This is a genomic window from Roseovarius sp. B-10 (genome assembly GCF_056859295.1).
In genome coordinates this window covers 1-55,932 of the sequence record NZ_JBSXOE010000036.1, presented here as the reverse complement: position 1 = coordinate 55,932, position 55,932 = coordinate 1, and the positions used below count along the sequence as shown (strand labels likewise).

52 protein-coding genes (1 of these 52 only partly in view) are annotated in these 55,932 nt (G+C 65.5%); 29 read left to right on the top strand and 23 right to left on the bottom strand.

What is annotated here, in order from left to right:
• Positions 1–1,123, bottom strand: the 5' portion of a protein-coding gene (locus AC13D8_RS13640; RefSeq protein ID WP_482969276.1) for a PP2C family protein-serine/threonine phosphatase. Its footprint begins 137 nt before the window's first position; only the first 1,123 of its 1,260 coding nucleotides appear in the window; the start codon lies at positions 1,121–1,123; its stop codon lies off the left edge, out of view.
• Positions 1,124–1,287: 164 nt separating this feature from the next.
• Here AC13D8_RS13640 and AC13D8_RS13635 point away from each other — a divergent pair, with 164 nt between their 5' ends.
• The gene (locus AC13D8_RS13635; RefSeq protein WP_482969275.1) at positions 1,288–1,620 is read left to right on the top strand and encodes an Hpt domain-containing protein; all 333 of its coding nucleotides are present in this window, start codon (positions 1,288–1,290) and stop codon (positions 1,618–1,620) included.
• On the opposite strand, the gene ilvA is transcribed toward AC13D8_RS13635, so the two are convergent.
• Positions 1,617–2,855: a threonine ammonia-lyase IlvA gene (ilvA, locus tag AC13D8_RS13630; RefSeq protein ID WP_482969274.1), complete on the bottom strand. Its 1,239-nt coding sequence runs from the start codon at positions 2,853–2,855 to the stop codon at positions 1,617–1,619. The two genes, AC13D8_RS13635 and ilvA, sit on opposite strands and share 4 nt — an antisense overlap.
• A gap of 103 nt (positions 2,856–2,958) precedes the next feature.
• On the opposite strand from ilvA, the gene AC13D8_RS13625 reads away from it, so the two are divergent.
• The gene (locus tag AC13D8_RS13625; RefSeq protein ID WP_482969273.1) at positions 2,959–4,185 is read left to right on the top strand and encodes an argininosuccinate synthase; all 1,227 of its coding nucleotides are present in this window, start codon (positions 2,959–2,961) and stop codon (positions 4,183–4,185) included.
• Between the two features lie 72 nt (positions 4,186–4,257).
• Here AC13D8_RS13625 and AC13D8_RS13620 read toward each other — a convergent pair whose 3' ends face one another.
• Positions 4,258–4,980, bottom strand: coding sequence for a sulfotransferase-like domain-containing protein (locus AC13D8_RS13620; RefSeq protein ID WP_482969272.1), 723 nt, complete (start codon positions 4,978–4,980; stop codon positions 4,258–4,260).
• A 102-nt stretch (positions 4,981–5,082) separates the two neighbouring features.
• Here AC13D8_RS13620 and tmpT point away from each other — a divergent pair, with 102 nt between their 5' ends.
• On the top strand, positions 5,083–5,721 hold the full coding sequence (tmpT, locus tag AC13D8_RS13615; RefSeq protein ID WP_482969271.1) for a thiopurine S-methyltransferase: 639 nt from the start codon (positions 5,083–5,085) through the stop codon (positions 5,719–5,721).
• Here tmpT and AC13D8_RS13610 read toward each other — a convergent pair.
• Positions 5,718–6,626: a D-amino acid aminotransferase gene (locus AC13D8_RS13610; protein ID WP_482969270.1), complete on the bottom strand. Its 909-nt coding sequence runs from the start codon at positions 6,624–6,626 to the stop codon at positions 5,718–5,720. The two genes, tmpT and AC13D8_RS13610, sit on opposite strands and share 4 nt — an antisense overlap.
• 148 nt (positions 6,627–6,774) lie before the next feature.
• On the opposite strand from AC13D8_RS13610, the gene msrA reads away from it, so the two are divergent.
• Positions 6,775–7,443, top strand: coding sequence for a peptide-methionine (S)-S-oxide reductase MsrA (gene msrA, locus AC13D8_RS13605; protein ID WP_482969269.1), 669 nt, complete (start codon positions 6,775–6,777; stop codon positions 7,441–7,443).
• 56 nt (positions 7,444–7,499) lie between these two features.
• Here the strand turns inward: msrA and AC13D8_RS13600 are convergent, their stop codons facing one another.
• On the bottom strand, positions 7,500–9,755 hold the full coding sequence (locus AC13D8_RS13600) for an NADP-dependent malic enzyme (RefSeq protein ID WP_482969268.1): 2,256 nt from the start codon (positions 9,753–9,755) through the stop codon (positions 7,500–7,502).
• A gap of 159 nt (positions 9,756–9,914) precedes the next feature.
• On the opposite strand from AC13D8_RS13600, the gene mutS reads away from it, so the two are divergent.
• Positions 9,915–12,533 (top strand): DNA mismatch repair protein MutS, encoded by a 2,619-nt coding sequence (mutS, locus tag AC13D8_RS13595; RefSeq protein ID WP_482969346.1) that lies wholly within the window; start codon positions 9,915–9,917, stop codon positions 12,531–12,533.
• A gap of 14 nt (positions 12,534–12,547) precedes the next feature.
• On the opposite strand, the gene AC13D8_RS13590 is transcribed toward mutS, so the two are convergent.
• Together AC13D8_RS13590 and hrcA are read right to left on the bottom strand one after the other, a co-directional pair.
• Positions 12,548–13,108: a nucleotide exchange factor GrpE gene (locus AC13D8_RS13590; RefSeq protein ID WP_482969267.1), complete on the bottom strand. Its 561-nt coding sequence runs from the start codon at positions 13,106–13,108 to the stop codon at positions 12,548–12,550.
• Positions 13,109–13,111: 3 nt separating this feature from the next.
• A complete protein-coding gene (gene hrcA / locus AC13D8_RS13585; protein ID WP_482969266.1) occupies positions 13,112–14,197 on the bottom strand; it encodes a heat-inducible transcriptional repressor HrcA in 1,086 nt (361 codons plus the stop codon).
• 101 nt (positions 14,198–14,298) lie between these two features.
• Between hrcA and rph the strand changes: the two genes are divergently transcribed.
• From rph to hemW, 3 genes are read left to right on the top strand one after another with little or no spacing between them, the layout of a single operon-like run.
• On the top strand, positions 14,299–15,015 hold the full coding sequence (gene rph / locus AC13D8_RS13580) for a ribonuclease PH (protein ID WP_482969265.1): 717 nt from the start codon (positions 14,299–14,301) through the stop codon (positions 15,013–15,015).
• Positions 15,008–15,616, top strand: coding sequence for an RdgB/HAM1 family non-canonical purine NTP pyrophosphatase (gene rdgB, locus AC13D8_RS13575; RefSeq protein WP_104019955.1), 609 nt, complete (start codon positions 15,008–15,010; stop codon positions 15,614–15,616). Before rph ends, rdgB begins: the two co-directional genes overlap by 8 nt.
• Positions 15,609–16,763, top strand: a complete 1,155-nt coding sequence (gene hemW, locus AC13D8_RS13570; protein WP_482969264.1) for a radical SAM family heme chaperone HemW — start codon at positions 15,609–15,611, stop codon at positions 16,761–16,763. The genes rdgB and hemW overlap by 8 nt, the downstream gene beginning before the upstream one ends.
• A 4-nt stretch (positions 16,764–16,767) precedes the next feature.
• Here hemW and AC13D8_RS13565 read toward each other — a convergent pair whose 3' ends face one another.
• The 6 genes from AC13D8_RS13565 to rho form a co-directional block, all read right to left on the bottom strand.
• On the bottom strand, positions 16,768–17,610 hold the full coding sequence (locus tag AC13D8_RS13565; RefSeq protein WP_482969345.1) for a ParB/RepB/Spo0J family partition protein: 843 nt from the start codon (positions 17,608–17,610) through the stop codon (positions 16,768–16,770).
• A gap of 72 nt (positions 17,611–17,682) precedes the next feature.
• Entirely contained in the window at positions 17,683–18,492 is an 810-nt protein-coding gene (locus AC13D8_RS13560) for a ParA family protein (protein ID WP_104019953.1), read from the bottom strand.
• Positions 18,485–19,087, bottom strand: coding sequence for a 16S rRNA (guanine(527)-N(7))-methyltransferase RsmG (gene rsmG / locus AC13D8_RS13555; RefSeq protein ID WP_482969263.1), 603 nt, complete (start codon positions 19,085–19,087; stop codon positions 18,485–18,487). Before rsmG ends, AC13D8_RS13560 begins: the two co-directional genes overlap by 8 nt.
• The gene (gene mnmG / locus AC13D8_RS13550; RefSeq protein ID WP_482969262.1) at positions 19,084–20,955 is read right to left on the bottom strand and encodes a tRNA uridine-5-carboxymethylaminomethyl(34) synthesis enzyme MnmG; all 1,872 of its coding nucleotides are present in this window, start codon (positions 20,953–20,955) and stop codon (positions 19,084–19,086) included. The genes rsmG and mnmG overlap by 4 nt, the downstream gene beginning before the upstream one ends.
• Positions 20,956–20,958: 3 nt before the next feature.
• The gene (gene mnmE / locus AC13D8_RS13545) at positions 20,959–22,245 is read right to left on the bottom strand and encodes a tRNA uridine-5-carboxymethylaminomethyl(34) synthesis GTPase MnmE (RefSeq protein ID WP_482969261.1); all 1,287 of its coding nucleotides are present in this window, start codon (positions 22,243–22,245) and stop codon (positions 20,959–20,961) included.
• A gap of 19 nt (positions 22,246–22,264) precedes the next feature.
• Positions 22,265–23,536, bottom strand: a complete 1,272-nt coding sequence (gene rho / locus AC13D8_RS13540; RefSeq protein ID WP_206735479.1) for a transcription termination factor Rho — start codon at positions 23,534–23,536, stop codon at positions 22,265–22,267.
• A gap of 517 nt (positions 23,537–24,053) precedes the next feature.
• Here rho and AC13D8_RS13535 point away from each other — a divergent pair.
• From AC13D8_RS13535 to dnaQ, 4 genes are read left to right on the top strand one after another with little or no spacing between them, the layout of a single operon-like run.
• Complete coding sequence (locus AC13D8_RS13535; protein WP_482969260.1) at positions 24,054–24,653, top strand: Maf family protein; 600 nt, start codon at positions 24,054–24,056, stop codon at positions 24,651–24,653.
• Positions 24,650–25,483 carry a shikimate dehydrogenase gene (locus tag AC13D8_RS13530; RefSeq protein WP_129431066.1) on the top strand — a complete coding sequence of 278 codons (834 nt, stop codon included), beginning with the start codon at positions 24,650–24,652 and terminating at the stop codon, positions 25,481–25,483. Before AC13D8_RS13535 ends, AC13D8_RS13530 begins: the two co-directional genes overlap by 4 nt.
• The gene (gene coaE, locus AC13D8_RS13525; protein WP_482969259.1) at positions 25,480–26,073 is read left to right on the top strand and encodes a dephospho-CoA kinase; all 594 of its coding nucleotides are present in this window, start codon (positions 25,480–25,482) and stop codon (positions 26,071–26,073) included. The genes AC13D8_RS13530 and coaE overlap by 4 nt, the downstream gene beginning before the upstream one ends.
• Positions 26,066–26,761, top strand: coding sequence for a DNA polymerase III subunit epsilon (gene dnaQ / locus AC13D8_RS13520; RefSeq protein ID WP_482969258.1), 696 nt, complete (start codon positions 26,066–26,068; stop codon positions 26,759–26,761). Before coaE ends, dnaQ begins: the two co-directional genes overlap by 8 nt.
• A gap of 2 nt (positions 26,762–26,763) precedes the next feature.
• Here the strand turns inward: dnaQ and ubiG are convergent, their stop codons facing one another.
• Positions 26,764–27,510, bottom strand: a complete 747-nt coding sequence (gene ubiG / locus AC13D8_RS13515) for a bifunctional 2-polyprenyl-6-hydroxyphenol methylase/3-demethylubiquinol 3-O-methyltransferase UbiG (protein ID WP_482969257.1) — start codon at positions 27,508–27,510, stop codon at positions 26,764–26,766.
• A gap of 49 nt (positions 27,511–27,559) precedes the next feature.
• Between ubiG and pip the strand changes: the two genes are divergently transcribed.
• The 6 genes from pip to infB all read left to right on the top strand — a co-directional run bounded on the left by pip (position 27,560) and on the right by infB (position 35,181).
• A complete protein-coding gene (gene pip / locus AC13D8_RS13510; protein WP_129431062.1) occupies positions 27,560–28,534 on the top strand; it encodes a prolyl aminopeptidase in 975 nt (324 codons plus the stop codon).
• Between the two features lie 28 nt (positions 28,535–28,562).
• A complete protein-coding gene (gene zapE / locus AC13D8_RS13505; protein ID WP_482969256.1) occupies positions 28,563–29,636 on the top strand; it encodes a cell division protein ZapE in 1,074 nt (357 codons plus the stop codon).
• A 126-nt stretch (positions 29,637–29,762) separates the two neighbouring features.
• Positions 29,763–30,338 (top strand): ribosome maturation factor RimP, encoded by a 576-nt coding sequence (rimP, locus tag AC13D8_RS13500; RefSeq protein ID WP_482969255.1) that lies wholly within the window; start codon positions 29,763–29,765, stop codon positions 30,336–30,338.
• 2 nt (positions 30,339–30,340) lie between these two features.
• A complete protein-coding gene (gene nusA, locus AC13D8_RS13495) occupies positions 30,341–32,047 on the top strand; it encodes a transcription termination factor NusA (protein WP_482969254.1) in 1,707 nt (568 codons plus the stop codon).
• A gap of 23 nt (positions 32,048–32,070) precedes the next feature.
• Positions 32,071–32,694, top strand: a complete 624-nt coding sequence (locus AC13D8_RS13490; RefSeq protein WP_482969253.1) for an RNA-binding protein — start codon at positions 32,071–32,073, stop codon at positions 32,692–32,694.
• A 6-nt stretch (positions 32,695–32,700) separates the two neighbouring features.
• Positions 32,701–35,181, top strand: coding sequence for a translation initiation factor IF-2 (infB, locus tag AC13D8_RS13485; protein ID WP_482969252.1), 2,481 nt, complete (start codon positions 32,701–32,703; stop codon positions 35,179–35,181).
• A 78-nt stretch (positions 35,182–35,259) separates the two neighbouring features.
• On the opposite strand, the gene mutT is transcribed toward infB, so the two are convergent.
• From mutT to AC13D8_RS13470, 3 genes are read right to left on the bottom strand one after another with little or no spacing between them, the layout of a single operon-like run.
• The gene (mutT, locus tag AC13D8_RS13480) at positions 35,260–35,658 is read right to left on the bottom strand and encodes an 8-oxo-dGTP diphosphatase MutT (protein ID WP_129431056.1); all 399 of its coding nucleotides are present in this window, start codon (positions 35,656–35,658) and stop codon (positions 35,260–35,262) included.
• 55 nt (positions 35,659–35,713) lie between these two features.
• On the bottom strand, positions 35,714–36,943 hold the full coding sequence (gene argJ / locus AC13D8_RS13475) for a bifunctional glutamate N-acetyltransferase/amino-acid acetyltransferase ArgJ (protein WP_482969251.1): 1,230 nt from the start codon (positions 36,941–36,943) through the stop codon (positions 35,714–35,716).
• Between the two features lie 4 nt (positions 36,944–36,947).
• A complete protein-coding gene (locus AC13D8_RS13470; RefSeq protein WP_482969250.1) occupies positions 36,948–37,796 on the bottom strand; it encodes a peptidylprolyl isomerase in 849 nt (282 codons plus the stop codon).
• A 187-nt stretch (positions 37,797–37,983) separates the two neighbouring features.
• Between AC13D8_RS13470 and secA the strand changes: the two genes are divergently transcribed.
• From secA to AC13D8_RS13455, 3 genes are all read left to right on the top strand, one after another.
• Positions 37,984–40,686 (top strand): preprotein translocase subunit SecA, encoded by a 2,703-nt coding sequence (gene secA / locus AC13D8_RS13465; RefSeq protein ID WP_482969249.1) that lies wholly within the window; start codon positions 37,984–37,986, stop codon positions 40,684–40,686.
• Between the two features lie 93 nt (positions 40,687–40,779).
• The gene (locus AC13D8_RS13460) at positions 40,780–41,730 is read left to right on the top strand and encodes a hypothetical protein (protein ID WP_482969248.1); all 951 of its coding nucleotides are present in this window, start codon (positions 40,780–40,782) and stop codon (positions 41,728–41,730) included.
• 25 nt (positions 41,731–41,755) lie between these two features.
• On the top strand, positions 41,756–43,318 hold the full coding sequence (locus tag AC13D8_RS13455) for a substrate-binding domain-containing protein (RefSeq protein WP_482969247.1): 1,563 nt from the start codon (positions 41,756–41,758) through the stop codon (positions 43,316–43,318).
• Between the two features lie 15 nt (positions 43,319–43,333).
• Here the strand turns inward: AC13D8_RS13455 and radC are convergent, their stop codons facing one another.
• From radC to dnaK, 3 genes are read right to left on the bottom strand one after another with little or no spacing between them, the layout of a single operon-like run.
• Complete coding sequence (gene radC / locus AC13D8_RS13450; protein WP_482969344.1) at positions 43,334–44,098, bottom strand: RadC family protein; 765 nt, start codon at positions 44,096–44,098, stop codon at positions 43,334–43,336.
• A gap of 56 nt (positions 44,099–44,154) precedes the next feature.
• Positions 44,155–45,318, bottom strand: a complete 1,164-nt coding sequence (gene dnaJ / locus AC13D8_RS13445; RefSeq protein ID WP_482969246.1) for a molecular chaperone DnaJ — start codon at positions 45,316–45,318, stop codon at positions 44,155–44,157.
• A 60-nt stretch (positions 45,319–45,378) separates the two neighbouring features.
• Positions 45,379–47,292: a molecular chaperone DnaK gene (gene dnaK / locus AC13D8_RS13440; RefSeq protein WP_482969245.1), complete on the bottom strand. Its 1,914-nt coding sequence runs from the start codon at positions 47,290–47,292 to the stop codon at positions 45,379–45,381.
• 202 nt (positions 47,293–47,494) lie between these two features.
• Here dnaK and AC13D8_RS13435 point away from each other — a divergent pair, with 202 nt between their 5' ends.
• Positions 47,495–48,118, top strand: coding sequence for an alpha-ketoglutarate-dependent dioxygenase AlkB family protein (locus AC13D8_RS13435; RefSeq protein ID WP_482969244.1), 624 nt, complete (start codon positions 47,495–47,497; stop codon positions 48,116–48,118).
• Between the two features lie 25 nt (positions 48,119–48,143).
• On the opposite strand, the gene AC13D8_RS13430 is transcribed toward AC13D8_RS13435, so the two are convergent.
• The gene (locus AC13D8_RS13430) at positions 48,144–48,965 is read right to left on the bottom strand and encodes an ABC transporter permease (RefSeq protein WP_482969243.1); all 822 of its coding nucleotides are present in this window, start codon (positions 48,963–48,965) and stop codon (positions 48,144–48,146) included.
• A 134-nt stretch (positions 48,966–49,099) separates the two neighbouring features.
• Here AC13D8_RS13430 and cysQ point away from each other — a divergent pair, with 134 nt between their 5' ends.
• The 5 genes from cysQ (at position 49,100) to AC13D8_RS13405 (ending at position 53,669) form a co-directional block, all read left to right on the top strand.
• Positions 49,100–49,897: a 3'(2'),5'-bisphosphate nucleotidase CysQ gene (gene cysQ / locus AC13D8_RS13425; RefSeq protein ID WP_482969242.1), complete on the top strand. Its 798-nt coding sequence runs from the start codon at positions 49,100–49,102 to the stop codon at positions 49,895–49,897.
• A 2-nt stretch (positions 49,898–49,899) separates the two neighbouring features.
• On the top strand, positions 49,900–50,700 hold the full coding sequence (locus tag AC13D8_RS13420; protein WP_482969241.1) for a 3-deoxy-manno-octulosonate cytidylyltransferase: 801 nt from the start codon (positions 49,900–49,902) through the stop codon (positions 50,698–50,700).
• 39 nt (positions 50,701–50,739) lie between these two features.
• Positions 50,740–51,588: a bifunctional allantoicase/(S)-ureidoglycine aminohydrolase gene (locus tag AC13D8_RS13415; RefSeq protein WP_482969240.1), complete on the top strand. Its 849-nt coding sequence runs from the start codon at positions 50,740–50,742 to the stop codon at positions 51,586–51,588.
• Positions 51,589–51,676: 88 nt separating this feature from the next.
• Positions 51,677–52,570 carry a UTP--glucose-1-phosphate uridylyltransferase GalU gene (gene galU / locus AC13D8_RS13410; RefSeq protein WP_482969239.1) on the top strand — a complete coding sequence of 298 codons (894 nt, stop codon included), beginning with the start codon at positions 51,677–51,679 and terminating at the stop codon, positions 52,568–52,570.
• A 73-nt stretch (positions 52,571–52,643) separates the two neighbouring features.
• Entirely contained in the window at positions 52,644–53,669 is a 1,026-nt protein-coding gene (locus AC13D8_RS13405; protein WP_482969238.1) for a glycosyltransferase family 2 protein, read from the top strand.
• Here the strand turns inward: AC13D8_RS13405 and AC13D8_RS13400 are convergent.
• Both AC13D8_RS13400 and AC13D8_RS13395 read right to left on the bottom strand, forming a co-directional pair.
• Positions 53,666–54,259: an HD domain-containing protein gene (locus AC13D8_RS13400; RefSeq protein ID WP_482969237.1), complete on the bottom strand. Its 594-nt coding sequence runs from the start codon at positions 54,257–54,259 to the stop codon at positions 53,666–53,668. The genes AC13D8_RS13405 and AC13D8_RS13400 overlap by 4 nt on opposite strands.
• Before the next feature lie 28 nt (positions 54,260–54,287).
• A complete protein-coding gene (locus tag AC13D8_RS13395; RefSeq protein WP_482969236.1) occupies positions 54,288–55,202 on the bottom strand; it encodes an FkbM family methyltransferase in 915 nt (304 codons plus the stop codon).
• 155 nt (positions 55,203–55,357) lie between these two features.
• Between AC13D8_RS13395 and AC13D8_RS13390 the strand changes: the two genes are divergently transcribed.
• Together AC13D8_RS13390 and AC13D8_RS13385 are read left to right on the top strand one after the other, a co-directional pair.
• On the top strand, positions 55,358–55,678 hold the full coding sequence (locus AC13D8_RS13390; protein WP_482969235.1) for a hypothetical protein: 321 nt from the start codon (positions 55,358–55,360) through the stop codon (positions 55,676–55,678).
• A 72-nt stretch (positions 55,679–55,750) separates the two neighbouring features.
• Positions 55,751–55,932: adenosylhomocysteinase (locus AC13D8_RS13385; protein WP_482969234.1), on the top strand; the 182-nt coding region annotated here is incomplete at its 3' end.

Genomic DNA, 55,932 nt, shown 5'->3' with positions numbered 1-55,932 from the left:
GACGCATGATCGCGGCAAGGCCAGTGTCACCGAGCATGAACCCATCCGGGTCGGCGCATTCAGTGATCCCGTCTGAATGAATGAGCAGCCGGTCGCCAGGTGCCAGCGTGAACTCTACCTGGTCGAAGCTCGCCCCCTCGATGAGCCCCACGGGCAGGCCACCCTCGCCCACGAACTCGACCGACCCGTCGGCGCGCTGCACGGCCGGGTGCGGATGCCCGGCCTGCGCAAGGATCACCCGGCCCGTCGCGAGATCGACATCGGCGAGCGCAATGGTGAAGTAATGCTCGGTCTCGAGATCAGAGAGAAAGACATGGTTGAGCCGCGACACCGTCTCGGCCGGGGGGCGCGCGGCGAAGCGCCCCGGGGCGATCTCGTGCAGCGCGAGGTTGTGCTCGGGCACGGTGGCCGAGAGATAGCCAGCGAGCCGTGCGGTCATCAGCGCCGAGCTGATCCCGTGGCCGGACACGTCGAGCCCGTAGAGACCAACACGGCTGTCGGATATCGGGAACATGCCCACGAGATCGCCCCCGACATGGCCCGAGGAATGCAGCGAGAGAGAAACCTCTGCCGGGCCGAGATCGCGATAGCGTTCGCTGAGCAACGACTGTTGCAGCTTGTTGGCCTCGACAAGATCGTTGTCGAGCGAATCGTAGAGTGCCTGCAATTCGTCGAGCGTGGCCCTGACGAGCCGGTTCTTGGCAAGCAGCTCGCGCTCCATATCAAGGATGCGCATCCCGGCGGCCATGCGCGCGCGCAGTTCTGCGGAATTGACCGGCTTGGTGAGGAAGTCATCGGCCCCGGCATCCAGGCCGAGCGCGATCTCTTCCTTGCCGCTCTTGGAGGTGAGGAGGATGAAGTAGACATAATTGTCGTTGTTCATCCCGCGGACGGCACGACAGAATTCCGGGCCGCTCATCCCCGGCATCATCCAGTCGCTGACCACGAGTTCGGGAAGATTGCGATGACAGATGTCGATCGCTTCGCCACCGCTTTCGGCCTCTTCGACGACATAGCCCCATTGCCGCAGGTAACTGCCGAGAATGCGCCGCTGCGCCCGGCTGTCATCAACGACAAGAACGCGCCGCGCATCGGAGCTGGCGGCGGCCTCATCCTTGGTCACGTTTGCGCCGCGCACCGCTCTCACCATCACTCGTTTCGCGCACACGGTCGCCGCACGAGCGTTTACATCCCGTGAATGATAAAAGTTTCTGGTATTTTCCCATCGACGTTAACACGTTCTGAAGACCTCGTGCGGAGACTGGCAGAAATGCGGGAGAGGCTGACATGATAGACTGGATTCGCGTGCGGGAACTGCGGGAAGAGATCGGTGCCGACGCCTTCGAGGAGGTGCTCGACCTGTTTCTGGAGGAAGTGGAGACGGCGCTCGCGGTGCTACGTACCGCCACGACAGAGGATGATCTTGAGGCACAGTTGCATTTTCTGAAGGGCAGCGCGCTCAATCTCGGCTTTAAGGCACTTGCCAACCTGTGTGCCGATGGCGAGGCGAAATCGGGCGCGGGGGCGCGTGATAGCGTCGATATCCCCAGGATCGTTTCCGGATATGAGGCATCGAAAGCCGCATTTCTTGCCGGGATCGCGGAGGGAATCGCCGCCTAGATGAGGAACTCGGCAAGCACCTCGTCACGGGTGATGTCGCGATACGCAAACCCTGTCTGGTCGAGGCGCGCGATGAACGCATCGAAATTCTCGGGCCGCGTCGTCTCGATCCCGATGAGGACCGAGCCGAAATTGCGCGCGGATTTCTTGAGGTATTCGAAACGCGCGATGTCATCATCCGGGCCAAGAACCTCGAGAAAATCGCGCAGCGCGCCGGGGCGTTGCGGCATGCGAAGGATGAAGTATTTCTTGAGCCCCGAGAAGCGCTGCGCGCGCTCCTTGACCTCGGGCAGGCGTTCGAAATCGAAATTGCCGCCGGAGGTGACGCAGACCACGGTCTTGCCCCGAATCTGGTCGCCCACGTCCTTGAGCGCATCAACCGACAGCGCCCCGGCGGGCTCGAGCACGATGCCCTCGACATTAAGCATTTCGAGCATGGTGGTGCACAGCCGGTCCTCGGCGACAGCGATCAGGCCAAAGCCGTCATGCGGGGCAAGGCGCGCGAAGGGACGCGCGCCGATCTGCGCCACGGCGGCCCCGTCGGCGAAGGTATTCACCTGATCCAGCCGCACTGGCGCCCCCGCCGCAACCGCCGCGGCGAGACAGGCCCCGCCGGCGGGCTCTACCAGGGTGAGCGGTACGCGGTCACCGAAATAGCTGTAGACGCCCGAGGACAGCCCGCCGCCGCCCACGGGCAGCACCATGTGATCGGGCAACCGCTCCATCTGCGTCTCTATCTCGACCGCGACGCTGGCCTGCCCGGCGATCACATCCTCGTCGTCGAACGGCGCAAGAAAATGCCCGCCCACCTGCGCGCAATAGTCCTGCGCGGCGGCGAGCGTGTCGTCGAAATAGTCGCCGGTGAGCCGGATCGTGACGGCATCGCCGCCAAATTTCTCTGTCTTTCCAATCTTTTGCTGCGGCGTCGTTACCGGCATGAAGATCGCGCCACGAACCCCGAAATGGCGGCACATATAGGCCACGCCCTGCGCGTGATTTCCGGCGCTCGCGCAGACGAACTGCGCGGTATCGGGCCGCGCCGAGAGCACGTGGCGCATGGCGTTGAAGGCACCGCGCAGCTTGTAGGAGCGCACCGGGCTGAGATCCTCGCGCTTGAGCCAGATGTCGGCGTCGTAACGCTCGGACAGGTGGTCGTTACGCTGCAAGGGCGTCGGCGGAAAGACGGCGCGCATGGCGGCCTCGGCGGCGCGGGCGGTATCGCGGAAATCGGACATGGCCGTGTCAGTGACGCAATCGCGGGCGGCTGGCAAGGGGCTGGCTTGCCCCGCCCCGCAAAACCCGCTAATCGCGCGGGAAATCCGCGAAGGGGGAAGCATGATGTCCGCGCCGAAGAAAGTTGTTCTGGCCTATTCCGGGGGTCTCGATACCTCGATCATCCTGAAATGGCTGCAGACGGAATATGGCTGCGAGGTGGTTACCTTTACCGCCGACCTGGGCCAGGGCGAAGAGCTGGAGCCCGCGCGGGAGAAGGCGAAACTCCTTGGAATCAAGGAAGAAAACATCTTCATCGAGGATGTGCGCGAGGAGTTCGTCCGCGATTTCGTGTTTCCGATGTTCCGCGCCAACGCGCTCTACGAGGGGCAATACCTGCTTGGCACCTCGATCGCCAGACCCTTGATTTCAAAGCGTCTTGTCGAGATCGCAGCCGAGACCGGGGCCGATGCCGTGGCGCACGGCGCGACCGGCAAGGGCAACGACCAGGTGCGGTTCGAATTGGCGGCCTATGCGCTCAACCCCGATATCAAGGTGATCGCGCCGTGGCGCGAATGGGACCTGACGAGCCGCACACGACTGCTTGATTTTGCAGAGAAAAACCAGATTCCGATCGCCAGGGACAAGCGTGGCGAAGCGCCGTTTTCGGTGGATGCGAACCTGCTGCACACCTCGAGCGAGGGCAAGGTGCTCGAAGACCCGGCAGAGGCGGCGCCCGACTATGTCTATCAGCGCACTGTTAGCCCCGAGGACGCGCCGGACACCCCGGAATTCATCGAGATCACGTTTGACAAGGGCGATGCGGTGGCCATCGACGGCACCCCGATGAGCCCCGCTAACATATTGACGAAGCTCAATGAATTGGGTGGAAAGCATGGCATCGGGCGGCTCGATTTCGTGGAAAACCGCTTTGTCGGGATGAAATCGCGCGGCATTTACGAGACGCCGGGCGGTACCGTCCTGCTCGAGGCGCATCGCGGGATCGAGCAGATCACGCTCGACAGCGGCGCGGGGCACCTCAAGGATTCGCTCATGCCGCGTTATGCGGAGCTGATCTATAACGGCTTCTGGTTCAGCCCTGAACGCGAAATGTTGCAGGCGGCGATTGATCACTCGCAACATCATGTGTGCGGCACGGTGCGGTTGAAGCTCTACAAGGGATCGGCCACGACCGTTGGGCGCTGGTCCGATCACAGCCTCTATTCCGAGGCGCATGTCACCTTCGAGGAGGATGCCGGGGCCTATGACCAGAAGGATGCCGCCGGGTTCATCCAGCTCAACGCGCTGCGGCTGAAACTGCTCGCGGCGCGGAACCGGCGGCTGAAGGGCTGAGTCGAACCGCAAGGTTCAAGGCGTGAACCGGGAGGTTCGCGGCGCGCCCGGCACGGTGGCACAAGGATTTGCTTACCCGGGCGAGAGCGCCACGGCGCGCAGCCGCTCGTAGGCGGGCATCGCCGCCTCGGCCAGTGCGGCGCGCGGCCCGTGGAGCGCAGGCGGCGGCCCCTCGGCGGGGGCGAAGCCGGTGCTGTCATGGACGGCCCCATACCAATGCGCGGCCCAGACCCCATCATCGGGGTGGCCGCCGCGCGGCCAGGTGAGCATCGCGGGCGTCCAGTCGAGGCCGATGGCGGCACAAAGCCGTTGCAACATGGTTGACGGATCGCGCCGGATATCGGCGGAATCGATCACAACGGGGGATTGCCCCTCTGCCACCAGTTGCTCGTAAAGCTCGACCTGCTGGACAAAGCCGATATCGGCGAGGGTGGGGTTGTCGTACTTGACCGAGAAGCTGGCGGCGACGCGCGCGGGGTGACGGATGAGAAACACGTTCACGACGCCAAGAACCCAGTCGCGGGGAATACCGGGGATCATGTGCTGGGCCATGTGCTTTTGGTAGAAATGCGGCTTTTGGGCTGGAACAGGGCCTAAAAGCTGCTCGATCACCGCGGTCGGATCCTGCGGCTGCGCCGCGAGGATCTCGTCGCGCATCGGATGAGCGAGGCCGGTTTTCGCGAGGTAGGCGGCATAGAACGGCTCGTCCACCACGGCGCAATCGCCGCGCGCGGCGAAGGCGTACATCATCGCGGTGGACAGATTGCGCGGCCCCGACCACATGGCGATGTGCATTCCCGGCCCTCCCCTTGCTCCCCGGCTTGTGAGCGACAAGCGCTTGGCTTTGCTCGCAACTCTGCTACCACATCAGGGCAGACGATACAGGGGGCACAGGCGATGGACGCGCAATTCTGGCATGACAGGTGGCAAGAGGGGCGGCTTGGCTTTCACGAGGGCCGTGTCAACCGGATGCTGGAGGCGCATATTGGCGCGCTAACGCTTGTACCCGGGCAGCGCGTGTTCCTGCCCCTCTGTGGCAAAGCTGTTGATATTCCGTGGCTTTTGTCGCGGGGCTATCGCGTGGCGGGGGTGGAACTGAGCGAGATCGCGGTGCGCGACCTGTTCGCCGAAATGGGGGTGACGCCGGAAATCACGGAGACGGGATCGCATCGCCGTTATTCGGCAGACGGCATCGATATTTTCGCGGGCGACATTTTCGAGATCACGGCGGACGTGCTCGGCCCGGTGGACGCGGTCTATGACCGGGCGGCGCTGGTGGCGCTGCCCGAGGGGATGCGCCGCCGCTATGCCGCGCACCTGGCCGGGATCACCGCCGTCGCGCCGCAGCTGCTGGTAACCTTCGAGTACGACCAGGCGGAGATGGACGGCCCGCCGTTTTCCATCACCGAGGAGGAGGTGGCGCGCTGTCACGGGGCGCGGTATGCGATCGAGGTGCTGGCCGATGCGGAGGTGCCGGGGGGCCTCAAGGGGATCGTCGCGGCGCGGGAGAAGGCAATGCTGCTGCGCCCCCTTTAAGCCGTTTCGCGCCGGATCAGTGCCTTGTAGAGGTTCTGGATACGGGACGTGACAGGGCCCTGTGCGCCATCACCGATCACGCGGCCGTCGATCTCGCCGACCGGGGTCTGCGCACCGAAGGTGCCGGTGAGGAACGCCTCGTCAGCGCCGTAGGTCTCGACCAGAGAGAAATTCTTCTCATACACCGGGATGCCGTCCGCGCGGCAGAGGTCGATCACCTTGGCCCGGGTGATGCCGTTCATGCAGTAGTCGCCCGTCGAGGTCCAGACCTCGCCGCGGCGGACGATGAAGAAGTTGCAGGCATTGGTGGTGTTCACGAAGCCGTGGATATCGAGCATCAGCGCCTCGTCGGCCCCGGCCTTTTCCGCAGCGATACAGGCGAGGATGCAGTTGAGCTTGGAATGCGAATTGAGCTTGGGGTCCTGCGTCATCGGCAGGCCACGGATATGCGGCACGGTGGCGAGCCGGATGGGGCGGGCGATGGCGGGGGTCGAATGCTCCATGATGATGGCGATGGTGGGGCCCTGCCGCGAGAGCGACGGATGCTGGAAGGGGCGCGTCTTGATCCCCCGCGTCACCATCAGGCGGGCATGGGCGTCGGTGGTCATGTCATTGGCTGCTTGTGTCTCTAACACGGCCTGAAACAGGTCTTGCCGCGTCATTCCGATATCGAGATCGATGGCGCGCGCCGCCTCGAACAGGCGATCCAGGTGTTCATCGGCAAAGGCCCAGGTACCGTTGTAGAGGCGCAGCCCCTCCCACACCCCGTCGCCCAGCATGAAGCCGCTGTCATAGACGCTGACCAGCGCCTGCGCCCTCGGCACGATGCGGCCATCGAGCCAGATGCGGATATCGGCGTTGCGGGCATCCTCCTCGGCGGCGTGGGTGGTTTGCTGATCTGTCATGGCGCGCTCCTTTCCCGGCGAGGGTAGCGGGGGTGCGGGAGGGGGCCAAGGGTGAAACGGTGCTCAACAAGGCGTGAGATCACCGCCTTGTCGCTTGGTCATGACGGGGCGGCGCGGCATGCTTGGGCGCGGCAAGGAGGGTGTGGTCATGATCATCGGAATACGGGAACTCAAGGCGGGGATGCTGGCGTTGCTGATTGCGGCGGCGCTGTGCCTGCAGGGCAAGGGTGCCGAGGCGTCGGAGCGCGAGACGCTGGTGGTCGCGGGCGGCTGTTTCTGGTGCGTCGAGGCGGATTTCGAGAAGGTCGCCGGCGTGTTCGAGGCCGAGTCGGGCTTTGCCGGGGGAACGGTCGAGAGCCCGACCTACCGCGAAGTGACGCGCGGCGGCACCGGGCATCTGGAGGCGGTGCGGATCGCGTTCGACCCGGCGCAGGTGACGCGGCAGGCGTTGGTGCACCTGTTCCTGCGCTCGATCGACCCGACCGATGCGGGAGGACAATTCTGCGACCGGGGGGAGAGCTATACCACGGCGATTTTCGTCTCTGATCCGGCGGAAAAAGGGCTTGCCGAGGCAGCAATCGAGGCGGCGGCCCGCGACCTCGGGCGCGAAATCGTGACGCCGGTGCGCGACCTCGACAGGTTCTGGCCGGCAGAGGCCTATCACCAGGATTACTACAAGAGCGGCGACATCATCCTCACCCGGTTCGGACCCCGGACCAAGGCGAGCGCCTACAAGCTCTACCGCCGGGCCTGCGGGCGCGATGCGCGGGTGCGGGCGCTGTGGGGCGAGGCGGCCCCGTTTGCCGGGGCGTCCTGACCGGACTTCATCTTGCCCGAAATATCCATTCGCCAAGCATCGCGGCACGCGCTGCGTCAGCCCACCTTGCACGCCGCCAGCACCGCCATGTTGAGGATGTCGTTGGACGTGAAGTTGGACGAGCAGATCTGGATCGAGGCGCCGACGCCCGACAGGATCGGGCCGATCACCGTGGCCCCGGCCATTTCTTGCATCAGCTTGACCGAGATCGAGGCCGAATGGCGCGCGGGCACCACGAGCACGTTGGCGGGCCCCGAGAGGCGCTGGAACGGGTAATTCTCTTGCGCGCGGGCGTTGAGCGCCACATCGACGGTCATCTCGCCCTCGAATTCGAAATCGACGCCGCGCCGTTCCAGCACGCGTGGCGCGCGGTGCATTTTCTCGGCGCGCTCGGAATGCGGGTAGCCGAAGGTGGAGAAGCTGACGAAGGCCACGCGGGGATCGAGCCCGAGATGGCGCGCGACGTCGGCACCGCGGGTGGCGATGGTGGCGAGATCCTCCTCGTCGGGCCATTCGTGCACCAGGGTGTCGGCGATGAGCACGATCCGCCCCTTGTGCAAGAGCGCAGTCACGCCCACCGCGCCATGCTCGGCTTCGGCGTCGAAGACGTAGTTGATCCGTTCGAGGATATGCGCGGATTTGCGGGTGGCCCCGGTCACAAGCGCGTCGCCATGCCCGTGGGCAAGCATCAGCGAGGCGAACACGTGCCGGTCGCGCGCGGCGAGGCGGTGGACATCCTGCCGGTCGAAGCCCTTGCGTTGCAGGCGCGTGTAGAGGAACGCCTTGTACTCGTCGAGCCGGTCGGTCTTGGCGGCGTTCACGACCTCGAGCTCGCGCACCGCGTCGGCCATGCCGATGGCGTCGAGCTTGGCCTTGACGTCGTCGTCGCGGCCCACCACGAGCGCCTTGCCGAGGCCGGTGCGCTGATACTGCACGGCGGCGCGCAGAACACGCACGTCGTCGCCCTCGGCAAAGATCATCCGCGCCTGCGCCCGCCGGGCCCGGGCGTTGATGCCACGCAGGATGTTGGCGGTCGGGTCCATGCGCGACTTGAGCGACAGCTCGTAGGCGTCCATGTCGACGATCGGGCGGCGGGCGGCCCCTGTCTCCATCCCGGCGCGGGCCACGGCGGGCGGGATGGTATGGATGAGCCGCGGATCGAACGGTGTGGGGATGATGTAATCGCGCCCGAAGCTGAGCTTGCGCCCGTAGGCCATCGCCACCTCGTCAGGCACATCGAGCCGGGCGAGCCGGGCGAGCGCCTCGGCGCAGGCGATCTTCATCTCGTCGTTGATGGCGCGGGCATGGACGTCGAGCGCGCCGCGGAAGAGATAGGGGAATCCCAGCACGTTGTTGACCTGGTTGGGATAATCCGAGCGCCCGGTAGCCACGATCGCGTCGGGACGCACGGCGTGGGCGTCTTCGGGGGTGATCTCGGGGTCGGGGTTGGCCATCGCGAAGATCACCGGGTTGTCGGCCATCGAGGCGACCATGTCCTGCGTCACCGCGCCCTTGGCCGACACGCCGAGGAACACGTCTGCGTCCTTCATCGCCTCGTCGAGGGTGCGCAGCCCGGTCTTGACCGCGTGGGCGGATTTCCACTGGTTCATGCCCTCTGTGCGGCCCTGGTAAATCACGCCCTTGGTGTCGCACATGATGCAGTTTTCGTGCCGCGCGCCCATTGATTTCAGCAATTCGAGGCAGGCGATGCCCGCCGCCCCCGCACCGTTGAGCACGATGCGCACATCCTCGATCTTTTTCCCCGACAAATGCAACGCGTTGATGAGCCCGGCGGCGCAGATCACCGCGGTGCCGTGCTGATCGTCGTGGAACACCGGGATATCCATCACCGCCTTGAGCTGTTGCTCGATGATGAAACATTCGGGCGCCTTGATATCCTCGAGATTGATGCCGCCGAAGGTGGGCCCCATCAGGCGGACCGCGTTGATGAAGGCGTCCGGGTCCTCGGTGTCGAGCTCGATGTCGATGGAATTGACGTCGGCGAAGCGCTTGAACAGCACCGCCTTGCCCTCCATCACCGGCTTGCTGCCCAACGCGCCGAGATTGCCGAGGCCGAGAACCGCGGTGCCGTTGGAGATGACGGCGACGAGGTTACCCTTGTTGGTGTAGTCATAGGCAAGCTCGGGATTGGCCGCGATCTCCTCGCAAGGGACGGCCACGCCGGGGGAATAGGCGAGGCTGAGGTCGCGCTGCGTGGTCATTGGCACGGTGGCCGTGATCTCGAATTTGCCGGGCGTCGGCTCGAGATGGAAGGCGAGCGCCTCTTCGCGGGTATATTTTGGTTTGGTCATGGGGCGGCCTTTTCGGAGATGTTCGATCTTCAATAGCGGGGGACGGGCGTTGTCTCAACCGAAAGGCGGAAGGGGCTTTCGCGCGAACCGGGGGGTTTGTAAGGTCTGCGCCAACGACAGGGGGCAGCATTGAGCGAGACCGACGCGACAGTAACGCCGATGATGGCGCAATACCTGGAGATCAAGGCGCAGCATGCGGATGCGCTCTTGTTCTACCGGATGGGCGATTTCTACGAGTTGTTCTTTGACGACGCGGCGGCGGCGGCCGAGGCGCTGGATATCGCGCTGACCAAGCGGGGCAAGCACCTGGGCGAGGATATCGCCATGTGCGGGGTGCCGGTGCATTCCGCCGAAGGGTATCTCTTGTCGCTCATCCGCAAGGGGTTTCGCGTGGCGATCGCCGAGCAGATGGAAGACCCGGCGGAGGCCAAGAAGCGCGGCTCGAAATCGGTGGTGCGGCGCGAGGTGGTGCGGCTGGTCACGCCCGGCACGCTGACCGAGGAGAGCCTGCTTGACGCGCGGCGGCACAATTTTCTCGCGGCCTTTGCCGAGGTGCGGGGCGAAGGGGCGCTGGCCTGGGTGGATATCTCTACCGGCGCGTTTCACGTCATGGGGCTGGGACGTGCGCGGCTGGCCGCTGAACTGGCGCGGCTGGGGCCTCGTGAGCTTGTCGTGATGCAGGGGCAGGAGGCGAATTACGCGGAAATAGTGTCTGAATCTGGCGCGGCGCTCACCACGCTGGGGGCGGCGGCATTTGACAGCGCGGGGGCCGAAACGCGGCTTTGTGCGCTCTACGGGGTGGGCACGCTCGACGCCTATGGCGCGTTCTCCCGGCCCGAGATCGCCGCGATGGGGGCAATCGTCGAATGGCTGGAGATCACGCAGCGGGGCAAGCTGCCGCTTTTGCGCGCGCCGGTGCGCGAGGCGCAGGGGTCGGCGATGCAGATCGACGCGGCGACGCGGCGCAGCCTGGAGCTGACCCACGGGCCCGACGGGCGGCGCGCAGGATCGCTGCTTGCCACGATCGACCGGACGGTGACGGCGGGGGGCGGGCGGCTGTTGGAGCGGCGGCTGTCGAGCCCGAGCCGGGGGCTTGACGAGGTACAGGCGCGGCTCGATTGCGTGGGATTCATGGTGGAACAGTCCCGATTGCGGGACGATCTGCGCGGTGATCTGCGCAAGGTGCCAGATCTCGACCGGGCGCTGTCACGGCTCGGGATCGACCGGGGCGGGCCGCGCGACCTGGCGGCGGTGCGCGATGCGCTGGCGCAGGCCGGGGAGATCGCGGCGCGGCTGGACGGTCACGATCTGCCCGGGCGGCTACAAGAGGCGGTGGCCGCTCTCACGGGTCACGATACGCTGCGCGACCTGCTCGATCGGGCGCTGGTGGCCGAGCCGCCGCTGCTGGCGCGCGATGGCGGGTTCATCGCTGCCGGGTTCGATGACGAACTCGACGAGGTGCGGCAGCTGCGCGACGAGGGGCGCGGAGTGATCGCGCGGATGCAGGGAGAGTATGTCAGGGAGACGGGGATCGCCTCGCTCAAGATCAAGCACAACAACGTTCTGGGCTATTTCATTGAGGTAACGGCGACGCATGCCGAGAAGATGCTGGCCGCCCCGCTCAACGAGACGTTCAAGCATCGCCAGACCACGGCCAGCCAGTTGCGCTTTACCACGCCGGAGCTGAGCGAGACGGAGAGCCGTATCCTGAACGCGGGAGGGCGGGCGATCGAGATCGAGAAGCGGCTCTATGATGGCCTGAAGGCGGAGATTCTGGCACAGGCCGGACCGCTGGGCGAGGCGGCGGCGGGGCTTGCGGAGATCGACCTTGCGGCCGCGCTGGCAGAGATCGCGGTGGCCGAGGACTGGTGCGCGCCACGGGTGGACGACAGCCGCGCGCTGCATATCGAGGGTGGGCGGCACCCGGTGGTGGAACGCGCCCTGCGCGGCGAGGGTGGCGCGCCGTTCATCGCCAATGATTGCGACCTCGGGGGCGAAAGCGATATCTGGCTGCTGACCGGGCCGAACATGGCCGGAAAATCCACTTTCCTGCGGCAGAACGCGCTGATCGCGCTCCTGGCGCAGATGGGCAGCTATGTGCCCGCGCGGGCGGCACATATCGGGATCGTCAGCCAGCTATTCAGCCGGGTCGGGGCGTCGGACGACCTGGCGCGGGGGCGCTCGACCTTCATGGTGGAGATGGTCGAGACGGCGGCGATCCTCAACCAGGCGGACGCGCATGCGCTGGTGATCCTCGACGAGATCGGGCGCGGCACGGCGACCTATGACGGGCTGTCCATTGCCTGGGCGGTGATGGAGCATCTGCACGAAGTGAATGGGTGTCGCACGCTGTTTGCCACGCATTACCACGAGATGACGCGGCTGAGCGAGCGGCTCGACCGGGTGGCCAATGCCACGGTCAGCGTCAAGGAGCATGGCGGTGAGGTGATTTTCCTGCACGAGGTGCGGCGCGGCGCGGCGGATCGCAGCTATGGCGTGCAGGTGGCGCGGCTGGCGGGACTGCCGGAGACGGTGGTGGAGCGCGCGCGGGTGGTGCTAGACGCGCTGGAGAAGGGCGAGCGCGAGGGCGGCGCGGCGCGGCAGGCGCTGATCGACGACCTGCCGCTGTTTGCGGCGACACCGCCGAGCGCGGCCCCCGCGCCGCGTGCCTCGGAGGTAGAGGCGCGGCTGGCCGAGGTGCTGCCCGATACGCTCAGCCCGCGCGAGGCGCTGGATCTGATTTATGAATTGAAGGACTTGTCCGAGACGGCGGGGTAAACCCCGCCCTACGGTCAGCCCTTGTTCGACGAGACGCCCACCTGCGCGGGGCGCAGGATGCGGTCGTGCAGCATGAAGCCCTGCGCCGAGACCTGGATGATCTCGCCGGCGTTGGTGCCGGGCAGGGGGGCCTCGAACATCGCCTCGTGGTGCTGCGGATCGAAGCGTTCGCCCACCTGCGGGTCGATCACGGTGATACCGTGCTTGGCGAACACGTTGAGCAATTCGCGCAGCGTCAGCTCGATCCCCTCGACAAGGGCGCCGGAAGCAGCGCGCTGATCCTCGGTGATGGTCTCAAGCGCGCGCTTGAGATTGTCATGCACCGGCAGCATGTCGCGGGCAAGCCGGGAGCCGCCGTAATTCTCGGCCTCGCGCCGGTCCTTTTCAGACCGCTTGCGCGAATTCTCGGCATCGGCGAGCGCGCGCATGAACTTGTCCTGAAGCGCGTCGCGCTCTGCGCGCAGGGCGTCGATTTCGGCCTCCTGCGGCGATACTTCCGTGTCCGCCGCATCCCGCTCTTCGGCGGCGGCCTCTTCGATATCGTCCAGGAAACCCTGTTCTTTCGGCTCTGCCATGTCTTACCTCTCGCTCCGGTCGGAGATCAGCCTGCCCACGAGCTGTGCCGTGTAGTCCACGATCGGCACAATGCGCCCGTAGTTAAGGCGCGTCGGGCCGATTACGCCCACCGCGCCAATGATCTTACGGTCAGCGTTCATATATGGAGAGACGACCAAAGAGGAACCCGAAAGTGAGAAAAGTTTGTTCTCTGAGCCGATAAAAATGCGCACGCCTTCGCCCTCGTCGGCGCGTTCGAGGAATTCGGCGATGTCGCGCTTGCGCTCGAGGTCATCGAAGAGGACGCGGATACGCTCGAGATCGGCCTCGTCCACGTCGGCGTCGATGAGATTGGCGCGGCCGCGAACGATCAGGCGCTCGTGATGCTCGCCTTCGCCCTCCCACACGGCGAGGCCACTTTCGACAAAGGCGTGGGCGAGCGCGTCGATTTCCTGTCGCCGGGCGGCGATCTCGGTGGTGATGCGGCGCTGCATGTCCGAGAGCGTCTTGCCCTCGACCAGCGCGTTGAGGAAGTTGGCCGCCTCGCGCATCGAGCTTGGCGTCTGACCCGGCGGCGGGGTGAACACCCGGTTTTCCACCTGCCCGTCGGAAAACACCAGCACGGCAAGCGCACGGTCATGTGCGAGGCTGACGAACTCGATATGCTTGATCGGGGCCTCGTGCTTGGGCGCGAGCACCAGCGAGGCGCCGCGCGTGACGCCGGAAAGCGCCGAGCCGATGCTGTCGAGCAGCCCGGTGACGTCGCGGGAATTGCTGGCGATGGTCGAATCGATCAGCGCGCGGTCGGTATCCTCGAGCCCGCCGACCTCGAGCAGGCCATCGACGAACATGCGCAGCCCCTCTTGCGTGGGCACGCGCCCGGCGCTGATGTGGGGGCTGCCCAGAAGGCCCATGTATTCGAGATCCTGCATCACGTTGCGGATGGTTGCGGCGCTCACCTTTTCCGAGAAATCACGGGTGAGGGTGCGCGAGCCGACCGGGTCGCCGGTAGCAAGATAGCCCTCGACGACGCGGCGAAACACTTCGCGCGAGCGGTCATTGAGCTGAGCCAGATGGTTCGAATCCTCGGACATTTGATGCGCTTTCATGGTTAACAGGCATTAAAGGCGGCTTGGGGCAAAGGTCAATCGGGGTTGCCATCACGGACCGCTCCCTTATATGCCGAGGCCAACATCACAAGGGGACAGTAATGCGGCCTTCTGGCAGAGATTTAAGTGAAATGCGGCCCGTTTCAATCGAAACGGGCGTTCTGAAACATGCCGAAGGCTCGTGCCTTGTGAAGATGGGCGACACGCATGTTCTGTGCACCGCGACGATCGAGGACCGGGTGCCGCCCTTTGTCAAGGGGACGGGGCTTGGCTGGGTCACCGCCGAATACGGCATGTTGCCGCGCTCGACCGGGAGCCGGATGCGACGCGAGGCCGCCGTCGGCAAGCAGGGCGGGCGCACGGTGGAAATCCAGCGGCTGATCGGGCGGGCGCTGCGCGCGGGCACCGACCGGGTGGCGCTGGGCGAGCGGCAGATCACGGTGGATTGCGACGTGATCCAGGCCGATGGCGGGACTCGCTGCGCCGCGATCACCGGCGGCTGGGTGGCGCTGCGGCTAGCGGTGGGCAAGCTGATGGCGGCGGGGGATGTCGTGAGCGACCCGCTGCCCGACCCGGTGGCGGCGGTGTCCTGCGGCATCTATGCCGGGCAACCGGTGCTGGATCTCGATTACCCCGAGGACAGCGCAGCCGGCGTTGACGGCAATTTCATCCTCACCGGGGCCGGGCGGCTGATCGAGGTGCAGATGAGCGCCGAGGGCGCAACGTTCAGCCGCGACGAGATGAGTACGCTGCTCGACCTCGCCGGGAAGGGCGTGGGCGAGTTGGTGGCAAAACAGCGCGAGGCGACCGGTGCGTAAGTTCGACGGCGACACGCTTTTGGTGGCGACACATAATGCCGGCAAGCTGGAGGAAATTGCGCATCTGCTTGAGCCGTATGGCGTGCGGGTGATCGGCGCGGGCGAGCGTGGGCTGCCGGAGCCCGAGGAGACCGAGACCACCTTTGTCGGCAACGCGCGGATCAAGGCGCACGCGGCGGCGAAGGCCACGGGGCTGCCGGCGCTGGCCGACGATTCGGGTATCGTGATCGACGCGCTGGACGGGTCGCCGGGCGTCTATACGGCGGATTGGGCCGAAACAGGCTCTGGTCGTGATTTCATCATGGCGATGGGCAAGGCGCATGACCGCCTGCGCGAAAGCGGTGTTTCGCAGCCGTGGACGGCGCGGTTCTGCTGCACGCTGGTGCTGGCCTGGCCCGATGGACATGACGAGGTATTCGAGGGCACCGTCGAGGGATGGATCGTCTGGCCGATGCGTGGGGCGCAGGGGCATGGCTATGATCCGATCTTTCAGCCCGAGGGGCATGACGTGACCTTTGCCGAGATGGATCGCTGGGAAAAGAACCGGATCAGCCACCGCGCCGACGCCTTTGCCAAGATGATCGACGGCGCCTTTGGCTGAGGACTGGCAATCAGGGGGCTTTGGCCTCTACGTGCACTGGCCGTTCTGCCAGGCGAAATGCCCCTATTGCGACTTCAACAGCCATGTCGCGCAGGAGATCGACCACGCGGGGTGGCGCGACGCCTACCTGCAAGAAATCGCGAGTTACGCCAAGTTAGTGCCTGGTCGGGTGCTGGGGTCGATCTTCTTCGGGGGCGGCACGCCGAGCCTGATGGAGCCCGACACCGTGGCCGCGGTGATCGAGGCGGCGCGGGCGGCGTGGCCGGTGGCCAATGACCTGGAAATCACGCTTGAGGCGAACCCCACCTCGGTCGAGGCCGGGCGGTTCGCGGCCTATGCCGCGGCAGGCGTGAGCCGCGTATCGCTGGGCGTGCAGGCGCTGAACGACGATGACCTGCGGCGGTTGGGACGGTTGCACAGCGCGGCGGAGGCGATGCAAGCATATGAAATCGCGAGGAAATTCTTTGATCGGACGAGTTTTGACCTGATCTATGCGCGGCAGGATCAGACGCTTGACGCCTGGCAGGCAGAGCTGCGCCGGGCGCTTGATCTGGCGGTGGATCACCTGTCGCTCTATCAGCTTACCATCGAGGGCGGGACGGCGTTTGGCGAGCGCTATGCCGCCGGACGGCTGCGCGGGCTGCCCGAGGAGGATCTCGCCGCCGACATGTATCTGGCCACGCAGGAGATATGTGGGGCGGCGGGGCTGGGGAGCTACGAGGTGTCCAACCACGCCAAACCCGGCGCAGAATCGCGGCACAACATGGTGTATTGGCGCTATGGCGATTACGTCGGAATCGGCCCGGGCGCGCATGGGCGGCTGACCATCGGCGGGCAACGGCACGCCACCGAGGCCTGGCGTGCGCCGGGGACGTGGCGCGACGCGGTGACGAAAGGGACAGGCGAGAGCCTGCGCGCGCCCCTGGACCGAAGCGAGCAGGCGGTCGAGCACCTGCTCATGGGGCTGCGGCTGACCGAAGGGATCGACATGGCGCGACACGAAGCGCTGGCGGGGATGCCGCTCGATGCCGGGCGGCTGCGCCACCTGGAGGATATCGCGATGGTGGAGGTTGCGGGCACGCGGCTGCGGGTCACCGGCGCGGGGCGCCCGGTGCTAAACGCGGTGCTGCGCGAATTGTTGACCTGAGCGATCAGGCGCTGAGCAGGCCCATCAACCGATCGAGATCATCGAGCGAGGCGTAGCGAATGGTGAGCGCGCCGCCCTCTTGTCCCGGCGTATGGTCGATCCGCACCTTCATCGAGAGCGCCGCCGAGAGATCGGATTCGAGCGCCTTGGTGTCGGCATCCTTCTCCGGCTTGCCGCTGCTCTTGCTGCTCTTGCCCCCCTGGCCCGGCGCGGGGTCGGCCTTGGCGAGTTTCTCGGTTTCGCGGACCGAAAGCCCCTTCTGGATGATCTTGCGGGCGAGGGCCGACGCGTCGGGCGCGGTGATGAGTGCGCGCGCATGGCCCGCCGACAATCGACCGTTACGCAGATGGTCCTGCACATCCTCGGGCAGGTTGAGCAAACGCACGGCGTTGGCAATGTGGCTGCGGCTCTTGCCGAGGACATCGGCCAGCTTTTCCTGGGTGTGGCCGAACTTTGTCATCAACTGGCTGTAGCCCGACGCCTCTTCGACCGGGTTGAGGTCGGCGCGCTGGATATTCTCGATGATCGCGACCTCTAGCACCTCGATATCGGTGAAATCGCGCAGCAGGACCGGCACCTCGTGCAGCTTGGTCATTTGCGCGGCACGCCAGCGACGCTCGCCGGCGACGATCTCGTATTCACCGGGCTTGCCGGGGCTATGGCGCACGATGAGGGGCTGGATGATGCCCTTTTCGGCGATCGAGCGCGCAAGATCGGCCAATGCGTCGGCATCGAAATGGCGGCGCGGCTGGTCGGGGTTGGGATGGACCTTTTCCACTGGCACGCGCATGTCGGGCTGCGGCGGTTGGCTCTCGGGGCTCTCGGTGGTCTCGCGGACGTCGGCCATCAGGGCCGAGAGGCCGCGCCCAAGGCCGCGTTGCTGGGATTTTTTCGTGCTCACCGCCTCGTCTCCTTTTTCTTATGCCGCGACGCGCGCGTGCCTGCGGACAATCTCGCCCGCGAGATCGCGGTAGGCCTGCGCACCCTTGGAGGTGCTATCGTAGGTCAGGACCGGCATGGCGTAGGACGGCGCCTCGCTCACCCGGACGTTGCGTGGGATGCGCGTGGCAAAGACGAGATCGCCAAGCGTGTCGCGGGCATCGGCCTCGACCTGTGCGGAGAGGTTGTTGCGCCCGTCCACCATCGTCAGCAGAACCCCCTCGATGCGTAGGTCGGGATTGGCGCTTTGCCGCACCTCGCGAATCGTCAGCATGAGCTGCGACAGGCCCTCGAGCGCGAAGAATTCGGCCTGGAGCGGGATCAACACCGAATGCGCCGCGACCATCGCGTTGACCGTCAGCAGGTTGAGCGAGGGCGGACAGTCGATCAGCACGTAATCGGGGGCGAGCGCCTCCATCCCCGGCTGGCGCAGCGCATCGTGCAGCAGGAAGCTGCGCTTTTCATTGGAGAAAAGCTCTATATCCGCCGAGGACAGATCGACAGTGGCGGGGATGATCGACAGCCGGTCATGATTGGTGGGCTGCACGGCCTCGTCGAGCGTGGCCTCGTCGAGCAGGAAATCGTAGGTGGTGATATCGCGCGCGCTGGCCTCTATCCCGAGCCCGGTGGACGCGTTGCCCTGCGGGTCGAGATCGACGATCAGCACGCGCGCACCGGAATCCGCGAGCGCAGCGCCAAGATTTATGGTTGTCGTGGTCTTGCCCACGCCGCCCTTTTGATTGGCGACCGCGATGATGCGGGGGGCGGTAATCGGGCTGGAATCAGGCACGGGATACTCCTGTGACGCGCAGGATGACGGCTTCGGGGTCTGTCCTGCTTTTATCAACCCGGGAGGTAAATTGCCACTTGCTTTGCGCCTCTGTCAGCTCTTGCCGCCATGTTGCTCCCTTGGGAAAGAGCGCCGTGCCGCCGGGGGCGAGATGGCACGCGGCGTAGCCAAGAAGCGCAGAGAGATCGGCGAGCGCGCGGGCGCTGAGCACATCGGCGGCGAGCGGGTCCATCTTCTCGATTCGCTCGGTGCGAACGGTGGCAGCGATCCCTGTCTCGCGAATCACGGTGCGCAGGAAGGCGGATTTGCGCGCGTCCGATTCGACGAGGGTGACGCGGGCGGGGGAGCCGGTCTCCTGCGCGAGGATGGCGATCACGAGCCCCGGAAAGCCACCTCCGGAGCCAAGATCGGCCCAATGGGCGACGGGAGTCGGGGCGAGGGCGTGAAGCTGTGCGGAATCCTCGAAATGGCGGGCTTGCAGATGGGGAAGCGAAGCGCGCGACACGAGGTTTATGCGCGGGTTCCACTTTTCAATGAGCGTGGTGTAGAGGTCTAACCGCTCCCTTGTTTCACGTGAAACATCCCGGAGGATCATGCGCTCTGTGCCCGCTCGCCCCGGCGCAGGCAGACGAGGATCAGCGCGAGCGCCGCAGGCGTCATGCCGTCGATGCGCGCCGCCTGGGCGAGCGTTTCGGGGCGCGCGGCGGAAAGCTTGGCCTTGAGCTCGTTGGAGAGGCCGTCGATTCCGCCGTAGTCGAACCCCTCGGGGATGGCCACACCCTCGTCCCGGCGCAGTATTTCCACGTCGCGGGCCTGTCGGGCGATGTAATTGGCGTAGGTCGCGTCCTTCTTGAGCTGGGCGGCGATGTCGGGGGCGATATCGGCGAGCGCCGGGGTGAGGGGCGCGAGGTCGGCCGTCTCGGTACCGGGGAAGGCGAGAACCTGCATCCCGTTACGGCGCGTGCCGTCCTGGTTGACCGCGATCCCGGCGGAAGAGAGGTCACGGGGGGTGTAACTCTCGGCGTCGAGTAGGCTGCGCGCGGCGTCGAGGCGGCTCATCTTGTCCTCGAACGCGCGGCGGCGGTCCTCGCCGACGCACCCGGCGTCGATCCCGAGCGGCGTCAGCCGCTGGTCGGCATTGTCGGCGCGCAGCGACAGGCGGAATTCAGCGCGGGACGTGAACATGCGGTAGGGCTCGGTCACGCCGCGGGTGGTGAGATCGTCGATCATCACGCCGATATAGCTGTCGGTGCGGCTGAAGGTGAGCGGCGGCTCGCCCGCGGCATGGCGCGCGGCGTTGAGCCCGGCAACGAGCCCTTGCGCCGCAGCCTCCTCGTAGCCGGTGGTGCCGTTGATCTGCCCGGCAAGAAAGAGCCCCGGCACGTCGCGCAGCGCGAGGCGGTGGTCGAGCGCCCGGGGATCGACGTAGTCATACTCGATGGCATAGCCGGGCTGAAGGATTTCAGCGTTTTCCAGCCCGGCGATGGAGCGCACATACGTCTCCTGCACCTCGACCGGTAACGAAGTGGAAATACCGTTCGGGTAGATTACCGAATCGGAAAGGCTCTCTGGTTCGAGGAAAATCTGGTGCGATGTCTTGTCAGCGAAACGCACGATCTTGTCCTCGATCGAGGGGCAATAGCGCGGACCGATGCCGTCGATATGCCCGCCATACATGGCCGAGCGGTCGAGATTGTCGCGGATGATGTCGTGGGTGCGGGCATTGGTATGGGTGATGCCGCAGGAAACCTGCCGCGCCGTGGGCGCGTCGGAGAGGAAGGAAAACATCACCGGGTCGTCATCCGGAGGCTGCATGTCGAGGCCGTCCCAGTTGATGCTGCGCCCGTCGAGGCGCGGGGGCGTGCCGGTCTTGAGTCGGCCGAGGGGGAGGCCGAAGCTGTCCATGCGTTGGGCAAGGCGGAGGCTGGGCGGATCGCCCATGCGTCCGCCGGGGCGCGCGACATCGCCGATGTGGATGACGCCGCGCAGGAAGGTGCCCGTGGTGAGGATCACGGCACGCGCCGCGATCTCGCTGCCGTCGGCGAGGATCACGCCGGTGACGGTGTCGCCGTTCATTCGGAAATCCGCGGCCTCGCCCTCGATGATCTCGAGGTTGGTCCGACTGGCGAGGGCGCGCTGCATCTCCTCGCGGTAGATGCGGCGGTCAGCTTGCGCGCGGGGGCCCTGGACGGCGGGGCCCTTGCGGCGGTTGAGCAGGCGAAACTGGATACCGGCGCGATCCGCGACGCGGCCCATCACGCCATCAAGCGCGTCGATCTCGCGCACGAGGTGGCCCTTGCCGAGGCCGCCGATGGCCGGGTTGCAGGACATCACGCCGATCCCGTCGCGCGACAGGGTGACAAGCGCGGTGCGCGCGCCCATCCGGGCCGCGGCGTCGGCGGCATCCGCGCCGGCATGTCCGCCACCGATGACGAGCACATCGAATTGTTTCACGTGAAACACCTCTCACTTGCCAAGGCAGAAGCTCGCGAAAATCTCGCCGAGCACCGTCTCCACACCGATGCGTCCTACCAGAGAATCGAGCGCGCGGACAGCGGCGTGAACCTCTTCGGCAGCGATATCGGTCGCGGCCTCGCCCCCGTCAAGGGCAAGGAGCGCCGCGTCGAGGGACGCGCTGCCGCTGCGCATGGCCGATTCGTGGCGCGCGCGGATGGCCATGCCGCCACCTTGCGCCCTCGCCCCGAGGGTTTCGGCAACGCGGGCGACGAGGCGGTCCACGCCCAGCCCCGTGAGGCCGGATACGCCCTCGCCCTCTTCGGGGGCGAGATCGGCCTTGGCCCGCAAGGTGATGTCATCCGCCTGTCGCAAGCCATCGAAATCCTGGGTGCCGTCGTCGAGAAACACCCGCAGATCGGCGGCGGCGGCGCGGTCCCGGGCGCGGGCGATGCCGATGGACTCCACCGCATCGGCGGTCTCGCGAAGACCAGCCGTGTCGAGAAGCGTAACAGGCAGGCCGCCGAGATCCATCCGCACCTCGATGACGTCACGGGTGGTGCCGGCGTGCTCGGAGGTGATCGCCGCGTCGCGCCCAGCAAGCGTGTTGAGCAAGGTCGACTTGCCAGCATTCGGCGCGCCGAGGATTGCCACCTCGAAGCCGGAGCGGATACGCTCTGCCACGGCGAAGCCGGAAATTTCCGCGTCGAGGCCGGATTTGACCGAGGCGAGCAACGTCCGTACCTCGGGAAAGACATCGACGGGCACTTCCTCGTCGGCGAAGTCGATGGTCACCTCCAGAAGCGCCAGCGCCCGGACCAGGGCCGCGCGCCACTTGGCGCATTTCTTACCGAGGGAACCGGAAAATACGCGCATCGCCTGGCGCCGCTGCGCCTCGGTTTCCGAGTCCAGAAGATCGGCCAACGCCTCGACCTGCGTCAGGTCGAGGCGACCGTTGGACAGCGCGCGACGCGTGAACTCTCCGGGATCCGCGGCGCGCAGACCGGGCAGGGCGCCAAGATGGCGCAGCAAGGCAGAAATGACCGCCGCGCTGCCATGTGTCTGAAACTCGAGCACCGACTCGCCAGTGAAACTCGCGCCTTCAGGAAAGTAGAGCACAACCGCCTCGTCCAGCCGCGCCCCGTCCTGATCGCGCAGCACGCGCAAGCTCGCCTGCCGGGGGACGGGGAGCCCGCCGCAGACCGCGCGCGCGGCGGATGCGACCTCCGGGCCGGAGAGGCGAATGACCGCGATACCCGACTTCCCGGGGGCCGTGGAGAGGGCAAAAATCGTCTCCATCGCGATGACGTGCCTATGCTCAGGTATTCATCGAATCGAAGAACTCGGCATTCGACTTGGTCTGCTTGAGCTTGCCGAGCAGGAACTCTACCGCGTCGGTGGTGCCCATCGGGTTGAGGATACGGCGCAGGACGAAGGTCTTTTGCAGCTCAAGCTTGTCGATAAGCAGCTCTTCCTTGCGCGTGCCGGACTTGAGGATGTCGATCGCCGGGAACACGCGCTTGTCGGCCACCTTGCGGTCGAGCACGATCTCGGAGTTGCCGGTGCCCTTGAATTCCTCGAAGATCACCTCGTCCATGCGGCTGCCGGTCTCGATCAGGGCGGTGGCAACGATGGTGAGCGATCCGCCCTCCTCGATATTGCGCGCGGCGCCAAAGAACCGCTTGGGGCGTTGCAGGGCGTTGGCATCGACACCGCCGGTGAGCACCTTGCCCGAGGACGGCACGACCGTGTTGAAGGCGCGGCCGAGGCGCGTAATCGAATCGAGCAGGATGACCACATCGCGCTTGTGCTCGACAAGCCGCTTGGCCTTTTCGATGACCATGTCCGAGACGGCGACGTGGCGCGTGGCGGGTTCGTCGAAGGTCGAACTGATGACCTCACCCTTGACCGAGCGCTGCATGTCAGTGACCTCTTCGGGTCGTTCATCGATCAACAGCACGATGAGATAGCACTCGGGGTGGTTCTTCGCGATGCTGTTGGCAATGTTCTGCAATAGCACCGTTTTACCCGTGCGCGGCGGCGCCACGATCAGCGAGCGCTGCCCCTTGCCGATGGGCGCGACAAGGTCGATGAGCCGCGCGGAGCGGTCCTTGATCGTGGGATCCTCGATCTCCATCCGAAGCCGTTCATCGGGGTAGAGTGGCGTGAGGTTTTCGAACGCGATCTTGTGGCGCGCGCGATCCGGATCCTGGAAGTTGATCTGGGTGACGGAAGTGAGCGCGAAATACCGCTCTGTGTCGTCGGGCTGACGAATCTCGCCCTCGATGGTATCGCCGGTGCGCAACGAGAATTGCCGGATCATGTCGGGCGAGACGTAGATATCGTCGGGCCCGGGGAGGTAGTTGGCCTCGAGCGAGCGCAGGAAGCCAAAGCCGTCCTGAAGCACTTCGAGTACGCCGTCGCCGAAGATCACCCATCCTTCCTCGGCGCGTTCCTTGAGGATCGAGAACATCATCTCGCCCTTGCGCATGGTCGAGGCGTTCTCGATCTCCAGCTCTTCGGCGATGTTGAGCAGGTCCTTGGCGGTCATCGCCTTGAGTTCGGCGAGATTCAAACGGTCTTCGGACATGACAGGCCTCGATTGGTGCCGGGACCCGCGAGGGCCAGGGACGGATCATATGGGGATTTCAGGACCACCGGACGGCGGCTTGTGCTGTCTTAGGCGTCACAGCCGCTGAGGTCAAGCGTCGGACGAGGCGACCGCGTTTAACCAAAATATAATAGAATTATAGGAGAATGATGATGTTGTAGGGGACGTAGCGCGTTGTGGATTATGCCATTGTCACCGGGTTTGTCCACTCGGGGATAAGGCTGTGCGTATCACGGGGCATTATTGGTGAATGGTTTGGTGTGAGAAATATTATTAAATGAAAATAATAGGTTATATACTAAAAATCCTTAAGATTGTGTCAGGGTACCCTGTGGATAGTTCTTGAGTCCTGGGTTGTCCACAGCGTGATTTCATCCTTGTCCATAGCGGAACAACCTGTAGACCAACGCGGCGAAACGGATCGCCCCACCTGTTGTCCCGTACCGTCAGCCGTGAAGGGTTGATCCGTCACGGATTTTGTCATCAGGTTATCCCCATGAATTTTGAACTTGTCCTTGCTTCCGGCTCGGCGATCCGGCGCACATTGCTTGAAAATGCCGGCCTTCGGATCGTTGTCAGCCCCGCGCGCGTGGACGAGGCGACGCTGCGCGATTCGTTGCTATCCGACGGCGTCGCACCACGAGACATTGCCGATGCGCTGGCAGAGATGAAGGCGCGGCGGGTGAGCCAGAAGATGCCCGGTCGGCTGGTGCTGGGCTGTGACCAGGTGCTCGATCTCGGTGGGCGCCTGCTGTCGAAACCCGCTGATATCGGCCAGGCACGCGCGCAACTTCGTGAGATGCGGGGGCGCGCGCATGATCTTCTGTCGGCAGCGGTGATCTGCGAGAATGGCGCGCCGGTGTGGCGGCATGTGGGACGCGCGCGGATGCGCGTGCGGGATTTCTCCGACGATTGGCTGAATGGCTATCTTGACCGCAACTGGCCCGATGTTGCCGAATGCGTCGGGGCCTATAAACTCGAGGCGGAGGGTGTGCGCTTGTTTTCCGGCGTGGAAGGCGATTATTTCACGGTTCTGGGCCTGCCGCTACTCGACCTCCTGGCCTTTCTGACCTTGCGTGGAGACCTGCCAAGATGAGCCATGACCGTATCCCCCTTGCCGGTGTCATCGGATCGCCGGTCGCACATTCGCGTTCGCCGCAGCTTCATACCCACTGGCTCAAAACACTGGGGATCCCGGGGTTTTACATCCCGATGGACGTGGCGAATGCTGATCTCGAGGTGGTGTTGCGGACCCTGCCGAAGATGGGGTTTCGTGGCGTAAACATCACGGTGCCGCACAAGGAGCGGGCGCTGGAACTGGCCGACCTGGTGACCGACCGTGCCACGATCATCGGTGCGGCCAACACGCTGGTGTTTCGTGAGGACGGCAAGATACAGGCGGACAATACCGACGGCTACGGCTTTATCGAGAACCTGAGACAGGCCGCGCCGGACTGGAAACCGGAGAGCGGACCCGCCGCTGTGCTGGGCGCCGGCGGCGCGGCGCGGGCGGTGATCGCGGCGCTTCTGGATGTGGGCGTGCCGGAGATCCTGCTGTCCAACCGCACGCGGCCCCGGGCCGAGGGTTTGCAGCAGCAATTCGGCCGCAGGGTGACCGTGATCGACTGGGTGCAGGCGGGCAACATGCTCGAAGAGGCGGTGACGGTTGTCAACACGACCTCGCTGGGCATGGTTGGGAGCCCGCCGCTGCGTGTGCCTCTGGATGGGCTGCGCAAGGGCGCGGTGGTGACCGATCTCGTTTACGCGCCGCTTCAGACGCGGCTGCTCATGGAGGCGGAGAAGGCGGGGTGCGTCGCGGTGGACGGGCTGGGTATGCTGATCCATCAGGCGGTGCCTGCGTTCGAGCGGTGGTTCGGCACACGCCCGGAGGTGGACGCGGCGACGCGCGCGGCGGCGCTGCGATGACATTCCGGCTCGGGCTGACGGGCTCTATCGGGATGGGCAAATCGACCACGGCGCGGCTCTTTGCCGAAGAAGGCTGTCCGGTATGGGATGCGGATGCGGCGGTGCATCGGCTATACGCGCGGGGCGGTGCCGGGGTGGCGCCGATCGCCACCGCCTTTCCCGGGGCGGTGGTAGAGGGCGCGGTGGATCGCGGGCGGCTGCGGGCGATCATCGCCGGTGATCCCGAGGCGTTGACGCGGATCGAGGCGATCATCCATCCGCTGGTGGCGCAGGACCGGGCGGATTTTGTCGCGAGGCAGGAGGCTGATGTGACCGTACTCGATATTCCTCTGCTCTATGAGACGGGTGCCGAGGATGGTTTCGACGCGGTGGCGGTCGTGAGCGTGGCGCCCGAGGTGCAGCGCGCGCGGGTCCTGGCGCGGGATACGATGAGCGAGGCGGATTTCGAGACGATTCTGGCCCAACAGATGCCGGATGCCGAGAAGCGGGCACGCGCGGATTACGTGATCGAGACGGACACGATGGATCATGCGCGCGCGCAGGTGCGGGAGATACTGGCAGAGATCAGGGAGGGGCGAAGCGATGCGTGAGATCGTTCTGGATACCGAGACCACCGGGCTTGAACCGATGGAAGGGCATCGCGTGGTCGAGATCGGTGCGGTCGAACTCTACAATCACATGCCGACGGGGCGAACGTATCATCAATACATCAACCCCAAGCGCCCGATGCCCGAGGAAGCCTTCGCCGTTCACGGGCTGGGCGATGATTTTCTGCGCGACAAGCCGCTTTTTGCCGAGATCGGCGCGCAATTTCTCGAGTTCGTGGGTGACGCGCGGCTGGTGATCCACAATGCAAGTTTCGACATGAAGTTCCTGAATGCCGAGCTGGAATGGTGCAGTCTCGTGCCGCTGCCGATGAACCGGGCCATCGACACGCTGGCCATGGCGCGGAAGAAGTATCCCGGCGCGCCTGCCTCGCTCGACGCCCTGTGCCGCCGCTTCGGGATCGACAATACGGCGCGCACGCTGCACGGAGCGCTGCTCGATTCCGAGATCCTCGCTGAGGTGTACCTGGAGTTGATCGGGGGCCGTCAGCCGGATTTTGCGCTGAGCGCCGATCCGAGGGCCGGAGTGGGCGGATCGGGCGGGACCGGTGATGCAAACTGGCGTCCCGGTCCGCGTCCGCGTCCGCTTGCCCCCCGGCTGACCGAGGCCGAGCGTGCGGCGCACGAAGCGTTTGTCGCCGGGATGGGCGACAAGGCGATGTGGAACCGGTAGGCTCAGGCCGGGCGCAGGCTGCTGGTTACGTAATTCACGCCCAGGTCACGGTCGGAGAGCCGCCATTGCCAGGTCACCGGGTTGAACACGAACCCTTTGCGATCCACCGGATCGAGCCCCGCCTGCCCGAGCAGGGCGAACAGCTCATCGGGCGTGATGAATTTCGACCATTCATGCGTGCCCTTGGGCAGCCACCGCATGACGTATTCGGCGCCGACGATGGCCATGGCGAAGCTCTTGGCATTGCGGTTGATGGTGGAGCAGATGTGCAGCCCGCCGGGGCGAAGCAGATCGTAGCAGGCGGTGAGGTAGCCGAGCGGGTCGGAGACGTGCTCGACCACCTCCATGTTGAGCACGACATCGAAGCGCTCGCCGGCGGCGGCCATGTCCTCGGCAGTGGTGTGGCGGTAGTCGATATCGAGCCCCGACTGTTCCGCATGGACCTGCGCGACGGGAATGTTGCGTGGCGCGGCGTCGGCGCCCACGACATCGGCCCCGAGCCGGGCCATAGGCTCGCTCAGAAGCCCGCCGCCGCAGCCGATATCGAGCAGGCGCAGCCCCTCAAGGGGCCGCTCGACGGTCAGGTCGCGGTCGAATTCGGCGGCGATCTGCGCGGCGATGTAGTCGAGCCGGCAGGGATTGAGCATGTGCAGCGGCTTGAACTTGCCGTCGGGATCCCACCATTCGGCGGCCATCGCCTCGAATTTCGCGACTTCGGCGGGGTCGATCGTGCTCTGGGCGGTTTGCATTCCCGTCTCCCTGTGGCTCAATGGGACATGGGCGGTATATAGGACGGGAATGGACAGAGTCGCGAGCCATAAGAGCGCAGTGCAATACCTCTACCCGCCGGTGGAGCCGTTCGACCGACGGATGCTGGACGTGGGCGACGGGCATTCCGTCTATGTCGAGCAATCGGGGCGCGCGGACGGCGTGCCGGTGGTCGTGCTGCATGGCGGGCCGGGGGGCGGGTCGAGCCCGGCGATGCGGCGGTATTTCGACCCGAACGTCTATCGGATCGTGCTTTTCGATCAGCGCGGGTGTGGCCGCTCAAAGCCCCATGCCAGCATCGAGGCCAATACGACCTGGCATCTGGTGGCCGATATAGAGCGTATCCGCGAGGCGCTGGGCATCGAGCGGTGGATCGTGTTCGGCGGAAGCTGGGGGGCGACGCTGGCGCTGCTCTATGCACAGACCCATCCCGACCGGGCACGGCACCTGGTGCTGCGCGGCGTGTTCACCATGACGCAGGCCGAGCTCGACTGGTTCTATGGCGGGGGGGCGGCGGCGTTCTGGCCGGAAACATGGGCGCGATTTGTCGCGCTCATCCCCGAGGCCGAGCGTGGCGATTTGATTGCCGCCTACAACAAACGGCTGTTTTCCGGGGACATGGCCGAGGAGATCGCCCATGCCAAGGCGTGGTCGGCATGGGAAAATGCGCTGGCCACCGTGCAATCCACCGGCACCGGGGGCGACGCGCCCGCCGATTACGCCCGCGCCTTTGCCCGGCTGGAGAACCATTATTTCCGCAACCGCGGGTTTCTTGAGAAGGACGGACACATTCTCAATCACATGCACCTGATCGCGGAGGTACCGGGCACCATCGTGCAGGGCCGCTATGACATGATTTGCCCGCCCGCTTCGGCGCACCGGCTGGCCGCGCGCTGGCCGTCCTGCGATCTGCGGATGGTGCCGATGGCGGGGCACGCGCTGTCTGAGCCGGGCATCAGCGCCGAGCTGGTGGGCGTCATGGCGCGGCTGGCGGACCGACACTGAGCGCCGGGAACGCGACAGGCCGCATGTGATGGATACCTTGCCCGATATCTATGAGCGTCTCGTGGCCGAGGGTGCGCTGTTGCGCGACCCGGCGCAGGAGGACGTCCTGCCGGAATTCGAGCGTATCCGCGCGGCATTGGCAGAGCCGCAGCGGCGTGGCTGGTTCCGCCGTGCGCCCGAGCCGCCCAAGGGGCTTTATCTCTGGGGGGGCGTCGGACGCGGCAAGTCGATGCTGATGGACATGTTCGTGGACAGCATCGATGTGCCCAAGCGGCGGGTACATTTTCACGCCTTCATGCAGGAAATCCATGCCGGGCTTCATGCTGCGCGGGCGCGGGGCGAATCGGATGCGCTGGCGCCGGTGGCGGCGGAAGTGGCACGCTCTGTGCGGCTCCTGGCCTTTGACGAGATGCAGATCACCGACATTACCGACGCGATGATCGTCGGGCGGCTGTTCGAGGCGCTGTTCGAGGCCGGGGTGGTGGTGGTGACCACGTCCAACCGGGTGCCCGATGACCTATACGAGAACGGGCTTAACCGGCAGCTCTTCCTGCCCTTTATCGGGTTGGTGAAGGAGCGGATGGTGGTGCGCGAAATGTCCGGGCCGAAGGATTATCGACAGGATCGGCTCGCAGGGGGCGGCGTGTATTTCACGCCGGTCAACGCGGAGAACCGGGCCAGTATAGAAACGATCTGGCAAGACCTGACCGGGGGCCGCGCCGCGCCGCACGACATCATCGTCAACAAGCGCGTGGTAACGATCCCCGCATTTCACAACGGCGTTGCCCGGGCAACGTTCTACGATCTGTGCGGCTGCCCCCTGGGCCCGGCGGATTACCTCGCACTGGCGCAGGGGGTGCGGGTGCTGGTATTGGAGAACATACCCCAGATGGGGCGGGCCAACTTCAACGAGGCGAAACGCTTCGTCACGCTGATCGACGCGCTCTACGAGGCGCGGGTGCGGCTGATCTGCCTCGCGGCGGCGGAGCCGGAATACCTTTATGTCGAGGGGGAGGGATCGTTCGAGTTCGCGCGCACGGCGAGCCGGTTGCGCGAGATGCAGTCGGAGGGCTGGGGCGAGATGCGAGGCACGCCACCCTGAAAATCCCCGCTTGCAAAGCGCCCGGTGGAGGCCTATATGCGCGATTGACAGCGGCGCCGCGGGCTTTCCGCCGGTTCCACCGGGTAAGACAACGGGCCGCGCGCCCGTTTTTTTGTGTTTGGACCAATGACCAACGACCTCATCGCAAAGGCTGCCATTGACCGCAGACTGGCCGAGATCATCACGCCGGTGATCGAGGACATGGGATTCGAGCTTGTGCGCGTGCGGCTGATGGGCGGCAAGACGCAGCTCTTGCAGATCATGGCCGACCGGCCCGAGGGCGGGATCGAAGTGGACGAGTGTGGCGCGATCAGCACGGCTGTGAGCGCGGTTCTCGACGTGGAGGACCCGATCACCGATGCCTATACGCTCGAGGTGTCGAGCCCGGGCATCGACCGGCCGCTGACGCGGCTCAAGGATTTCGAGGAGTTCGAGGGCTACGAGGCCAAGCTCGAAACCGCCGAGATGATCGACGGGCGGCGGCGGTTCAAGGGGGTTCTGGCCGGCGTCGAGGGTGAGGAGGTGATGCTCAACGTCGACGAGGGCACCATCGGCCTGCAATTCGACTGGCTGAGCGACGCCAAGCTTGTCCTGACCGAGGAGCTGATCCGCGAGATGCTGCGCGCACGCAAGGCGGCGGGCGTGATCGACGAGACGAATTTTGACGAGATAGAAACCGATAGCGGTTCCGAGGAGGACTGAGAATGGCAATCACATCGGCCAACCAGCTTGAGCTTTTGCAGACCGCAGAAGCCGTGGCGCGCGAGAAGATGATCGACCCCGGCCTGGTGATCGACGCGATGGAGGAGAGTCTCGCGCGGGCCGCCAAGAGCCGCTACGGCGCCGAGATGGATATCCATGTCAAGATTGACCGCAAGACCGGACGCGCGGCATTCACCCGCGTGCGCACCGTGGTCGACGAAGAGGCGCTGGAGAATTACCAGGCCGAGTTTACGCCCGATCAAGCCAAGGCTTATTTCGTCCCCGCCGCGCCGGGGCGCGACGACTTCTGGCTGCGCGATGGCGTGCGGATCGACCCCGCCGAGGCGGGCGAGCCGCAGGCGGGCGACGAGTTTCACGAGGCGGTGCCGCCGGTGGAGATGGGCCGGATCGCGGCGCAGAGCGCCAAGCAGGTGATCCTGCAGAAGGTGCGCGAGGCCGAGCGCGACCGTCAGTACGAGGCGTTCAAGGATCGCGCGGGCACGATCATCAACGGTGTCGTCAAGCGCGAGGAATATGGCAACGTCGTCGTCGAGCTTCAGGGTTATGGCGAGGCGATGCTGCGTCGCAACGAGAAGATCGGCCGCGAGGCCTATCGTCCCGGCGAGCGCATCCGCGCCTATGTGAAGGACGTGCGCCGCGAGCAGCGTGGGCCGCAAATCTTCCTCAGCCGCACAGCGCCCGAATTCATGGCCGAACTGTTCAAGATGGAGGTGCCGGAAATCTACGACGGCATTATCGACATCAAGGCCGTGGCCCGCGATCCCGGCAGCCGCGCCAAGATCGCGGTGATCAGCTATGACAGCTCGATCGACCCGGTTGGCGCCTGCGTCGGCATGCGCGGCAGCCGCGTGCAGGCGGTGGTCAACGAGCTTCAGGGCGAGAAGATCGACATCATCCCGTGGAACGAGGACCAGGCCACGTTCCTCGTCAACGCGCTGCAGCCCGCCGAGGTCAGCAAGGTGGTGATCGACGAGGACGCGCAGCGCATCGAAGTGGTGGTCCCGGAGGATCAGCTCAGCCTCGCCATCGGGCGGCGCGGGCAGAACGTGCGGCTGGCGAGCCAGCTCACCGGGCTCGATATCGACATCATGACCGAGGCGCAGGACAGCGAGCGGCGGCAGAAGGATTTCGAGGAGCGCACCAAGCTGTTCATGGACACGCTCGACCTCGACGAGTTCTTTGCGCAATTGCTGGTGGCCGAGGGCTTTACCACGCTCGAAGAGGTGGCATATGTCGAGGTCGACGAGCTTCTGACCATCGACGGGGTCGACGAAGACACCGCTGGGGAGCTTCAGGCGCGGGCGCGCGACGTGCTCGAGGCGCAGGCCGCCGAGGCGCTGGAAAAGGCGCGCGCACTGGGCGCCGAGGACAGCCTCATCGGTTTCGAGGGGCTGAGCCCGCAGATGGTGCTGGCGCTGGCGCAGGACGATGTAAAGACGCTGGAGGACTTCGCCACTTGCGCCGACTGGGAGCTGGCCGGGGGATGGACCACGGATGGGGGCGTGCGTGTCAAGGATGACGGGATACTGGAGCCGTTCGAGGTGTCGCTGGAGGAGGCGCAGGACATGGTGATGACCGCGCGGGTGATGCTCGGCTGGGTCGATCCCGATGACCTCGTGCCGCAGACCGAAGAAACCGGCGAGGCCGCGGACGCGGCGCCGGACAGCGAAGAGGAGACCGGGGCCTGATCGCTCAGGCCCCGGGGTCAGTCATGGGTCGCGGAGGGCAACCCAAGGATCGCGCGGACGGTCCGGAACGCAAGTGCATCGCAACGGGCGAGGTGCGTCCGAAGGCGTCGCTGGTGCGGTTCGTGATCGGGCCCGATGGCGCGGTTGTCCCCGACGTGGCGGCCAAGCTGCCGGGGCGCGGCATCTACGTGGTGCCGGACAGCGCGGCGATCGACCGCGCCGCGAAGAAGGGGCTTTTCGCTCGCGCTGCGCGGCAACAGGTGACCGTGCCAGAAGACCTTGCCGCGTTGGTGGAGGGGCTCATCGCGCGGCGGGTTATCAATCTCATCAGCCTCGCGCGCAAGGGTGGCGGCGCGGTGGCGGGGTACGAGAAGGTCAAGGACCGGCTGATGCGCGGCGACGTGCGCGCCCTGTTGCAGGCGAGCGACGGTTCGGAGCGCGGCAAGTCGGGCTTGAGCACACCCGAGGGTGCTACCTATATTGGTTGGCTCACCGCCGACGAGCTTGGACAGGCTTTCAGCCGTCAAACAACGATCCATGCCGTGCTGGGCTATGGAGGTTTGGCGCAACGTGTTGTAGAGGAGGCGGCAAGACTGAAAGGTCTGCGCGTCTCGGACGGCGGGACTGCGCGCCGGAAAGGAAAGTAAGAGAATATGAGCGACAACGACGGAAAGAAACCTCTGGGTGTGCGTGGCGGTCCCCGTGCGGGGAACGTGAAGCAAAGCTTCAGCCACGGGCGCACAAAGAACGTCGTGGTGGAAACCAAGCGCAAGCGTGTCGTCGTGCCCAAGCCGGGCGCGGGGACGGGCGCGGGCGCGTCCGGCAAGCCGTCTGCCGGAAGCGGGAGCAACAAGCGCCCGGCCGGCGTCTCGGAGGCCGAGCTTGAACGTCGCCTGAAGGCGCTCGCCGCCGCCAAGGCGCGTGAGGCCGATGACACCGCCCGCCGCGAGGCCGAGGAAAAGGCCCGCGAGGAGGAGCGCCAGCGCCGCCGCGACGAGGCCGAGGCCAAGGAGCGCGAGCAGCGCGAGGCCGAGGAGCGCGCACGGCAAAAGACCGAGGAAGATGTGCGCCGCAAGCGCGAGGCCGAGCAGGAGACCGCGAAGCCCGCGGCCGCCGCGCCCGATCCGGCGCCGACCCGACAGGCCCCTGCGAAGTCCGCCCCCGCGCCGCGCAAGCGTGAGGACGACGACAAGGGCGCCCGTCGCGGCAAGGGCCGTGGCGGAGAAGATGGCCGCCGCTCGGGCAAGCTGACGCTCAACCAGGCGCTTTCGGGCGGCGAGGGCGGACGCCAGAAGAGCATGGCCGCGATGAAGCGCAAGCAAGAGCGCGCGCGCCAGAAGGCGATGGGCGGCGCGCAGGAGCGCGAGAAGGTCGTGCGCGATGTGCAACTGCCCGAGGTGATCGTGGTTTCGGAGCTTGCGGGCCGCATGGCCGAGCGCGTGGGCGACGTGGTCAAGGCGCTGATGCAGAACGGCATGATGGTCACGCAGAATGAGGCGATCGACGCCGATACGGCCGAGCTCATCATCGAGGAATTCGGCCACCGCGTGGTCCGCGTGAGCGACTCGGACGTGGAAGACGTGATCGCGCAGGTCGAGGACAAGCCCGAGGATCTCAAGCCGCGCCCGCCGGTTATCACCATCATGGGCCACGTGGATCACGGCAAGACTTCGCTTCTCGATGCGATCCGCGATGCCAAGGTGGTGGCGGGCGAGGCCGGGGGCATCACCCAGCATATCGGCGCCTACCAGGTCACGACCGACAGTGGCGCGGTGCTGAGCTTCCTCGATACGCCGGGCCACGCGGCCTTTACCTCTATGCGGTCGCGCGGGGCGCAGGTCACGGATATCGTGGTGCTTGTCGTGGCCGCCGACGATGCGGTGATGCCGCAGACCGTCGAGGCGATCAACCACGCCAAGGCGGCAAAGGTGCCGATGATCGTGGCGATCAACAAGGTCGACCTGCCCGCCGCCGACCCGGACAAGGTCCGCTCGGACCTGCTGCGCCACGAGGTGGTCGTCGAGGCGATGTCGGGCGATGTGCAGGATGTCGAGGTGTCGGCTGTCACCGGGCAGGGCCTCGATGAATTGCTTGAGGCGATCGCGCTCCAGTCGGAAATCCTTGAACTCAAGGCCAACCCTGACCGCGCCGCCGAAGGTGCCGTGATCGAGGCGCAGCTCGACGTGGGCCGTGGCCCCGTGGCAACGGTCCTTGTGCAGAAGGGCACGCTTCGGCAGGGCGACATCTTTGTCGTGGGCGAGCAGTACGGCAAGGTGCGCGCGCTCATCAATGACCGGGGCGAGCGGGTCAAGGAGGCCGGGCCGTCGGTGCCGGTCGAGGTGCTTGGGCTCAACGGGACACCCGAGGCGGGCGACGTGCTCAACGTCGTCGACACCGAGGGGCAGGCCCGCGAGATCGCCGAATACCGCGCCAACGCTGCCAAGGAAAAGCGGGCGGCTGCCGGAGCAGGTACCTCGCTGGAGCAGTTGTTGGCCAAGGCCAAGGAAGACGAGAACGTCAAGGAACTGCCCATCGTGGTCAAGGCCGACGTTCAGGGCTCTGCCGAGGCGATCATTCAGGCGATGGAGAAGATCGGCAACGACGAAGTGCGCGTGCGCGTGCTGCACTCGGGCGTCGGCGCCATTACCGAATCCGATATCGGGCTCGCCGAAGCCTCGGGTGCGCCGGTTCTGGGCTTCAACGTGCGGGCCAACGCGCCGGCGCGCAACAGCGCCAACCAGAAGGGCGTGGAAATCCGCTACTATTCGGTGATCTACGATCTGGTGGATGACGTGAAGGCGGCGGCGAGCGGTCTGCTTGGCGCGGAAATTCGCGAGAAGTTCATCGGCTATGCCGAGATTCGCGAGGTGTTCAAGGTCTCGAACGTGGGCAAGGTGGCGGGCTGTCTCGTTACCGAGGGCGTGGCGCGCCGGTCCGCCGGGGTGCGGCTGTTGCGCGATGACGTGGTGATCCACGAGGGCACACTCAAGACGCTCAAGCGGTTCAAGGACGAGGTTGCCGAGGTCATCTCGGGTCAGGAATGCGGCATGGCCTTCGAGAATTACGAGGATGTCCGCCCGGGCGACGTGATCGAGATATTCGAGCGCGAGGAGGTCACGCGCTCGCTGTCGTGATCGGCGTGGGCGAGATGACAATGAGGGCGGCCCGTCGGGTCGCCCTTTTTCGTTGGGGATGAGTCGGGTGGTGCCCGGTCAAAGCCAGTCGCGAAGGATCGCGATGAGGGGGATGTCGGCCGGGGGCATCGGGTAGGAACGCAGGTCGCCCGCGCGCACCCATTTGAGCGCCTGTCCTTCGCGCCCCTGCGCGATTCCCTGCCATTTGCGGCAGGCGAAAACCGGCATCAGCAGGTGGAAATCTTCATAGGAATGGCTGGCGAAGGTCAGCGGCGCGAGGCACGACGCCCACGTGTCGATCCCGAGTTCTTCGTGCAACTCGCGGATCAGGGCGGCCTCGGGCGTCTCTCCGGGTTCGACCTTGCCGCCGGGAAACTCCCACAGGCCCGCCATCGCCTTGCCCGCGGGGCGCTGCGCCAGCAAAACGCGCCCCTCCACGTCGATGAGCGCCACGGCCGAGACAAGGACTGTTTTCATTGGCGCAATCTCGGACGGAAAACCGGTGCCCACTTTTCCTGTGATTGCTTGCCTTTCACGAACGGTAATCCGCGTTGATCTCGATATAGCCGTGGGTCAGATCGCAGGTCCAGACCCGCGCCGTGCCGCCGCCAAGGCCGAGATCCACATGAATCACGATTTCCTCGTTCTTCATGTAGGCGGCGGCCTTGTCCTCGTCGTGATCGGGGCTCACTTCGCCATCGCGCGCGACCTCCAGCTCGCCGAACCAGATCGACAGCCGGTCGCGGTCGGCGCGGGCGCCGGACTTGCCCACCGCCATGACGACGCGGCCCCAGTTCGGGTCCTCGCCGGCGATGGCGGTCTTGACCAGTGGCGAATTGGCGATGGATTTCGCATGGACATGTGCCTCGGCATCCGAGGCGGCACCGGTCACGGAGACCTCGATGAATTTCGTGGCCCCCTCACCGTCACGCACCACCTGCTGCGCGAGGTCGAGCATCACCCGGCGCAGCGCCTCCATAAAGCCGACATTGGTACCGGAAATCCGGATGCCGGATGCCCCCGTTGCCGCCATCAGGAGCGTGTCGGAGGTGGAGGTGTCGCTGTCGACGGTGATGCAGTTGAAGGTGGTTCGGTTGAGAACGCTCAGCATGTCCTGCAACACCGGCTGTTCCATCGCCGCGTCGGTGAAGATGTAGACCAGCATTGTCGCCATGTCGGGCGCGATCATGCCCGATCCCTTGGCGATTCCGGCGATTCGCACCGGCTGCCCGTCGATGGTGACGGTCTCGGTTGAACCCTTTGGGAAGGTGTCGGTGGTCATGATCGCGTGCGCGGCATCGGCGATGCCGCCGGGTGCGAGGCGCGTGGCGAGATCGTCGAGGCAGGCGGTGACGCGGTCGTGCGGCAGCGGCTCTCCGATGACGCCGGTGGAGGCGGTAAAGACGCGGTCGGACGGAATGCCGAGCCGCTTGGCGGTGGCGTTGGTCACGGCCTCGACCGCCGCTGTGCCACGCCGTCCGGTAAAGGCATTGGCATTGCCGGAATTGACCAGGATGGCCGCGCCCTGCGCGGGGTCGCCGCCGATCTTGGCCTGGCAGTCGAGCACCGCTGCCGAGCGCGTGGCCGAGCGGGTGAACACCCCGGCCACCGACGTGCCCGGCGCGAGACTGGCAAGCATCACGTCCGTGCGACCCGAGTAGCGCACCCCGGCCTCGGCGGTGGCAAACCGCACACCGCCGATTTCGGGCAGGTCGGGGAAGGTGTCCGGCGCGAGCGGCGAGACCGGCAGGGATTTGCCCATTGGATCAGTTCTCCAGAAGATCGAACCGGTTGATGAGCGCCGGGTCCATGCCGTCGCTGCCGGAGCGGTCCACCGCGCTGTTGGCCTCGAGCTGCGCGACATGGGCGTCGAGCGCCTGACGGCGCAGGGTATCGGCAAGCTCGTCGCGCACGTCGGCGAGCGCGGGCTTTTCCTTCGCCCGGGTCTCGTTGAGCTTGATGACATGCCAGCCGAACTGGGTCTTTACCGGGTCGGAGACCTCGCCCACGTCGAGCGCTGTTACCGCCTCGGAGAATTCCGGCACCATCACGCCCGCGCCAAACCAGCCGAGCTCGCCCCCCGATGGACCGGACGGGCCAGTGGAATGCTCTTGTGCCAACGCCGCGAAATTGGCGCCGCCGGCGATCTCTTCGACAAGCGCCTGGGCCTCCTCCTCGGTCTCCACGAGGATGTGCGAAGCGCGATATTCGGTCTCTTCGGCGGCCCCGGTATATTCGCTGTCATAGGCGGCTTGCAGCGCCTCGTCGGTGACCGCCTCGCCGGTGATCTCGCCGATCACCTCGGAGGCGGTGATTGCGCGCTGTTCGTTGTCCAGCCGAAGCTGTGCGACCCGTGACAGCGCGCCCTCGTGGGATTGGCTGAGAAGCTCCTGCTGCACAAGCTGATCGAGGACGCCGCGGAAAAGCACGTCCGGGGGGATCTGGTTGTATTGCTCGGGCAGGGTGCCGCGCAGGACGAGCATGTGGCCGAGGGTGATCTCGGTCTCGCCGACGGTGGCCATCACCGTGTCGAGCGGGGGCTCATCCTGGGCGGCGGCGGGCACACCCGCGGTGAGCGCTGCGAGAAGCACGGGCGCAAGAAGCCGTTGCAACATGGAAATCATCCTTTATCCAGATCGCCGCATGGCCCTTTGGCGCGCGACGTTGACACTTTTCCGGCGGCCCCTTACATCGCCTTGTAATCAAGGCGCGGCCCACACACTTGCGCCCGTTTTAGGGCGCGCGGGCAGGCGGGGCAAGCGATTGCCTTCGCTGAAGCCGAAACACCGGAACGGATGAGACATGCTTGGTATTGGAACGGTCGCGCGCAAGATTTTCGGAACCCCGAATGATCGCAAGATAAAGACGACGCGGCCCCTGATCGAAAAGATCAATGCGCTCGAGCCGGAATACGAGGCACTGGACGACGAAGGGCTGATCGCGAAGACCGAAGAGTTCCGCAAGCGTATCGCCGGGGGCGAGAGCCTTGACGCGATGTTGCCCGAGGCATTCGCCAATTGCCGGGAGGCTGCGCGCCGCGCGCTCGGGCTGCGGGCCTTCGATGTGCAGCTCATGGGCGGAATTTTCCTGCACCAGGGCAACATCTCGGAGATGAAGACCGGCGAGGGCAAGACGCTGGTGGCGACCCTGCCCGCCTATCTCAACGCGCTGTCGGGCAAGGGCGTGCATATCGTCACCGTCAACGACTATCTCGCGCGGCGCGATGCCGACTGGATGGGCAAGGTCTTTGGCGCGTTGGGCATGACCACCGGTGTCGTCTATCCGCAGCAGCCCGAGGCGGAAAAGAAAGAGGCCTATGGTGCCGATGTCACCTATGCCACCAACAACGAACTGGGATTTGACTACCTGCGCGACAACATGAAGGCGTCGCTGGAGGAGATGAACCAGCGCGGGCACAATTTCGCGATCGTGGACGAGGTGGACAGCATCCTCATCGACGAAGCGCGCACGCCGCTCATCATCTCGGGGCCGAGCCAGGATCGCAGCGATCTGTATCGCACCATCGACACCGTGATTCCCGAGCTGAGCGAGGAGCATTACACCCTAGACGAGAAGACCCGCAACGTCACCTATACCGACGAGGGCAACGAGTTTCTCGAGCAGTTGCTGCACCAGCGCGAGCTTTTGCCCGAGGGGCAATCGCTCTACGATCCAGAGAGCACGACCATCGTGCACCACGTCAACCAGGGCCTGCGCGCGCACAAGCTGTTCTCCAGGGACAAGGACTATATCGTGCGCGGTGGCGAGGTGGTTCTGATCGACGAGTTCACCGGGCGGATGATGGCCGGGCGGCGGCTGTCGGACGGGCTTCACCAGGCGATCGAGGCCAAGGAAGGATGCGACATCCAGCCCGAGAACGTGACGCTCGCCTCGGTCACCTTCCAGAATTACTTTCGGCTCTATGACAAGCTGTCGGGCATGACCGGCACAGCGGTGACCGAGGCCGAGGAATTTGCCGAGATCTATGGCCTCGGCGTGGTCGAGGTGCCCACCAACCGCCCTATCGCCCGCATCGACAAGGACGACGCCGTCTATCGCACCGCGCAAGAGAAATACGAGGCCATCGTCGAGGAAATCCGTGAAGCGCACGAAAAGGGGCAACCGACCCTCGTCGGCACCACCTCCATCGAGAAATCCGAGATGCTGAGCGCGCTCCTGAAAAAAGCCGGCATCGCGCATAACGTGCTCAACGCGCGCCAGCACGAGCAAGAGGCGCAGATCATCGCCGACGCGGGCAAGCTTGGCGCGGTGACCATCGCCACGAACATGGCCGGGCGCGGCACCGACATCAAGCTGGGCGGAAACGTCGATTTCCAGATCATGGAGGCCATCGCCGCAGATCCCGACGGCGACCCCGAGGCGATCCGCAAGCAGATCGAGGACGCGCACGCCGCCGACGAGCAGGCGGTGATCGAGGCGGGCGGCCTGTTCGTTCTGGCCACCGAGCGCCACGAAAGCCGCCGCATCGACAACCAGCTGCGCGGACGGTCGGGGCGCCAGGGTGACCCGGGGCTGTCGGCCTTTTATCTCAGTCTCGAGGATGACCTGATGCGCATCTTCGGCAGTGACCGGCTCGAAAAGGTGCTCTCGACCCTGGGCATGAAGGAGGGTGAGGCGATCATCCACCCCTGGGTGAACAAATCGCTGGAGCGGGCGCAGGCCAAGGTGGAGGCGCGTAACTTCGACATCCGCAAGCAATTGCTGAAATTCGACGACGTGATGAACGAGCAGCGCAAGGTGATCTTCAAGCAGCGACTCGACATCATGAAGGCCGATGACCTCAGCGAGATCGTCGGCGACATGCGCGCCGAGGTGATCTCTGACATTGTCGATCAGTATATGCCGCCCAAGACCTATGCCGACCAGTGGGATACCGAGGGTATGCAGGAGGCCGTGCGCGAGCGGCTTGGCATGGACCTGCCGTTGGTGGACTGGGCCGCCGAGGAAGGCGTCGATGACGAGGACATCGCTGAACGCCTGGAAAAGGCCGCCGACGAGATGATGGCGGCGAAGGCCGCACAATTCGGTCCCGAGACCATGCGCATGATCGAGAAGCAAGTGCTGTTGCAGACCATTGATACCAAGTGGCGCGAGCACCTGCTGACGCTTGAACACCTGCGTTCGGTGGTGGGCTTTCGCGGTTATGCGCAACGCGATCCGCTCAACGAGTACAAGAGTGAATCGTTTCACCTTTTCCAGACGATGCTCGACGGGCTTCGCGGCGACGTGACCCAGAAGCTCGCGCAAATTCGCCCCATGACCGAGGAAGAGCAGACCGCGCTCATGCGCGACCTCGAACAGCAGCGCGCAGCGATGGAGGCAGCGGCACAGCCCGCGGACGCGGGGGCGGAGAGCGCGTTTCCCGACGCGGTGCCGGGCTTTGTCGAATCCGATCCGTCGACATGGGGCAACCCCGGGCGCAATGATTCTTGCCCCTGCGGTTCGGGCAAGAAATTCAAGCATTGTCACGGCAGGTTGACCTGACAGCGTCAGAATGATCCCGCTTTCCTGACACCATGAGGCCTTTTTCAACGGCTAAGCCCTAACCTTGAATCTGTTCAAGGCTTGGAGGGCGTCATGGCCCAGGTAAGGCGCTACATCGTCGCGGGGGGCAGCATTTTTGCGGCTCTCGGCTATGCGTATTTCATGCAGGCGGGGGCGGCCTCGCCACCCGGCCCCGCCCGTGCGGCGCAGGTTGCGCAGCCGGTGGAGATTTCCCGGATCGAGCTGACATCGGCCCCGGCGCTGCCGCTGATGCCCGACCCGGCGACCCTGCCCGACGCGCAAGTGACGCGCGCCGTGGCCCGTGACATCGCCGTCCCCGGAGATCTTCCGTCGGAGGAGCGCGCGCCATCCTTTGAGTGCGAGGCCGAGATGACGGCCTCGGTGCGCGAGGCGGCGATCGTGCGCCTCGATCTCGACGCGCCCTGCCACCCGAACGCGCGGGTGACCCTGCACCACAACGGCATGATGATCTCGGCTCTCACCGACGTGGACGGGGGCGCCCGCATCGACCTGCCGGCGCTTGCAGAATCGGCCGTGTTTATTGCCGCCTTCGAGGATGGCAAGGGGGCGCTCGCGACGGCCACGATCGACGATCTGGCACTCTACGACCGGTTCGTGGTGCAATGGAGCGGCGACGCGCGCAGCCTGCGGCTGCATGCGCTCGAATACGGGGCTGATTTCGGCATGCCCGGTCATGTGTGGTCCGAGGGGACGCAGGCCGAGGCCGAGGGATTCGTAATGCGGCTGGGCGGCGACGTGCCCGGCCCGGCGCTGCGTGCCGAAGTCTATACATTTCCCACCGCCAGCGCGACGCGGGAGGGCACGGTGGCGCTGAGACTGGAGGCGGAGGTGACCGATGGCAATTGCGGCCGCGATGTCGAGGCACAGGGCATCTCGACCGAGGGCGACGGGGCCGCGCTGCGGGTGCAAGACCTGGTTCTGCCGATGCCGGGTTGCGAGGCGACGGGTGAGTTTCTGGTGTTGAAAAACCTGTTCAATGACCTGAATATCGCGCAAAAGTGAAGCGCAGGTATTCAGGGATCGGGACATGGCGGGACTGCGTGCGGCCAGCCTCGCCGCACTATTCATGGCGGTTTGCGCCGGGCCGGTCGCGGCGCAGGATGTGCTGTTGCGGTCGCATGACGGCACGGTCGCGATAGAAGGCGACCTGCTCGGATTCGACGGCGAGTTCTACCGGGTCGAAACGGTCTATGGCGAATTGACGATCGATGGCTCGGGCGTGACATGCGAAGGTCCGGGCTGTCCCGATCTTGAGGCTTTTGTCGCGCGTGCGGTGTTCTCCGGCGCGCCGATCATCGGGCAAGTGCTGTTGCCGTCGTTGCTCGAGGCGTTTGCCATCCGTGATGGATACGTGCTTCGGCGTCATGACGCGGACAGCGACAGTGCGCGCCTGACCCTCCATGCGCGTGGCGAGGATGCAACGCTCCTGGGCGATTTCCGCTTCCGGCTGACCACCTCGGATGAGGGCCTCGCCGACCTGCTCGCGGGCGAGGCCGACATCGCGATGAGCCTGCGCGAGGCGCGCGGCGAAGAGCTGGACCGCGCGCGCGAGGCGGGGCTGGGCGACCTCACGACACCGGCGCGGATGCGGGTGCTGGCGCTCGACGCGCTGGTGCCGGTCGTGGCCCCCGCCAACCCGGTTCAGAGCCTGAGCCTGCGTGACCTGTCACATATCCTCTCGGGCGAGATCACCAACTGGGCCGCGCTCGGCGGCCCCGACGCGCCCATCGACCTGCATCTGTGGGCGCCCGACACCGGGATCGGCCAGGCTACCGCCGATCAAGCCATGCTGCCCGAGGGCCGCGATCTGCCGGACCGCATGATCCCGCATCGCGACGGCGCGGCGCTTGCGCGCGCCGTGGTGGCGAATCCTTTCGCGTTCGGCCTCACGCCGCGCTCGGAACAGGGCGAGGCCTGGGAGCTGGCGCTGACCGGGCCGTGCGGATTTGCGCTGCGGGCGAATCGGCGGACGGTCAAGACCGAGGATTATCCGCTGACCGCGCCGCTGCTTCTTTACCTTCCGGCACGCCGGATGCCCAAGATCATCCGCGACTTCATCGCCTATATCGACGACCCGTCCGCGCAGCTTGTCATCCGGAGGGCGGGGTTCGTGGACCAGGCACCCGAGGAGATCGGCATCGCGCGGCAGGGCGACCGGTTTGCCAATTCCATCGCGATGGCCGGGGAGGAGACCGGTCTCGATGAGCTCAAGCGCATGGTCGGGCTGCTGGCTCCGCTCAGGCGGCTGACCACGAGTTTTCGATTCGAGGCGGGTTCGGCGCGACTCGACGTGCAGTCGCGGTCGAATGTCGAGCGGCTGTCCGACGCGCTGCAACTGGGGCTATACGACAACCGGCGACTGGTTTTCGTCGGGTTCTCCGACAGTGAGGGTCCGCCAGCGGCCAACCGCGAGATCGCGTTGCGCCGCGCGCAGGCGGTTCGCGACGCGGTGGTGGCGATGTCGGAAACCGCCCGGCTCGACCGGGTGGATATCGCGGTCGATGCCTTTGGCGAGGCGATGCCGATGGCCTGCGACGATACCGCCTGGGGCCGGCGGGTGAACCGCCGGGTCGAGGTCTGGGTGCGGTGACGCCGCCGTGACCCGTTACAGGTAGCCCTCGGCGCGAAAGCTGGCCTCGGCCGATTTGCCGATGATGACGTGATCGTGCAGCACGAGGCCGAGCGCCTCGGCGGCGCGCGCGACCTCGGCGGTCATGGAGATGTCGGCCTGCGAGGGGGTGGGATCGCCGGAGGGGTGGTTATGCACGAGGATGAGCGCGCTGGCATCGAGCAGCAGCGCGCGCTTAACCACCTCGCGCGGGTAGACCGGAACGTGATCGACGGTGCCGCGCGCCTGTTCTTCGTCGGCAATGAGTACGTTCTTGCGGTCGAGGTAGAAGACGCGAAACTGCTCGGTCCCGCGATGCGCCATGCTGGTACGGCAATAGTCGATCAGCGCGGTCCAGGACGAGATCGCCTGCCGCCCCATCACGCGGGACTGTGCGAGCCGGTGAGCGGCGGCCTCGACGATGCGCAACTCGGTGATGACCGAAGCGCCCACGCCGCCCACCTCCGATAGCTGCTCGGACGGGGCCGAGAGCACACCCGCGAAATCGCCGAACCGCGTGAGCAGGGCATGGGCGATCGGCTTGACGTCACGGCGGGGGATGGCACGGAAGAGCACCAATTCGAGCATTTCGTAATCCGGCACCGCCGCAGCCCCGCCCGCGAGGAACCGCTCGCGCAGGCGGCGGCGGTGGTCGCGGACATAGGGCGGATGCCGCTCGGCCCTGTTAGGCCGGTCAGCCGGCACCGGGGCCGTGGAGAAGAGCGGCAGGCAGGCATCGGAAAAGGCGGGCGGCGTCTGCATACCGGGCAGCATCGCGCACCCGCCTTACCAGGAGGTTAACGGCTGACGGCTGCCCGTCAGCTTTTCATCGAGTCCCAGAAATCCTTGACCGAGGAGAAGAAGCTCTTGCTCTCGGGGTTGTTGTCCTCGCTCATGGTCTCGAACTCGCGCAGCAGTTCCTTCTGGCGGCTGGTGAGGTTCACCGGGGTCTCGACCGCGAGCTCGATGAACATGTCACCCTGCCCGCCGCCGCGCAGCGCCGGCATACCCTTGCCGCGCAGGCGCATCTGGCGACCCGATTGCGAGCCGCCGGGAATCTTGACGCGCGAGCGGCCGCCGTCGATCGTCGGCACCTCGATATCGCCGCCCAGCGCGGCGCGCGTCATCGACACCGGCACGCGGCAGAACAGGTTGGCCTCTTCGCGCTCGAATATCTCGTGCGGGGCAACCTCGATGAAGATGTAAAGATCACCCGCGGGGCCGCCGCGCATCCCCGCCTCGCCCTCGCCTGACAGGCGGATGCGGGTGCCGGTCTCGACGCCTGCCGGGATGTTGACGCTGAGCGCGCGTTCCTTGGGCACGCGGCCCTGGCCCTGGCATTCCTTGCACGGGTTCTTGACGATCTGGCCAAGTCCGCCGCAGGTGGGGCAGGTCCGCTCTACCGTGAAGAACCCCTGTTGCGCGCGCACCTTGCCCATGCCCGAGCAGGTCGGGCAGGTGCTGGGCTGTGCGCCGCCCTCGGCCCCCGATCCGTCACAGGCGTCGCATGTCGCGGCACTGGTGACCTTGATCGTCTTCTGCAAGCCGGTATAGGCCTCTTCGAGCGTCACGCGCATGTTGTAGCGCAGGTCGGCACCGCGCGCGGCGCGCTGGCGTCCGCCGCCGCGTCCGCCGCCCATGAAATCGCCGAAGAGATCGTCGAACACGTCGGAGAAGGCGGAGGCGAAGTCGCCCTGGCCGGGCCCGCCGCCAAAGCCGCCGCCGGGCCGTGGCCCACCGCCGCCGCCCATGCCGCCCTCGAAGGCGGCATGGCCGAACCGGTCATAGGCCGCTTTCTTCTCGGGATCCTTCAGGACGTCATAGGCTTCGCCCGCCTCCTTGAACTGGCGTTCGGCCTCGGCGTTGTCCTTGTTGCGGTCGGGATGCAGCTCCTTCGCCTTCTGGCGATAGGCCTTCTTGATCTCGTCCGCCGAGGCCCCCTTGGACAGGCCGAGCACCTCGTAATAGTCGCGTTTGGCCATCTGGGATCTCCTTCAAGCGCAGGCCGGGGCCGCAAGGGCCCCGGCGCAAGGCGTATCGCCTCAGTGGCGCTTGTCGTCGTCGATGTCCTCGAAATCGGCATCGACGATGTCATCCTCGCCCGGCCCGGCATCGGCGGAGTTGGCCTCGTCCTCGTCCTCCTGCTGGCTGGCCTTGTAGATGGCTTCGCCAAGCTTCATCGAGGCCTCGGCGACGTTCTGGATACCGGCCTTGATCTTTTCGGCGGTGGCGTCGTCCTTTTCGAGGTCTTCCTTGAGCGCGGAAATGGCAAGCTCGATTGCCTCCACGGTCGTCGGATCGACCTTGTCGCCGTGTTCCTCGAGGGATTTTTCCGTCGAGTTGACAAGGCTTTCGGCCTGATTGCGGGCCTCGACGAGTTCGCGGCGGGCCTTGTCGGCCTCGGCGTTCTCCTCGGCCTCCTTGACCATCTTCTCGATATCCTCATCCGTCAGGCCGCCCGATGCCTGGATGGTGATCTTCTGCTCCTTGTTGGTGCCCTTGTCCTTGGCACTGACATTGACGATGCCGTTGGCATCGATGTCGAAGGTCACCTCGATCTGGGGCATGCCACGGGGCGCCGGCGGGATGTTCTCGAGGTTGAACTGGCCGAGCATCTTGTTGTCGGCGGCCATCTCGCGCTCGCCCTGGAAGACGCGGATCGTCACAGCCGACTGGTTGTCCTCGGCGGTGGAGAAGATCTGCGACTTGTTGGTCGGGATCGTGGTGTTGCGGTCGATGAGACGCGTGAACACACCGCCGAGCGTCTCGATGCCGAGGCTGAGCGGGGTCACGTCGAGAAGCACCACGTCCTTGACGTCGCCTTGCAGCACGCCTGCCTGAATGGCGGCGCCCATCGCGACGACCTCGTCAGGGTTGACGCCCTTGTGCGGCTCGCGCCCGAAGAACTTGGTCACTTCCTCGATCACCTTGGGCATCCGCGTCATGCCGCCGACGAGCACGACCTCGTCCACCTCGGAGGCGGAGATGCCGGCATCCTTGAGCGCTGCCTTGCACGGCTTGATCGACGCGGTGATGAGGTCGCTCACGAGGCTTTCGAGCTTGGCGCGGGTGAGCTTGACCACCATGTGCAGCGGCTGGCCGTTGGAACTCATCGAGATGAACGGCTGGTTGATCTCGGTCTGGCTGGAGCTCGACAGCTCGATCTTGGCCTTCTCGGCGGCCTCCTTGAGGCGCTGGAGAGCCATCTTGTCCTTCGTCAGGTCTACGCCGTGTTCCTTTTGGAACTCCTCGGCGAGGTAGTTGACGATGCGCATGTCGAAATCCTCGCCGCCGAGGAACGTGTCCCCATTGGTGGATTTCACCTCGAAGAGACCGTCGTCGATCTCGAGGATTGTCACGTCAAACGTGCCGCCGCCGAGGTCATAGACGGCGATGGTGTGGGTGTTTTCCTTTTCGAGACCGTAGGCAAGCGCGGCCGCCGTCGGCTCGTTGATGATGCGCAGCACCTCGAGCCCGGCGATCTTGCCTGCGTCCTTGGTGGCCTGGCGCTGGGCGTCGTTGAAATAGGCGGGAACGGTGATGACGGCCTGCGTCACCTCCTCGCCGAGATAGCTCTCGGCGGTTTCCTTCATCTTGCCGAGGATGAAGGCGGAAATCTGGCTGGGCGAATATTTCTCGCCGCGTGCCTCGACCCAAGCGTCGCCGTTGCCACCATCGATCACGGCAAAGGGCATGTTCTTCTTGTCCTTGGCGAGATCGGAATCGTTCACCCGACGACCGATCAGGCGTTTTACGCCGAAGATCGTATTTTCCGGGTTGGTCACCGCCTGCCGCTTGGCGGGCTGGCCGACGAGCCGCTCGCTCTCGGTAAAGGCGACGATGGAGGGGGTGGTGCGGGCACCTTCCGAGTTCTCGATCACGCGGGGCTGGCTGCCATCCATGATCGCGACGCAGCTATTGGTGGTCCCGAGGTCGATACCAATCACTTTGGCCATGTTTTCGATCCCTTCTTAATTCAGGCGATGTGGCGGAGCCCCGACCCGTTTCGGCATCGGGCCCCCGGATTTACGACGCGGAGCGGCAAGGCCGTCCCGCGGTTCGTGGGCTATATAGGCAGGGCGGGTCAGCCCTGCAAGCATTCCGGCTTGCGCTTTGCGGTCAATTCGACCCGATTGCCACAGGGACCCTGTGCGTGCGATGAAAAAAGCCGCCATGATCGACCCGACCCTCACCTTGCGCGGCGCCGCGCTCTACCGTGGCTGGCTCGCGTCCGACGCGCAGGCGCGGCTCGTTGCGGAGGTGCGCGCGGTGGTGATGGCGGCGCCGCTCTTTCGCCCCATCACGCCCTCGGGCAAGGCGATGAGCGTGCGCATGACCTCGGCGGGGCGGCTGGGCTGGATCAGCGACCGCAAGGGTTATCGCTACGAGCCGCGCCACCCCGATGGCATGGAATGGCCGCAGGTGCCCGAAACCGCGCTTGGCGTCTGGCGGGCGCTGGTGGATGGGCGGCGCGATCCCGATTGCTGCCTGGTGAATTTCTACGAGCCAGAGGCGCGCATGGGGATGCACCAGGACCGCGACGAGGCCAATTTCGACTGGCCCGTGGTGTCGATCTCGCTGGGCGACGAGGCGCTGTTTCGCGTGGGCAACACGACCCGCGGCGGGCCGACCGAATCCGCCTGGCTGCAGTCGGGCGATGTCATCGTGCTGGGCGGCGCGGCGCGGCTCGCCTATCACGGGGTGGACCGGCTTCGCCCGGGCTCGTCGCGGCTGTTGCGCGGGCCGGGACGCATCAACCTGACCATGCGCGTCGTCACCTGAGACGAACGGGACGCGGACCACGGCGTCAGCGCCGCGCACTCCACGACAGCGAGGCGTGGCGGCGCGTGTAGAACTCGCCTATCAACCCGAGCATGACGAGGCAGATGCCGACATAGATCGGGTACATCAACGACGTCTTGTGCGGGAAGTAGTTGATGAACACGTAGCCGCGCGCCTGGTCGATGTTGTGAAACAGGGGGTTCCAGGAAAACATATTATAAATCATCGGCGGCAGCATGTTGACCACGAACATCTTGCCCGAGGCGATCATGTTGGCCCGCTGGTAGATTGTGGTGAACAGCTTGACGAAGGTCGGGAACCACGGCTTGAGCGCCAGCAGCACGAGTCCCACACCGAATCCGGTAAACCACGCCAGAAGCACCATGCCATAGGCATAGGCCGGCTGGTAGATGGTGATCGGCTTGACGCCGACGTGGTACACGAACAGCACGATGATGAGTGACAACGTCTGGATATAGAGCGATCCGAGTGCCGCGGAAGAGATGGTGATCGCGGTATTCATGGGCGCGTGCTGCATCATCGGCGAGGCAGGGCCATCCGAGCCCACCACCGCGCCAAGCACCTTGATATGCGTGATGTACAGGAAAATCCCCGACATCATGAACAGCAGGAAATCGCCGCGCAGTTTGACCGATTTGAGGCCCAGAACCGTGAAGAACAGGTAGAATGCCATCACCATGATGATGACGGTCAGGATGTTGAGCCCGAGCGCCACGATGGCGTTGCCGTGCTGCTGGCGGATGCTGCGCACGGTGGCGTGGTAGATCAACTCTAGGATCACGACCGCCGAATGCAGCGAGGACGACGGTCGGACGGTCTTGAACATGCGCTGTTGCCTCGTTCCCGGCGACCCCTGTGGCCGGTTCCTTGCCGATCCGCACCGAACCTAGCATAAGGGGCATCGATTGATCCATCCACTAGTGCCGCAAAGTGGCGCAAATCAGGCAGGGGAACGACGATTTGGAGCAGGAACGATTGATCGCGGAAATGCGCCGGCTGGCGATCGCCGCGGGCGCGCGGATCATGGAGATCTACGAGGGCCCTGATTTCGAGGTGAAGGTGAAATCCGACGCAAGCCCGGTGACCGAGGCCGACGAGATGGCGGACGCGCTGATCTCGGCAGGGCTGCGCGCGGCGTTTCCCGATGTGGCACTGGTGACCGAGGAACAGGCCGCCTCGCACGGGCAGAGCGTGACGAGTTTTCTCATCGTCGATCCGCTGGACGGGACCAAGGAATTCATCAACCGGCGGGGGGATTTCACCGTCAACATCGCCTGGGTCGAGGACGGCGTACCGGTGCGCGGAATCGTCTATGCGCCCGCGCGGGGCCGCATGTTCTACACCCTGCCCGATGGCCGCGCTGTCGAGGAGGCGGGGCCATTCGATCCCGACACACCCGGTGCGCAGAGCCCGCTGCGCGTTTCGCAACCGGACAATGCCGCGCTCATGGTGGTGGCGTCCAAATCGCATCGCGATCAGGCCACCGACGATTATATCTCGCGCTACAATGTGCGCGACATGACGAGCGCTGGCTCTTCACTCAAGTTCTGCCTCGTGGCGAGCGGCGAGGCCGATCTCTACCCTCGCCTGGGGCGCACGATGGAATGGGACACCGCCGCCGGTCACGCCGTGCTGACAGGTGCGGGGGGGCGCGTGCTGCGATTCGATGATCTGATGCCGCTTACCTATGGCAAGCCGGGGTTCACAAACCCGTTCTTCATCGCCTGCGCGCCGGGCGTCGATCTCGCGGAGGGTTGAGCGTGGGCGTGCTAGTCGTCATCCCCGCGCGCTATGCCTCGACCCGCTATCCCGGCAAGCCGCTGGTGCCGCTGAAGGGCGCGGAGGGCGTAGCGCGCACGCTGATCGAACGCTCGTGGGCCGCTGCTTGCGCGGTGCCGGGCGTGGACCGCGTGGTGGTGGCGACCGACGACGCGCGTATCCGCGACGCGGCGGAGGGATTCGGCGCCGAGGTTGTGATGACGCCTGAAACCTGCGCCAACGGCACCGAGCGCTGCGCTGCGGCCCATGCTGCGCTGGGCGAAGGATACGAGATTGTCGTCAACCTTCAGGGCGATGCCCCGCTTACCCCGCCGTGGTTCGTGTCGGACCTCGTGGCCGGGCTGCGCGCCGATCCGGAGGCCGGCGCGGCGACGCCGGTGCTGCGCTGCGACGGGCGCGCGCTGAACGGCTTTTTGCAGGACCGCGCCGAAGGGCGCGTTGGCGGCACCACCGCCGTTTTCGACCGCCTGGGCCACGCGCTCTATTTCTCCAAGGAGGTGATCCCTTTCACCCCTGACCGCTACGACGATGCCGATGCCACACCGGTGTTTCATCATGTCGGCGTCTATGCCTATCGTGCGGCGGCGCTCGCGGCCTATCCGGGTTGGGCACCGGGGCCGCTCGAAGGGCTGGAAGGGCTGGAGCAGTTGCGTTTTCTCGAGAACGGACGCGCGATGCTCTGCGTCGAGGTGGAGGCTCGCGGGCGGCAGTTCTGGGAGCTCAACAACCCGGAGGACGTGCCGCGCCTGGAGGCAATGATGCGAGAGATGGATATCGCCTGAGCGCTGCACCGCGCCGGGCCATTCGGGAGAGACCACGCCATGACCGACCGTTCCTACCACGCGCCCGAGGGCGGGCTTCCGCCGCAGACCCGGCTGATGACCGGGCGCGCGGTGTTTACCGAGGCCTATGCCGTCATTCCCGGCGGCTGCATGAGCGATATCGTCGCAAGCCTGCTGCCGTTCTGGGAGGGTGCGCGATTCTGGGTGCTGGCGCGCCCGATGTCGGGCTTTGCCGAGACCTTCTCGCAGTATATCGCAGAGATCGCCCCCGGCGGCGGAAGCGATCGCCCCGAGACCGAGCCGGGCACCGAGGCGGTGCTCTTTGTGCTGGATGGAGCGATGCGCCTCCATATCGGCGAGGAGGCACATGATCTGGGGCCGGGCGGTTATGCCTACATCCCCCCCGGCGCCGAGTGGCGGCTGCGCAACGCGGGCGATGCGCCGCTGCGCTTTCACTGGTTTCGCAAGCATTATGTCGCGGTCGAGGGGCTCGATGCGCCGCCGCCCCTGGTGCTTGACGAGCGCGAGATCGCGCCCGTGCCGATGCCCGACACAAACGGCGCATGGGCGACGACGCGCTTTGTCGATCCCGAGGATCTGCGCCACGACATGCACGTGACCATAGTCACGTTTCAGCCCGGCGGCGTGATCCCCTTCGAGGAGACGCATGTGATGGAGCACGGGCTCTACGTGCTCGAAGGCAAGGCTGTCTACCGGCTCAACCGCGACTGGGTCGAGGTCGAGGCAGGCGATTTCATGTGGCTGCGCGCGTTCTGCCCCCAGGCCTGCTATGCCGGGGGACCGGGGTCATTTCGCTATCTGCTCTACAAGGACGTCAACCGACACATGCCGCTGGCGGCCCCGCCGCGCGCCCCGGTTGTGACATGACAAAAAATGCCCACAGTTTCACCTTAACCTTATACAAATACGCCGCCATTTATGTATTGTAGCGCAAAATTCCATTCAGGAGCAGTTTATGCGTAAACGAGTAACCAAGGCGATTTTTCCGGTGGCGGGCCTCGGGACACGGTTTCTTCCGGCGACGAAGTCGGTGCCCAAGGAAATCATGACGCTGGTTGACCGCCCGCTGGTGCAATATGCTATCGACGAGGCGCGCGCCGCCGGTATGAAGGAATTCATCTTCATCACATCGCGCGGCAAGAACGCGCTCGAGGATTATTTCGACTGTGCCCCACAGCTCGAGCAGGAGCTGCGCAAGAAGGGCAAGGACGAGCTTCTCGATATCCTCAAGTCCACCAACATGGACAGCGGCGAGATCGCCTACATGCGTCAGCACAAGCCGCTCGGCCTCGGCCACGCGGTGTGGTGCGCGCGTCGTTTCATTGCCAACGAGCCTTTTGCCGTGATCCTGCCCGATGACGTGATCGCCGCTGAAAAGCCCTGCCTGCAACAGATGGTCGAGGCGTTCGAGGAGACCGGCGGCAACATGGTCGCCGCGATGGAAGTGCCCGACGACAGGACCAACGCCTACGGTATCCTCGACGTGCGCGAGGACATGGGCAGCATCGTCTCGACCAAGGGCATGGTGGAAAAGCCCGAGGCAGGCACCGCACCGTCCAACCTCGCGGTGATCGGGCGTTATATCCTGACGCCAACGGTGCTGCAGAAACTGAACAAGAAACAGACCGGCGCGGGCGGCGAAATCCAGCTTACCGACGCGATCGACGCGGCGCGCGAGGATGGCGAGGAGGTCTACGGCTACCGCTTCCGCGGGCAGCGTTTCGATTGCGGGTCCAAGGCCGGGTTCCTTCAGGCGACGGTGGCCTTTGCCCTGGCGCGCGACGACCTGCGCGACGACCTGTGGAATTACATCTCCGACATGGTCCACGCCGACAAAGCGGCGCAATAGGCGGACGTACGGGCACTGGACTTTGCGACCGGGACCGCCGACCCTGAAACCGGGCAAGAAGGGGCGGCAGGCGGTGCGCGAGACCTTGAAAGACCTGATCCTGGCCTACCGGTTGCGCTGGCGGCGGCGCAGGCTGCTGGCGCGGGCGGTGACAAAGCGGCGGCAGCTGCGCGCCGTCATCGACAGGACCGGGGGCATCGGGGCGGACGACATCCTGTGCTTTGCCACGATGCGCAACGAGGCGCAGCGGGTCGGGCATTTTCTCGCCCATCACCGGCGTCTCGGCGTGGATCACTTCCTGATCGTCGATAATGCCAGCGACGATGGCACGCGCGACCATCTCGCCAAGCAAGACGACGTGTCGCTCTGGAGCACGGCGCACAGCTACAAACGGTCGCGATTCGGGATGGATTGGCTGACATGGCTCATGATGCGGCACGGGCACGGGCATTGGTGCCTGACGCTCGATGCCGACGAATGCCTCGTCTACCCTTATCACGAGACACGGCCCCTGCCCGCGCTCTGCGACTGGCTGGAGCGCCAGGGGCGTGCGTCCTTTGGCGCGCTGATGCTCGACATGTATCCGAAAGGGCGGCTCTCGACGCAGTGCCACGCGCCCGGCGACGACCCGTTCCACAGCCTGTGCTGGTTCGACGCCGGCAATTACGGGCTGCGGCGCAAGGCGGACTTGCAGAACCTCTGGATACAGGGTGGCCCCCGCGCGCGCCTGTTCTTTGCCACCGAGCCGCGCCGCGCGCCGACGATGGGCAAGGTGCCGCTGGTGAAATGGCACTGGCGCTATGCCTATGTCAGCTCCAGTCACAGCCTACTGCCGCGGCGGCTCAACCATGTCTATGCCACCGATGGGGGCGAGTTGACCTCCGGGGTGCTGCTGCATTCGAAATTCCTCGACACGGCGGTGGTCCGCGCGGGTGAGGAAAAGCACCGGAAGGAACATTTTGCCAATAGCGCGCTATACGACAGATATTACGATGCGCTCGCCGCCGACCCGGACCTGTGGTGCCCGCGTTCCACCCGGCTCGCCGGTTGGCGGCAGCTCGAGGCGCTGGGCCTGATGTCACGGGGCGGATGGATCTAACCCATCTCCGCGATCAGCGCCTTGTGTCGCACGAGATAGGCCGCGCGCGTCTCGACCGGGGGGCGCAGGCTCAGGCTCAGGCCCTCCATTAGCGCGCTGTCGGGCTTGCCGAAGAAGCGGTCGGCCTCGGCCACGGTAAACCCGGCGATTTCAGTGGCCTCCATCCAGGCGCTGACCTTGTCGGCGCGCTTGATCTGTCGCTTCACCTGCGCGGGCAGTGTGGCGGGCAGGCCGAACCGCAAATGCACCGCCGCCGCGAGCCGCTTGTCGAGCTCGTCATAGCCCGGCCCAACCGCGTTCTTAACCGGCGAGATCATGTCGCCGATGACGTATTCCGGGGCATCGTGCAAGAGCGCCGCGAGCCGCCATTTTGACGGTGCGCGCGGTGCTAGGCGGGAATAGAGCCGCTCCACCAGAAGCGAGTGCTCGGCCACCGAATAGGGAAAATCCCCCAGCGTCTGCCCGTTCCAGCGCGCGACGAAGCTCAGACCGTGGGCGATATCCTCGATCTCGATATCGACGGGCGTGGGATCGAGCAGGTCGAGCCTGCGGCCCGAGAGCATCTTTTGCCAGGCGCGGGGTTTGGGCATGGGGGCTCCGGTCTTTGGGTGACCCTGATTAGCGGGACTGCGCGAGATTTGCAAAGCGCGTGGCGATGGCGGCGAGGAGCGGCGAACCCTCCCTGGCGGCGATGTAATTATAGCCTTTGAACGGATCGCTTTTGAGGGCGCGGATGGAGGCGAGGTCCGGCATGGAAACAAGGCCGTTTCCCGCGGAATAGAGCCGCATGTCGGGCTGATCCAGCAGGTACGCGCTGACCGTGCAGTCCGGATCGTTTCCATGATCCTCGTAGATCAGCACCGCGCCGTCCTTGAGCGCGCGGGCGGCGCCGTCGATGGCCGCGATCTCGGCCCCCTCGACATCGAGCTTGATGAGCGCGGGCTGGCCTGCGGGCACGAGATCATCGACGGCTAGTGTGGTCACGGTCTCGACATGATCCTGAGCGCGCGTGGGTCCATCGCCCGCGAGCCGGGCAGAGGCGTGGCTGAGATGGGTGTTGACGAATTCCAGCGTATTTCCCGAGCGCCCATGAATCGCCGCGCGGTGCAGGGTGACGTTGGGCAGGTGTCCGGCATTGGCCTGTAACGCGGCAAAGGTGGCATTCGAGGCCTCGACCGCGATGACATGGTCGAAGAGCGGTGCGCCTCGGGTGGTCCAATAGCCTTTATTTGCGCCAAGATCGCAAAAGAGAGGGGCGGCCCCGGCGGCGGCGCGAAGGACGGCGGCGACCTCGGGTTCGTAGGGCGCGCGCCAGAGCGCGAATCGCGTCCAGTAGCCGTCATCGAGTGCGATGCGATAGGGCGGCGCGCCGTCCTCGTGCAGCCAGACCGCCGTGCCGGAGGGAAACAGTCGCCCAAGTCCCCGCGCAAAACGGCCATAGAGACCGCGCGTCACCGCGACGCGAAAGAGCGCCATCAACAGGGCGTATTGCAGCCGCGCCGCGGGGCCGGAAAAGGTGAGGTGGCGTGTCATCCACCCGAGGTAGCCCCGAAGCGTGCCCGGCACCAGAGGCACACGCGCGCCTCGCGCGGTTGTGCGCCGAATTTTAGTGCGGCGTGGCGCCGCCGTTCCCAGATTCTGGACAGAAGGATGCGCAACCCGCGCGCCCGACATCAATGGAGGACACCATGTTCAAACGTCTTTGTTGCACCGCGCTCATCTTTGGCGCCGCCGCGCTTGCCCCGCCGCTCGCGGCCCAGGCGCAGGCACAGGGCGTGGCCTGCCTGCCACGCGATGCGCTCGTCGAGCGGCTTGAGGGCCGTTACAAGGAAAGCCCTGCCGGGGGCGGCTTGCAGAACCCGCAGCAGTTGCTCGAGGTCTGGGCCTCGGAAGAGACCGGCAGCTTTACCGTTTTCGTCACGCGTCCCAACGGGGTGAGCTGTATCGTGGCGACTGGTCAGAACTGGACCGGGGCCACCACCGCCGTTGCCGGGGGCGTGGCGGGGTGATCGCGCATTGCCCAATCGGGGGGCGAGTGCTATCTGCCTCGCGATATTGCAACGCAAGGAGCCACCCCCCGAATGGCACAGGATTATATCGTCAAGGACATCGCGCTCGCGGGTTACGGCCGCAAGGAACTCGACATCGCCGAAACCGAGATGCCGGGTCTGATGGCGCTCCGCGCGGACTATGGCGAGGCCAAGCCGCTCAAGGGCGCGCGGATCGCCGGCAGCCTGCACATGACCATTCAGACCGCCGTGCT

Bases quoted from the DNA above. Each gene is read 5' to 3' on its own strand.
- radC (WP_482969344.1), bottom strand. From the start codon at position 44,098: ATGCAGACGCCGCCCGCCTTTTCCGATGCCTGCCTGCCGCTCTTCTCC.
- rho (WP_206735479.1), bottom strand. From the start codon at position 23,536: ATGTCCGAAGACCGTTTGAATCTCGCCGAACTCAAGGCGATGACCGCC.
- mnmE (WP_482969261.1), bottom strand. From the start codon at position 22,245: ATGGAGACGATTTTTGCCCTCTCCACGGCCCCCGGGAAGTCGGGTATC.
- ilvA (WP_482969274.1), bottom strand. From the start codon at position 2,855: ATGTCCGATTTCCGCGATACCGCCCGCGCCGCCGAGGCCGCCATGCGC.
- rph (WP_482969265.1), top strand. From the start codon at position 14,299: ATGCGGCCTTCTGGCAGAGATTTAAGTGAAATGCGGCCCGTTTCAATC.
- AC13D8_RS13415 (WP_482969240.1), top strand. From the start codon at position 50,740: ATGACCGACCGTTCCTACCACGCGCCCGAGGGCGGGCTTCCGCCGCAG.
- argJ (WP_482969251.1), bottom strand. From the start codon at position 36,943: ATGGGCAAATCCCTGCCGGTCTCGCCGCTCGCGCCGGACACCTTCCCC.
- AC13D8_RS13590 (WP_482969267.1), bottom strand. From the start codon at position 13,108: ATGGCAGAGCCGAAAGAACAGGGTTTCCTGGACGATATCGAAGAGGCC.
- dnaK (WP_482969245.1), bottom strand. From the start codon at position 47,292: ATGGCCAAAGTGATTGGTATCGACCTCGGGACCACCAATAGCTGCGTC.
- AC13D8_RS13490 (WP_482969253.1), top strand. From the start codon at position 32,071: ATGGGTCGCGGAGGGCAACCCAAGGATCGCGCGGACGGTCCGGAACGC.
- AC13D8_RS13535 (WP_482969260.1), top strand. From the start codon at position 24,054: ATGAATTTTGAACTTGTCCTTGCTTCCGGCTCGGCGATCCGGCGCACA.
- AC13D8_RS13455 (WP_482969247.1), top strand. From the start codon at position 41,756: ATGGCGGGACTGCGTGCGGCCAGCCTCGCCGCACTATTCATGGCGGTT.
- pip (WP_129431062.1), top strand. From the start codon at position 27,560: ATGGACAGAGTCGCGAGCCATAAGAGCGCAGTGCAATACCTCTACCCG.
- AC13D8_RS13565 (WP_482969345.1), bottom strand. From the start codon at position 17,610: ATGGCCGACGTCCGCGAGACCACCGAGAGCCCCGAGAGCCAACCGCCG.
- coaE (WP_482969259.1), top strand. From the start codon at position 25,480: ATGACATTCCGGCTCGGGCTGACGGGCTCTATCGGGATGGGCAAATCG.
- tmpT (WP_482969271.1), top strand. From the start codon at position 5,083: ATGGACGCGCAATTCTGGCATGACAGGTGGCAAGAGGGGCGGCTTGGC.
- mutT (WP_129431056.1), bottom strand. From the start codon at position 35,658: ATGAAAACAGTCCTTGTCTCGGCCGTGGCGCTCATCGACGTGGAGGGG.
- AC13D8_RS13625 (WP_482969273.1), top strand. From the start codon at position 2,959: ATGTCCGCGCCGAAGAAAGTTGTTCTGGCCTATTCCGGGGGTCTCGAT.
- mutS (WP_482969346.1), top strand. From the start codon at position 9,915: ATGATGGCGCAATACCTGGAGATCAAGGCGCAGCATGCGGATGCGCTC.
- rsmG (WP_482969263.1), bottom strand. From the start codon at position 19,087: ATGATCCTCCGGGATGTTTCACGTGAAACAAGGGAGCGGTTAGACCTC.
- AC13D8_RS13530 (WP_129431066.1), top strand. From the start codon at position 24,650: ATGAGCCATGACCGTATCCCCCTTGCCGGTGTCATCGGATCGCCGGTC.
- dnaQ (WP_482969258.1), top strand. From the start codon at position 26,066: ATGCGTGAGATCGTTCTGGATACCGAGACCACCGGGCTTGAACCGATG.
- infB (WP_482969252.1), top strand. From the start codon at position 32,701: ATGAGCGACAACGACGGAAAGAAACCTCTGGGTGTGCGTGGCGGTCCC.
- AC13D8_RS13635 (WP_482969275.1), top strand. From the start codon at position 1,288: ATGATAGACTGGATTCGCGTGCGGGAACTGCGGGAAGAGATCGGTGCC.
- dnaJ (WP_482969246.1), bottom strand. From the start codon at position 45,318: ATGGCCAAACGCGACTATTACGAGGTGCTCGGCCTGTCCAAGGGGGCC.
- AC13D8_RS13460 (WP_482969248.1), top strand. From the start codon at position 40,780: ATGGCCCAGGTAAGGCGCTACATCGTCGCGGGGGGCAGCATTTTTGCG.
- msrA (WP_482969269.1), top strand. From the start codon at position 6,775: ATGATCATCGGAATACGGGAACTCAAGGCGGGGATGCTGGCGTTGCTG.
- nusA (WP_482969254.1), top strand. From the start codon at position 30,341: ATGGCAATCACATCGGCCAACCAGCTTGAGCTTTTGCAGACCGCAGAA.
- secA (WP_482969249.1), top strand. From the start codon at position 37,984: ATGCTTGGTATTGGAACGGTCGCGCGCAAGATTTTCGGAACCCCGAAT.
- AC13D8_RS13400 (WP_482969237.1), bottom strand. From the start codon at position 54,259: ATGCCCAAACCCCGCGCCTGGCAAAAGATGCTCTCGGGCCGCAGGCTC.
- AC13D8_RS13390 (WP_482969235.1), top strand. From the start codon at position 55,358: ATGTTCAAACGTCTTTGTTGCACCGCGCTCATCTTTGGCGCCGCCGCG.
- ubiG (WP_482969257.1), bottom strand. From the start codon at position 27,510: ATGCAAACCGCCCAGAGCACGATCGACCCCGCCGAAGTCGCGAAATTC.
- rimP (WP_482969255.1), top strand. From the start codon at position 29,763: ATGACCAACGACCTCATCGCAAAGGCTGCCATTGACCGCAGACTGGCC.
- galU (WP_482969239.1), top strand. From the start codon at position 51,677: ATGCGTAAACGAGTAACCAAGGCGATTTTTCCGGTGGCGGGCCTCGGG.
- AC13D8_RS13470 (WP_482969250.1), bottom strand. From the start codon at position 37,796: ATGTTGCAACGGCTTCTTGCGCCCGTGCTTCTCGCAGCGCTCACCGCG.
- AC13D8_RS13600 (WP_482969268.1), bottom strand. From the start codon at position 9,755: ATGACCAAACCAAAATATACCCGCGAAGAGGCGCTCGCCTTCCATCTC.
- AC13D8_RS13395 (WP_482969236.1), bottom strand. From the start codon at position 55,202: ATGACACGCCACCTCACCTTTTCCGGCCCCGCGGCGCGGCTGCAATAC.
- AC13D8_RS13620 (WP_482969272.1), bottom strand. From the start codon at position 4,980: ATGCACATCGCCATGTGGTCGGGGCCGCGCAATCTGTCCACCGCGATG.
- AC13D8_RS13435 (WP_482969244.1), top strand. From the start codon at position 47,495: ATGAAAAAAGCCGCCATGATCGACCCGACCCTCACCTTGCGCGGCGCC.
- hrcA (WP_482969266.1), bottom strand. From the start codon at position 14,197: ATGAAAGCGCATCAAATGTCCGAGGATTCGAACCATCTGGCTCAGCTC.
- zapE (WP_482969256.1), top strand. From the start codon at position 28,563: ATGGATACCTTGCCCGATATCTATGAGCGTCTCGTGGCCGAGGGTGCG.
- AC13D8_RS13430 (WP_482969243.1), bottom strand. From the start codon at position 48,965: ATGTTCAAGACCGTCCGACCGTCGTCCTCGCTGCATTCGGCGGTCGTG.
- AC13D8_RS13610 (WP_482969270.1), bottom strand. From the start codon at position 6,626: ATGACAGATCAGCAAACCACCCACGCCGCCGAGGAGGATGCCCGCAAC.